This window comes from Streptomyces sp. NPDC048434, assembly GCF_043200375.1.
Taxonomy (GTDB): Bacteria; Actinomycetota; Actinomycetes; order Streptomycetales; family Streptomycetaceae; genus Streptomyces.
The window spans coordinates 345,460-403,130 of the sequence record NZ_JBICXQ010000002.1 but is presented as its reverse complement, the minus strand read 5'-3'; the positions used below and the strand labels follow the sequence as shown (position 1 = coordinate 403,130).

Here is a 57,671-nt window from a genome sequence, read left to right as displayed (position 1 = left end):
AGGAAGCGCGTACGCAGCGTCAGGCTGCGGCGCCACAGCAACAGCAGCGCCGCCAGGAAGGCGGCCGCGGCAACAACCGTCAGCGGCGCGGAGCGCCCACCAAGCTGGTGGTCTCCGAAGGATCGCTGACGGGCACCACCGTCGCCCTCCAAGGCCAGACCATCTCGCTGGGCCGTGCACACGACTCCACGATCGTGCTGGACGACGACTACGCGTCCAGCAGGCATGCCAGGATCTACCCGGACCGTGACGGCCAGTGGATCGTCGAGGATCTCGGTTCCACCAACGGCACGTACCTGGACCGGACCCGACTGACGACCCCGACACCGATTCCGCTGGGAGCCCCGATCCGCATCGGCAAGACCGTCATCGAGCTGCGGAAGTAGTACGACAATGAGCGAGCGGAGCGAGCGAGCCGCGGCGGTCCACTCGGCGGACCCGGGCGTGCTCCCGACCGGAGGGTGGGCAGTGTGGCTCGACGAGACCGGCTGTACCCCGAGCCGACGGGTGAGGTGCACATGAGCTTGTCACTGCGCTTCGCCGCCGGATCGCACAAGGGCATGATTCGCGAGGGCAACGAGGATTCCGGCTACGCCGGGCCACGGCTGCTCGCGATCGCCGACGGCATGGGCGGCCAGGCCGCCGGTGAGGTCGCCTCCTCCGAGGTGATCTCCACGCTCGTCCAGCTCGACGACGACGTCCCCGGCTCCGACCTCCTCACCTCCCTGGGCACGGCCGTACAGCGCGCCAATGACCAGCTGCGGGAGATGGTCGAGGAGGACCCCCAGCTGGAGGGCATGGGCACGACCCTGACCGCCCTGCTGTGGACCGGGCAGCGGCTCGGCCTCGTCCACGTCGGTGACTCGCGTGCGTATCTGCTGCGCGACGGCGGGCTGACCCAGATCACCCAGGACCACACCTGGGTGCAGCGGCTGGTCGACGAGGGCCGGATCACCGAAGAGGAAGCCACCACCCATCCGCAGCGCTCGCTGCTGATGCGTGCGCTGGGCAGCGGCGACCACGTCGAGCCCGATCTGTCCATCCGCGAGGTGCGGGCCGGCGACCGGTATCTGATCTGCTCGGACGGACTGTCCGGGGTGGTCAGTCACCAGACGCTGGAAGAGACCCTCGCCAGCTACCACGGGCCGCACGAGACCGTGCAGGAGCTGATCCAGCTCGCCCTGCGCGGTGGCGGACCCGACAACATCACGTGCATCGTCGCCGACGTCCTGGACGTGGACGGCAACGACACGATGGCCGGCCAGCTCAACGACACCCCGGTCATCGTCGGCGCCGTCGCGGAGAACCAGCACCAGCTCAGCGACCCGAGCACGCTGCAGACCCCTGCCGCGCGGGCCGCCGAGCTCGGCCGGCCGGGCGGGCAGCCGTCCGCGCCCGGTGGTGCCTTCGGGCCACCCGGCAGCGGTGAGCACGAGGTCGGCGGGCCGCCGCAGGGCTCGTTCGGCGCGTTCATCGACGAGGACTTCGTCAAGCCGCGCCGGCGCGGGCGGTGGCTCAAGCGGTCGCTGTTCATCGCGCTGGCGCTGGCCGTCGTCGGCGGCGGGTGCTACGCGGGCTACAACTGGACGCAGACCCAGTACTTCGTCGGCGCCAAGGACAACCACATCGCGCTCTACCGGGGCATCAGCCAGGACCTCGCGTGGATAAAGCTCAACGACGTGGACGAGGACCATCCCGAGATCGAACTCAAGTACCTGCCGCTGTACCAGCGCAACCAGGTCAAGGAGACGATCGCGGTCGACAGCCGTACGCAGGCCGGCGAAAAAGTCACCGAACTGAACAACCAGGCCAATGCCTGCCGTACTAAGGAGCAGCGGGAGGCAGCCGAACGCGAGGCGGCGCGTCACCCGGGCAAGGGCCAGGCCGGCACACCATCCAAGCCAGGCACCCCGTCCAAGCCCGGTACCCCGTCGAAGTCCGGCACGCCGAGCACCCGGCCCGGCTCCACCGGCAAGACGGGTAACGACAGCGGCACCGGTGCGGCCGGCACGCTGGCGGCGACCGTAACTCCGAAACCCACACCCAGCACCAGCCAGGCCGCCCCCTCCGAGGAGCAGAAGCAGCTGGAAAAAAATTGCAGCACCCAGCAGTGAGGGCGTAGGGGGCCGTAGATCTCATGAGCAGCACCACCAACACCACCACCATTGGCACCATCGGAGCCCCGAGCCGCCGCAACACCGAACTGGCGATGCTCGTCTTCGCGGTGCTGATTCCGGTGTTCGCGTACGTCAACGTCGGTCTGGCGAAGGACGGTTCGGTTCCGGCCGGTGTCCTGGGCTACAGCCTCGGCCTGGGTCTGCTGGCCGGCGTCGCCCATCTCGTCGTCCGCAAGTGGGCGCCGTACGCCGATCCGCTGATGCTGCCCATCGCCACCCTGCTCAACGGGCTGGGACTGATCTTCATCTGGCGGCTGGACCAGGAGCCCTCGCTCGGCAAGGCGATGGCGCCCAACCAGCTGATGTGGTCGACCCTCGGCGTCGCCTTCTTCCTCGCGATCCTGATCTTCCTCAAGGACCACCGCGTCCTGCAGCGCTACACCTACATCTCGATGGTGGTCGCGCTGGTGCTGCTGGTCGCGCCGGTGTTCTTCCCCGGTGTGAACGGCGCGAAGATCTGGATCACGATTCCGGGCCTCGGCTCGCTGCAGCCCGGTGAGTTCGCAAAGATCATCATCGCGATCTTCTTCGCCGGCTATCTGATGGTGAAGCGGGACGCGCTGGCGCTGGCCAGCCGCCGCTTCATGGGGCTCTACCTCCCGCGCGGCCGTGACCTCGGACCCATCCTCGTCATCTGGGCGCTGAGCCTGATGATCCTGGTCTTCGAGACCGACCTGGGTACCTCGCTGCTGTTCTTCGGCCTGTTCGTCGTGATGCTGTACGTGGCCACCGAGCGCACCAGCTGGATCGTGTTCGGTCTGCTGCTCAGCGCCGGCGGCGCGGTCGCGGTGGCGACGTTCGAGTCGCACGTCCAGACGCGTGTCCACAACTGGCTCAACCCGCTGGAGCTGGCCAACGGCGGTGTCACCGAAACCGCCCAGGCGATGTACTCCTTCGGCTCCGGCGGCATCCTCGGCTCCGGTATGGGCCAGGGCTACTCCCGCCTCATCCTGGGCATCGCGCCGAAGAGTGACTACATCCTCGCCACGGTCGGTGAGGAGGTCGGGCTCGCCGGGCTGATGGCCATCCTGCTGCTGTACGGCCTGCTGATCGAGCGCGGTATCCGTACGGCGCTGGCCGCCCGCGACCCGTTCGGCAAGCTGCTGGCGATCGGCCTCTCCGGCGCCTTCGCCCTGCAGGTCTTCGTCGTCGCCGGTGGTGTGACGGGCCTGATCCCGCTGACGGGTATGACGATGCCGTTCCTCGCCCAGGGTGGCTCGTCCGTGATCGCCAACTGGGCACTGGTCGCCATCCTGCTCCGGATCAGCGACACGGCGCGTCGTCCGGCGCCGGCACCCGCCCCGTCCACCGACGCCGAGATGACCCAGGTGGTCCGCCCGTGAACAAGCCCCTGCGCCGGGTCGCGATCTTCTGCGGCCTGCTCGTCCTCGCTCTGCTCGTCCGCGTCAACTGGGTGCAGTTCGTCCAGGGTGACTCGCTCAAGAACGACCCGCACAACCGCCGGGTCGCCATCGAGCGCTACAGCACACCGCGCGGCAACATCATCGTCGACGGCAAGGCCATCACCGGCTCCACGACCACCGACAGCGGCGACTTCAAGTACAAGCGCACGTACAAGAACGGCAAGATGTGGGCGCCGGTCACCGGCTACGCCTCGCAGGCCTTCGACGCCAACCAGCTCGAGAAGCTCAACGACGGCATCCTCACCGGCACCGACGACAGGCTCTTCTTCAGCCGCACGGTCGACATGTTCACCGGCGGCAAGCAGAAGGGCGGCAACGTGGTGACCACCCTCGACGCCAAGGCCCAGAAGGCCGCCTTCGACGGCCTCGGCAACCAGAAGGGCGCGGTCGCCGCGATCAACCCGGAGACCGGCGCGATCCTGGCCCTGGCCAGCACCCCGTCCTACGACCCGTCCACCTTCGCGGGGATGAGCGACAAGGACGCCAAGGAGTACAGCGCGCTGCAGAAGAAGAGCGACCCCGACGAGCCGATGCTCAACCGGGCGCTGCGCCAGACCTACCCGCCCGGCTCCACCTTCAAGGTCGTCACGGCCTCGGCGGCGCTGGAGAACGGGCTCTACAACGACGTCGACTCCAAGACCAACTCGCCGCTGCCGTACACGCTCCCGGACACCTCGGGCCTCAAGTTGCAGAACGAGGGCAACATCCCCTGCGAGAACGCCAGCCTGCGTCAGGCGCTGCGCTACTCCTGCAACACGGTGTTCGGCAAGGTCAGCGCGGACCTCGGCAACAAGAAGATGAAGGCCGAGGCGGAGAAGTTCGGCTTCAACGACCCGGGGATCAACACTCCGGTCCGCGCTTCGGAGAGCATCTTCCCCGAGGACAACCGGCCGCAGAACGCGATGGCGGGCATCGGCCAGGCCTCCAACCGCGCCACGCCGCTGCAGATGGCCATGGTCGCCTCGGCGGTCGCCAACGGCGGCAAGCTGATGAAGCCGTACATGGTCGACCAGCTGGTCGCGCCGAACCTCAATGTCGTCCAGCAGCACACGCCGCAGGAGATGAGCCGGCCGCTCAGCCCGGAGAACGCCGACAAGGTCCAGAGCATCATGGAGACCGTGGTCAAGCAGGGCACGGGAACCAACGCCCAGATCCCCGGCGTCACAGTCGGCGGTAAGACCGGTACCGCGCAGCACGGCGAGAACAACAAGGACAACCCGTACGCCTGGTTCATCTCCTACGCGAAGACCGACAAGGGCACCCCCGTCGCGGTCGCCGTCGTCATTGAGGGATCCGACACTCTTCGCGACGACATCGCCGGCGGAAAGCTTGCAGCTCCGGTCGCGAAGCGCGTCATGGAGGCAGTACTCGAAGGCGAGAAGTGACTCGGGTCATGCCAATACCGGTCACGTATCAGGTTGCGGCTCCGGCCCGGTCGGGTACGGCGTGCCGGGTACGGTATGCCCGGACAGCACACCGCCGGACCACACACCGGTGCGGTCGGGACTGACGGAGAGGGCTGGAGAAGCTTATGGAAGAGCCGCGTCGCCTCGGCGGCCGGTACGAGCTGGGCTCGGTGCTCGGCCGCGGTGGCATGGCCGAGGTGTACCTCGCGCATGACACCCGCCTGGGCCGCACCGTAGCTGTGAAGACGCTACGGGTGGACCTCGCCCGTGATCCGTCCTTCCAGGCCCGGTTCCGCCGTGAGGCCCAGTCGGCCGCCTCGCTGAACCATCCGTCGATCGTCGCGGTCTACGACACCGGCGAGGACTACGTCGACGGTGTCTCGATCCCGTACATCGTCATGGAGTACGTCGACGGCTCCACGCTGCGTGAGCTTTTGCACTCCGGAAGAAAGCTGCTGCCCGAGCGGTCGCTGGAGATGACCACCGGTGTCCTCCAGGCGCTGGAGTACTCCCACCGGGCCGGCATCGTCCACCGCGACATCAAGCCGGCCAACGTCATGCTGACGCGCACCGGCCAGGTCAAGGTCATGGACTTCGGTATCGCCCGCGCGATGGGCGATGCCGGTATGACGATGACGCAGACCGCTGCGGTCATCGGCACGGCGCAGTACCTCTCGCCCGAGCAGGCCAAGGGCGAGCAGGTCGACGCCCGCTCCGACCTGTACTCCACCGGCTGTCTGCTCTACGAGCTGCTCACCGTGCGGCCGCCGTTCGTCGGTGACTCGCCGGTCGCGGTGGCCTATCAGCATGTCCGCGAGGAGCCGCAGAAGCCGAGCAACTTCGACCCCGAGATCACGCCGGAGATGGACGCCATCGTCCTGAAGGCGCTGGTCAAGGACCCGGACTACCGCTATCAGTCGGCCGACGAGATGCGGGCCGACATCGAGGCGGCGCTGGACGGCCAGCCGGTCGCGGCGGCCTCCGCCATGGGCGCGGCCGGCTACGACCAGGACCAGCCGACCACCATGCTGCGGCCGCAGGACCCGGCCGGCCAGACCTCCATGCTCCCGCCGATGAACCCGGACGACGGGGGCTACGGCTACGACGACCGCGGCGACCGGCGCCGTGGTGGCGGCCAGAAGAAGAGCAACACCTCGACGATCCTGCTGGTGCTGGCGGCCATCCTCGTCCTGGTCGGTGCGATCTTCATCGGCAAGGCGATGTTCACCAACAGCAACAAGGGCGGCACGACGCCGGTCCCCAACCTCGTCGGCAAGACCCTCAAGGAAGCCGAGGCGTCCGGCAGGAACGGCAGCTTCAAGGTCGCCGAGGGAGGCCGCAAGTCCTGCGACAACGTCAAGAAGGGCCAGATCACCGAGCAGGATCGGACGGCCGGCAGTCAGATCGACAAGAACTCCACGATCACCGTCAAGCTGTGCACGGGCCAGCAGAAGATCTCGGTTCCCAGTGTGACGGGTCTGACCGAGGACCAGGCGCGCTCGGACCTCCGGGAAAAGGGCTTCACCAACATCGTGAGCAAGCCCGTGACCTCCGACCGTGACCCCGGTACCGTCGCGGATCAGGACCCCAACGCGAACTCCCAGCGGACCAAGGGCACCAAGATCACGCTGTCCATCGCCGCGGCGAGCCCGAAGCAGAACGTCCCGGACGTCAAGGGCCAGGACTTCCAGGCGGCCCAGCAGCAGCTGCAGGACCTGGGCTTCCAGGTCGCCAAGAGCGAGCAGGAAGTCACCGACCCCAACCAGGTCGGCAAGGTGATCGGCCAGAGCCCGGAGGGCAACACCAAGGCCGAGGAGAAGTCCACGGTGACCCTCACGGTCGGCAAGGCAGGGGCTCAGACACCGGTTCCGGGTGTGGTCGGCCAGACCCTGAAGGATGCGAAGCAGGCGCTCCAGCAGGCCGGCTTCACCAACATCCAGGTCGCCGGCGGCAGTCCGCAGGACGACAACTCCCGCGTGATCAAGCAGGACCCGCAGGCGCCGACACCGTCCGACCCGAAGACCACCACCGTGACGCTGACCACCATCGGTGGCGGTGGCGGCAACGGCAACGGGGGCAATGACGGCGGTGGCGGCATCTTCGGCGGACCGTTCGGAGGCAAAAACTAGCCCCGTACCGACGAGGCAGCACAAAGCCCCGGCGCCCTGGGAAGGGTGCCGGGGCTTTCCCGTTGCCGCATCGGGCGCAGGGACGGAGCGCCGCATCAGGGCCGGGCGGGCCTGGGACGCGCCCGGCCGTCCCGCCTGGTCCTAGCGGAGTTCCTTCGGGAGGGTGCGGTCCGCGTCGACCTTCTCGGTGCGCTCCAGCTCGCCCCAGACGATGAAGCGGTAGTTCGAGGTGTAGACCGGGGTGCAGGTCGTGAGGGTGATGAAGCGGCCCGCCTTGCGCTTGCCGGATTCCTTCGGGAGGTCGTCGAGGACATCCACGTTGTACTTCGAGGTCTCGGGCAGCGTCGCGAACACCTTGTAGACGTACCAGGTGTCCTTCGTCTCGAAGACGATCGGGTCGCCGTCCTTGATCTTGTCGATGTTGTGGAACTTCGCGCCGTGGCCATCGCGGTGCGCGGCGAGGGTGAAGTTGCCCTTCTTGTCCTCCGGCAGCCCCGACTTGACCGGCTTGGTGTAGTAACCGGCCACGCCCTCGTTGAGGACCTCGGCGTCGGTGCCCTTCTTGACCAGCACCTCGCCGTTGTCCATCGCCGGTACGTGCAGAAAGCCGATGCCGTCCTTGGTGTCCAGCTTCCCCGGCCCCTTGGGCCCGCTGCTCGCCCAGTGCTTGCGCACCTGATCGCCCTGCTGGTGCGCCGCGCGGTCGGCGAGGACGTTGGTCCACCACAGCGAGTAGGCAACGAACAGGCCCAGGATCAGCCCGGCCGTGATCAGCAGTTCACCGATGACGCTGATGACGGCGGCGATGGTCCTGCGCACCCGGCGCGGCTTGGGCGGCGGCGCGGACCGGTCGCATTCCTCGTCGGTTCCGGTTGCAGTCACCGCGTAGCACCCCTCTTATGTTCGCTCAGCCGGCGAGCGCATCCGGTTTGCCCTTGCTCCGCGGCCGCTCGTCGACCATCTTGCCCCAGACGATCATCCGAAAGGTACTGGTGAACTCCGGGGTACAGGTCGTCAGGGTGATGTAGCGGCCGGGCCCGGTGAATCCCGACCCGGGCGGCACGGGGCCGATCACGCTGGTGTTGCTCGGAGACGTCTGCGGGAGGATGCTCTCCATCTCGTACGTGTAGTACGAGCTCTGCGTCTCGACGATGATCTTGTCGCCCTTGGTGAGCCTGTTGATATAGCGGAACGGCTCGCCGTGCGTGTTGCGATGCGCCGCGACCGCGAAGTTGCCCTTCTTGTCCCAGGGCATCGCCGTCTTGATCCCGCTGTTCTTGTCGTAGTGACCGACCATGCCGTGGTCCAGCACCTGGTGCTTGTCGATGCCCTCGGCTATCGGAGCCTTCACATCCAGCTTGGGGATATACATGATCCCGAAGCGCTCACCGTCCGCGAGATTCTTCTTCTCGCCGCCGCCCTTGTCCCACTCGTGCTGCAGGTTGTTCGCGGCGCCACCGGCCTCCTGTTCGGCCATCACATTCGTCCACCACAGCTGATAGGTGACGAACAGCAGCATCAGCACGCCGAGGGTGATGAACACCTCGCCCAGCGCGCGGCTGGCGATCAGGCTGGGGCTGTCCTTGGCGGCTCGCGCGGCCTGCCGGGCCTCCAGCCGGGACATGGGGGCGGGCTCCGCTTCAGAAGCCGTCGCAGCGGCCGCTGTAGCGGCAGCCGCACCGCTGTGGCGCCCGCGCCTGCCGCCCCGCTTGGCAGCCTCCTGAGCGGCCTTGCGCCGGGCCGCTCGCCCTCCGGACGCCGCGGCCGATCCCGACGCCTCGGTTTCACGTGAAACCGAGGCGTCGGTTTCACGTGAAACGCTCTCTCCGTCGGGCTTCTCGGCCTGACGCAGTGCCATGGTCTCGTTGTCGTTCAGCCACGGTGTGGCGGCAGCTGCCGCGGCCGGAGCGGGGCTCACGGCCGGCGCGGGTGCGGGCGGTGCCGGTGCCTCCGGCGCGGCATAGGGCTGCGATATCGGCTCGGTCGACGCGGGACGGGAGTCATAGCCGGAGCCGTAGCCCTGGCCGTAGGCGGCCGTCTCGGCGCCGTGCGACTGCCGGTCCGGCTGGGACGGCCCTTCCGGCTCCAGATGCGGCCGGAACCACGGTGAGCCCTGTCTCCCGTCCTCCTGAGCCGCCTTGCCCCGCCGTCGTCCCCGGCCCGGTTGTCCGTACGGAGCGGGCGCGGGCGCCGGTGCCGCCTGGCCCGGCAGTGGATCGTTCAGCGGGTCGTCGAGCTGCTCCACCGCCGCCTCGAACGCATCGGGCTGCCCGTACGGATCCTGGGATCCGCGCGGCTCCTGCGGTCCGTACGACCGCTGCGGGTCGTTCGGATCGTAGGATCTCCCTTCACGCTCGGGGCGCAGGGCGGTCACGCGCCGGCCTTGCCGACCACCGGGGCGAGCCCCGTCGACCGCTCCACAGCTCCCGCGTCGCCGCATTCGACGAGCCAGTTGGCCAGCATCCGGTGCCCCCACTCGGTCAGTACCGACTCTGGGTGGAACTGCACGCCCTCGACCGGTAGTTCGCGGTGCCGCAGGCCCATCACGATCCGCCCGCCGGGGACGTCCTCGGCCTCCGTCCAGGAGGTGACGATCAGTTCGTCGGGGACGGTGTCCGGTTCCACGGCGAGGGAGTGGTAGCGCGTGGCGGTGAACGGGGAGGGCAGACCGGCGAAGACACCGATGCCCTCGTGGAGGACGGGCGAGGTCTTGCCGTGCAGCAGCTCGGGCGCCCGGTCCACCACGCCGCCGTAGGCGACCGCCATCGACTGCATGCCCAGGCACACACCGAAGACCGGGACGCCGGTTTCCGCGCAGTGCCGGACCATGTCGACGCAGACGCCGGCCTGCTCGGGTGTGCCGGGACCGGGCGACAGCAGCACTCCGTCGAAACCGTCCTGAGCATGCCGCGGCGCGACCTCGTCGTTGCGCAGCACCTCACATTCGGCACCCAGTTGGTAGAGGTACTGGACGAGGTTGAAGACGAAGCTGTCGTAGTTGTCGACGACGAGAATCCGTGCGGTCATCGGACGGCTGCCATCCCTTGGTCGACAGTGACGTCGTTGAAGGGGAGCAACGGCTCCGCCCACGGAAAGACGTACTGGAAGAGTACGAAGACGACCGCCAGCGCGAGCACCAGGGAAATCAGCGCCTTCACCCATGTGTTGCCCGGCAGATGCCGCCAGATCCAGCCGTACATGCTGTCGCTGTCCCCTTGCCGATGCCGATGACGATGACGATTGCGACACCAGAGTAAAGGGAGAGGGCGGGCGCAGGTGGGTCAGCCGGTCAAAGCCGATGGCCTTCCCTGTGCCACGGGTTGGGTGGAATCCAGATGTGCCCAGACGATCAGCCGGTGGCTATGGCCCCATTCCGGCTCGCAGGTCGTCAGCGTGAGATAGCGGCCGGGGCCGTTGAAACCGGACTTCCGCGGTACGGGGTCGATCACCCCGACGTCGCCGGGCAGCGTCGTATAGGGCCGGTTGTCGATGCGGTAGGTGAACCAGGTCGCGCCATCGGTCAGCACCACGGCGTCGCCGGGGCGCAGCCGTGGGAAGTCCTTGAAGGGGTCGCCGTAGGTGCGCCGGTGGCCGGCGACGGCGAAGTTGCCGGTCTCGCCGAGGTGCGCGGTGCGGTCGTAATGGCCGAGGCCGCGCTGGAGGACGTCGGTCGCGGTGCCTTCGAGCACGGGCTTGGTCCAGTCGGCGCCCAGACGCGGGATGTACATGACCGCGAAGGAAGCGCCTGAGGCATAGCGGCGGGGCGCGGAGGCCGGTGCGGGGGTGCTGCCGGGGGCCGGCTTCCCGTCGGGCGCCTGCTTGCCGCCGGGCCCGGTGACGGAACCCGTGGACCACTGGTGCTGGAGCTTGCCGATCTCGCCGTCCATGGCGCTGTCGGCCCGCACCCCGGTCCAGAAGAGGAGATAGGCCACGAACAGCACGATCAGCGCGCCGACGGTGACACAGACCTCGCTGAGCGTCCGCACGATCCACCGCACCGCCGTCCGGCCCCGCAGCGTCATTCGGCCCCGCCCCTCCCGCCGCCCCGCGGCGTGCGGGCTACGGCTTCACAGGCTGTGCGTAGTGGAGATCCACTGTGCCGGAGTAGCCGGGAAGAGTCACCGCCTCGTGCTGGTCGACTTTCCAGCCCAGGCCGTAGGCGTTCACGTACTGGAGGTAGTTCTGAATGGCGGGGGAGGCGGTCAGCGCGTTGGTGAGGGCTTCGCGGTCGCCGACGGCGGTGACCTTGTACGGCGGGGAGTAGACCCGGCCCTGGAGGATCAGGGTGTTGCCGACGCAGCGCACCGCACTGGTGGAGATCAGCCGCTGGTCCATGACCTTGATGCCCTTGGCACCGCCCTGCCACAGGGCGTTCACCACGGCCTGCAGGTCCTGCTGGTGGATGACCAGGTCGTTGGGCTGCGGCTGGGGCACGCCGGGGATCTTGGCGGTGGCGTTCGGCGGGGCGTCGGTGAGCGTGACCGTCACGCCCCCGCCCTTCACCGGCTTGGTGCCGGCGTTCTTCTCCAGCGCCTTGACCTTGGCTTCCTCGGCCTTGGAGTTGCCGTTGTCGCGCCGTGCGAGGGCATCGACATCCGCCCGCAGGGTGGCGTTGCGGTCGTCCTGGGAGCCGTTCTTGTGGCTGCGCTCCTGGATGAGGTCGGACAGCCGCAGCATCGAGTCGTCCGAGCGCAGATTCGTGCCCCGTGCGGTGTCGAAGCTCAGCCAGAACAGCAACCCGGCGAGTGCGAATACGATGAGGGTGAGAAACCGCACGGGCCGCAGGCGAGCACGAGTGGGGCGGTCGGGGGAGTCAGCGGAATTGCTCAACGTACCCTTACTCCTTACGGCGCCACGGAAGCACTACGCTAACGGACGCCCGGGAAAAGGAATCCGCTCCCCACCGCGTCCGTGCCCCGGCACACATCTCGTACCTGCCCGCGGATGGGGGCACCGCCCGCTCGAGCCAAGCCGAGAGCGGGGGAGCAGCGCATCGACAGGAGAGTTCCTCGTGCCGAAGTCACGGATCCGCAAGAAGGACGACTTCACGCCGCCGCCGGCGAAGACCACCAATCTGAAGATGAGCTCAGGCCGCGGTTGGGTGGCCCCACTGATGCTGGCGATGTTCCTCATCGGGCTGGTGTGGATCGTGATGTTCTACGTGTCCGAGGGCGATCTGCCGATCGCGGCCATGGGTAACTGGAACATCGTGTGTGGCTTCGGCTTCATCGCGGTGGGCTTCGGCGTATCCACCCAGTGGAAGTAGCGCAAGCCCTGCCCAAGGCCATCCACACGGTTATCCACAGCCGGGGAAAACTTCAGAAGATCTGTGGATAACCTTCCGGAGGTTGACGCCGGTGTGATCGGCGGCCCCCTCTCCCGGCCTGTGCCTCCCCGCATCCTTGCTGGGGAAATGCAGGTCAGGGCGGGCCGGAGCGGATGTCCCGCACAGCATGCACAAGATCGGCCACGCACTGTGGACAACTGGGCGGAACGGGCTCCTCAGCCCACCAGCTGAAGGGTCCGTACCCCCACCACCGCGACGATCGCGAGCAGCGCGACCACACAGGTCGCGATATGCACCAGGGTCCGGCGGTCACGCGGCGCATGCACCATCCCGAACGCCACCGCGGCACCCACCACCAGGCCGCCGACATGCGCCTGCCAGGCGATGTTCGGCCACAGGAACGTGAAGACCAGGTTGAGGCCGAGCAGGATCAGCACCGGCTTCATGTCGTAATTCAGCCGCCGCAGCAGCACCGCGGTCGCGCCGAGCAGCCCGAAGATCGCGCCGGACGCACCCAGCGAGGGCTGGTTCTGCGCGGCGAGGAGATACGACAGGGCGCTGCCGCCCAGGCCGGCCAGCAGATAGAGCGCGATGAACCGCAGCCGTCCGAGCGCCGCTTCCAGGGGCGGCCCCAGCCACCACAGCGACAGCATGTTGAAGGCGATGTGCGGGATCTGCTGGTGCAGGAACATCGCGGTCAGCAGGCGGTACCACTCGCCCTCGGCGACACCGACGAGCTGAAAGCGGCTCGGGTCGGCGGCGAGCCCCACCAGGTCGAGACGGCCGGGCAGCCAGCTCGTGTCGCCGCCGGTCACCAGGACGGCGATGAACACGGCGACGTTCAGGCCCAGCAGGATCTTGGTGACCAGCCGCGGATCGGCCGCGATCGTGCCGCCCGCGATCGTGCGCGGCGCCGTCGCCTGCGGCGCATGGCCGGTGCCGCTGCCGCCGCGTACACAATCCGGGCACTGGAAGCCGACCGAGGCGCTGACCATGCACTCCGGGCATATGGGCTTGTCGCAGCGGGTGCAGTGGATGCCGGTCGGGCGGTCCGGGTGGCGGTAGCAGCCCGGCAGGCCGTCATTACCCTGCGCGTCCTGCGGCTTCTGTGGGCTGCCTGGCACCTGGTCCATCCGTCCCTCGTCCTCTTCTCCGTCCGGGCGCATGAACAATCCATCCCGCGCGCACGACCCCGTCCCGGACGAGCCTCGCGCCCCGCCTGAAGTACGACCGGGCGGGGCGCAATGGTTCCCCGGACCCGGCCGGGGCGCAAGACGCTGCTCAGCGGGTCTCGATGACCACCGACTCGATGACGACGTCCTGGACGGGACGGTCGGTGCGCGGGTTGGTCTGGGTGCCGGCGATGGTGTCGACGACCTTCTTGCTCGCCTCGTTGCTGACCTCACCGAAGATGGTGTGCTTGCCGGTCAGCCACGCCGTCGCGCCCACGGTGACGAAGAACTGCGAGCCGTTGGTGCCCGGACCGGCGTTGGCCATGGCCAGCAGGTACGGCTTGTTGAAGGCCAGGTCGGGGTGGAACTCGTCCCCGAACTCGTAACCGGGGCCGCCGGTGCCGTTGCCCAGCGGGTCGCCACCCTGGATCATGAAACCGCTGATCACCCGGTGGAAGACGGTGCCGTCGTACAGCCGGTCCGTCGACTTCTTGCCGGTCGCCGGGTGGGTCCACTCCCGCTCACCATTGGCGAGCTCGACGAAGTTCTTGACCGTCTTGGGTGCATGGTTCGGCAGGAGCCGAATCTCGATGTCGCCCTGGTTCGTCTTCAGGGTGGCGTAGAGCTGCTCAGCCACGATCTACCTTCCATAAGTCTTCGCTGACGGTTCCCGATCCTCGCATGAACGGGCCCTCCCGCGGCCCGTCCACGGCCCCTCACCGAGCTCCGCGCCGCGTTTCGCCGTCGCCCGGTCATGGCCCCTTCACGGGCCCCGCGCCGCTCCGTGCGTGCCGTCCGGTCCTTGCCTCTTGACAGCTTTCGTACTGATTTCCTGCCCCCGAAGCGGAAAATCGTGGCATTGTCGACCACAAGGCTCCGGAAGGTCCGCAATGACCCGGATGCCCGCTCGCACATGCTGTACGGCGCATGAGCGGGCATGATCTTCAAACGGGTGGACAGGCGATACAGCAGACACGGGGGACAAGCCCCCAAGCCCCGGACACGCCACCGAGGAGGAGGATCCCGTGACCCGCAAGGACAGCGTGCGCGCCGCGACCGGTACGGCCAAGGACAGCGTGCGGCACGCCGCGGAGGTGGTGGCTCCTTATGCCGGTACGGCCAAGGACGCCGCCGTGCACTTCGCTCACGAAGCTCGGACGCGCGCGGCTCCCAAGGTGGCCGAGGCCGCCCACCAGGCACGTACGCAGTACGACGCGCATCTGCACCCGCGTATCGAGCACGCCCGTGGCACGCTCCCGCCCAAGGTGGACGCGGCGGCGACCCGTGCGGCCTGCCGGACCCGCAAGGCGGCCCGCCATGCAGCTGACTACACGGCACCGCGGCTGGAGAACGCCGTGACCCACGCGCGTGCCGCGGCCGAACCGGTCCGCGAGGAAGCCCTGGCCCGCGGCACCGCCGCGCTCGCCGCGCTCCGCGGACAGGTGACGGCCGCCGAGATCGCCAAGCTCCAGAAGAAGCACAACCGACGGGCCCGGCGCGGCAAGCTCGCCAAGCGCCTCGCCGTACTGGGCATCCTGGCCGGCGGTGCGGTCGCCGCCTGGAAGTGGTGGGACAAGCAGGCCAATCCGGACTGGCTGGTCGAGCCGCCGGCGCCCACCGAGGTCAGCGACCGCGGACGGCTGAGCGCGGTCGACGGCAGCGAGGGCGCCTCGCTCGACCCCGATGTCCAGGCCAAGCAGGCCGAGTCCGAGGCCGACGAACGCGGCGGCGGCACCACGGCCTGACCCCCGGACCGCAGGCACCTCACCGGGCCGTGTCCCCACCCCGTACGAGGGGCGGCGGGCACGGCCCGTTCGCGTACGGCCGGCAACGCTGCCTCCGCGGGCCGGCCAACACTCCGTCAGGACACCCGAGAGCCCGTTGGGTGCTCGATGGTCTCGACGGCTTCCCGCTCCGTCGGGGTCACTCCGGGCTCGCGCGGGCACGCCGCATCGGCCGGCACGGTCAGGAGCGTCAGGGCCGATGAATTTCCGCGTGCCACGGCGTCCCACGCGTGAGGACGGTCGCGCCCCCACGCCGAAGAGGCTGGAATGGCCGGAGAGGCCGAAGAGAGCGTGGTGCGTGATGAAGCTGGTTGTGCAGGAGTTCTTGACGCTCGACGGAGTCTCCCAGGGCCCGGGGTCCCCGGACGAGGACCCCAGCGGCGGGTTCACACGGGGCGGCTGGTTCGTGCCGTACCTGGACGAGGAGTTCGAACGGCTGGCGGGCACCTGGCTCGGCGAGGCGGACGCGTTCCTTTTCGGCCGCCGTACCTACGAGAATTTCGCTCGGGACTGGCCGAAGATGACCAGCCACCCCTTCGCCGGCATTCTCAACGGCCTGCCGAAGTACGTGGCCTCCCACAGCCTGACGGAGGCCGGGTGGAACCCGACCACGATCCTGTCCGGCGACATCCCCGCCCAGGTCGCCGAGCTGAAGCGGCAGCCCGGCCGGGAAGTTCAGATCCACGGCAGCGCCGCGCTGGCCCAGTCCCTGCTGGCCGCCGGGCTGGTCGACACGCTGCGGCTCGCGATCGCCCCGGTCGTGGTGGGCCAGGGCCGACGTCTGTTCCCGGACGGCGGCGCCCCGGCCGGTCTGCGGCTCGTCGGCCACGAGACGACACCGGGCGGCCTGTCGGTGCACCTCTTCGAATCGACGGGGGTTCCGGAGTACGGAACCTACGGGGGTGACACGTAGGCCGCGGGTCCGCGCGGGCGGTACCCGCTCCACGCACAAAAATGCCCCCGAAACCGCGTTTCCACAGTTCAGAGGGCACTTTCCGAGTGGAGCCTAGGGGAGTCGAACCCCTGACATCTGCCATGCAAAGACAGCGCTCTACCAACTGAGCTAAGGCCCCTTCGCGCACCAGGGTACCCGGTGTCCGACGGCTTTCCCGACCGGGTATCGCCGCACACCGTCGCTCTCCGTAGGATGCTTCGCGAGATTCGCGGCAGCGAACCGACCGGGGAGAACAGGGGAGACGGTATGGACGCAGCACAGCAGGAAGCCACCGCGCGGGCCCGGGAGCTGCAGCGCAGTTGGTACGGGGAGCCTCTGGGTGCGCTGTTCCGCCGCCTGATCGACGATCTCGGCCTCAACCAGGCCCGGCTCGCCGCTGTGCTCGGTCTGTCGGCACCGATGCTGTCGCAGCTGATGAGCGGGCAGCGCGCAAAGATAGGCAACCCGGCCGTGGTGCAGCGGGTGCAGGCACTGCAGGATCTGGCCGGCCAGGTCGCCGACGGCAGCGTCAGCGCCGCCGAGGCCACCGAACGCATGGAGGAGATCAAGAAGACGGCGGGGGGATCGGTGCTCAACAACACTGCGCAGCAGACGTCGTCGACGGGGGCGACCACGGTGCGGCGCGTGGTGCGGGAGATCCAGTCGCTGCTGCGGTCTGTCTCCGACGCCGGGGACATCATCGATGCGGCGAACACCCTCGCCCCCGCTCACCCCGAACTGGCAGAGTTCCTCCGGGTCTACGGTGCCGGTCGCACCGCGGACGCGGTCGCCCACTACGAGGCGCACCAGAGTTAGCCACAGGGGACGTTGCGAGTTCAGAAGACGGACGGGGCGCAATGGGTGAGATCTTCGCCGGTCGGTATGAGCTGATCGACCCGATCGGACGGGGCGGGGTGGGCGCGGTCTGGCGCGCCTGGGACGCCCGGCGCCGCCGCTACGTTGCCGCCAAGGTGCTGCAGCAGAGCGACGCACACACACTGCTGCGCTTCGTCCGCGAACAGGCACTGCGGATCGACCATCCGCATGTGCTGGCCCCGGCGAGCTGGGCCGCGGACGACGACAAGGTGCTGTTCACCATGGATCTGGTGAACGGCGGCTCGCTGGCACATCTGATCGGGGACTACGGCCCGCTGCCGCCGCGGTTCGTGTGTCTGCTCCTGGACCAGCTGCTGGCCGGGCTGACCGCGGTGCATGCGGAGGGTGTGGTGCACCGTGACATCAAGCCGGCGAACATCCTGCTGGAGGCCACCGGCACCGGCCGGCCGCATCTGCGGCTGTCGGACTTCGGCATCGCGATGCGCAAGGGTGAGCCGCGGCTGACCGAGACCAACCTCGTGGTCGGCACGCCCGGTTACTTCGCTCCGGAGCAGCTGCTGGGCGCGGAACCGGACTTCCCCGCCGACCTGTTCGCGGTCGGCCTGGTCGCGCTCTATCTGATCACCGGCACCAAGCCCGACGCCGACGCCTTGATCCAGCACTTCGCCCGGCACGGCATCCCGAACGCGCCCGAGGGCGTGCCGGAGCCGCTGTGGCAGGTGCTGGCGTCCCTGGTGCACCCCGACCCGGAAGCCCGGTTCAGGACGGCCACGGGGGCCCGTAAGGCGGTCATCTCGACGGTCGAGCTGCTGCCGGACGCGACGATCGAGGAAGAGATCGTCGAAGTCTTCGACCACATAGGGCCGCTGCCGGCCGGCTTCGGGGCGAACGGGCCACTGCGGACCAGGGAGAGCGACGGGCCCGCGACGGCCGGCGCCACCGCGGGCACCGCGACCACCGGGCAGGTGTCCATGTCGGACACCGGAAGCTTCCAGCTCGCCCCGCCGGAGCCGAGCACCCCGCCGACGCCCACCCCGCTGCCGATGCCGGGCGGTTCGCCGACCGGCCATGGCGGTTCGCCCACGGGTCAGGGCCATACGGCCACGGGCCACGGCGGTCCGGCTGCCGGCCACGGCAGTACACCCACCGGCCACGGCACCCCGGCCGGTCCCGACGCGGCGTCCGGGACGGCCTCGACGCCTCCCCCGCCTCCGGCGCCCACGTACGAGCCCACGGCCGCCGCCCCTCCGGAGCCGTCCGCGACCCGCCCCTATACGGCGGGCCCGCACCCGGTCCCCGGGCGGCCCCCGGTCGGCACCCCCGTCGCCGCCCGGGCCACGGCACCGCCCGTCCCGTACAGGAGACCGGGACCGCCCCCGAAGGTCGCGATCCCGGTGCTGATCGTGGCGTTGCTGTGCATCGCGGTCGGCGTCTGGGCGCTGGTCGCCGCCTGAGGCGATACCGCGGGCCGGTGCGACCCCAAGGCCCCCGGCCCCCGGAAAGGCCCGCTACCAGCCCTGTGGCGGCCCGAACTGCGGTTTCTGCTGAGCCTGTTGGGTCGACCGTGTCGACTGCCCCGGCAAGGAGGGCTGATCGCCCGGACCGCCCGCTGCGACCGGTGCGGCCGACGCAAGGGCCGAGGACCGTCGCGCCGCCAGCGTCCACGCTCCCAGCCCCGCCAGCAACACCACCCCCGTGCCGATCCCGGCGTAGGCCACCGTCATCAGGGTGCCGCTCTTCTCGGCCTCCTGTGCGGTCTGGCCCTTCTGCGCCGTCTCCCGGTCCTCGGGCGTGACGGAGAAGGCACCGGTCGGCCCGGCGTAGCCGGGCCCGGCCTTGGCGGCGCCGCGGACGTCCACCCGGAGGGTGAGCTCCGCGCCCTTGGGGAAGTACCGCGCGGCATCGGGGTGCAGGCTGACCTCGAGGTAGTACCAGCCCGCGAACCGCATCGCGCTGACCGAGTCGGTCGAGTTGAAGCGGTTGCCGTACTCGACGGGCGCCGTGAAATCCTTCGCAGCGGCCGGCTTCCCGGTGTACGAGACGAAATGGACGTCGTCGACCGCACCGCGCGCCGGATTGTAGACACCCAGCCCGAGCATCCGGGCGAGGAATCCGGAGGACCCGGAGGGTGCATTCGGCAGCTCCGCGGTCAGGTTGAGCCGCTGCCCCCAGTCCACCGGAACGCGGTAGAAGCGGGTCTCGCCCGGGGTGATCCGGTCTTTCCATACGCCGGAGTCGACCGCGCCCGCGTCGTTGAAACCGGTGCCGCCCTTGGCACTGCGCTTGGTGGTGTCCGTACGCGGTGCGGGCGTGGCGGAGCTCCAACTGCCCTGGCCCGGCTGGGCGGGGGTGCTGCCCTTGAGCGGAGGCTCGTCGAGGTAGTCCAGTTCGAGCGGCCAGGTGTCGGGGCCGGAGGTCTCCGAACCCTCGCGGGTGATCACCAGGTAGTACGGGCCGGCCTTCTGGCACTCGGTACGGTCGGCGCCGATGCGACGGGTGGCGTAGTCGGCGATCGGGTGCGCCATGCCGCCGCTGTTGAACGACGGACTGGCTCCCGTGTCACAGGTCGTGCCGTCGCTGTCCTGGACGTTGATGGTCAGCTTGTCGCCGTAGTCCTCGACCTTGGTGCCGGGCTTGGGCGCCGCGACGGCCGAGAAGTACGCGCTGGTCCTGTCGTCCAGGGTGACGGCGTAGTACTTCTGCTCGCCGCGCTTGATGGAGTCGGTGTGCAGTCCGGGCTTGAGCTGCGGTGCATCCGCGGCGCTGGAGGTGCCCTTGGTCGCCGTGGCGCCGTCCGCCGTCCGGTAGCCGGGGACGGTCTCGGCCGAGGCCACGCCCACCACCCCCGGCAGGATCGTCACCACGGCGAGCGCCGCCAGCACGGCCGTGCCCCTGTTCGTCGTGCGCCCCGTCACCACGAGCCACCCCTCATCGGATCGGAATTCCCGGCGCCGGCCCGCGGCTTCCTGCGGGCCCTCCCGTAGGCCACCGCGAGACCGGCCAGCAGCAGTACGCCCACTCCACCGATGGCGACGGCCACCACACGTCCCGCGGACCATCCTCCACCGCCGTCCTGCGTGCCGTCTGCCGAGGGCCGGGAATCGCCCGGGGAGACATCGGCCCGGACCGCGGACGCCCCGGCCTGCGGGCCGCTCTTCTCCTTGCCCAGCACCGCGATCCGCAGCACCACACCGATCTGCGGATGCTCCGCGATCTCGGAGGCCTTGGCGCCCAGCGTCACCGCGATGTAGAAGTCGCCGTTGCGGTGCACGGGCCGGACGTCGGGGTGCGTCTCATAGCGGTTGGTCCAGGCGACCGGGACCGTCCCCATGCTGAGCGACGCCAGCCGCCCGCTGTAGGGCACCTGGGGGCTGAACTGGCCGGTGCCGCTGCCGACCGGCGTACGGAACGGTGTGTAGACCTGGGTGCCGCCGTAGGACGTGGCGGCGCTGTACCCCTTGACCGTGGGTTCGTTGGCGAACTCCACGTCGTAGCGCAGTTGCTGGCCCCAGCCGACCGGCACCTTGTACCAAACGGTCTGCGCCGGCAGAACCTTGTCCCGCCAGACGCCCTGGCGCAGCGTACGGGCGTCGTTGAAGCCGGTACCGCCGGTGACGTCCTTGGGGGCGCTGGTGGGCAGTGTGGCGTCCTTGCCGCCCGCACCGTACTCCGGCTCCGACTGCGCAGGCGTGACGCCTTTCCTCAGCGGATGTTCCACGTGAAACATCAGCTCCATCGGCCACCGTGCGGCGTCCGATCCCTTGGCGGCCTTGCGCTCGACGACCAGCCAGTACCGCCCGGCCTTGTCGCAGCCGCCGGTGCCGCTCTGCGTGGGGATGCGGCTGACGCCCGAGGTCAGCGGTGTTGCGCCCTCGTGCTGTCCGAACAGCTCGGAGGTGGAGTCACAGGAGCTGTCGGTGCCGTACGCGATCCGGGTGTGCAGCGTATCGAGGGAGTCGATGGCCGCGCCGGGCTGGGGCACCACGGTCGCCGAGAAGTCGGCCGTCGAGGCGGCGTCCAGATCAGTCGCGTAGTACCGCTCTTCGTTGGGCCCGATGGAGTCCAGATACTGCCCGGGGACGATGCGTGGTGCACCGCTTCCGCTCGCCGTGCCGCGCACCTGCTTCCCCTTGAAGCGGTAGCCGTCCGCCGAGAGTTGGCCGGCCCGCTGGAGCTGGCGGGCGAGCGCCCTGGCGTCCGGTGCGTCGTAGTAGCGCCCGTTGCCGGCCTTGGCGATGCACTCCAGCTGAGCGCGTGCCGTGCCGGCCACCTGGAAGCCGATGGCATCGATGTGCAGATCGACGCCGGAGGCGGCGAGTTGGGCGGCGACCTTGCAGGGCGGCGGTGCGTGGCAGTTGTCCTCGCCGTCGGAGATCAGCAGGATCGTACGCTTGCCGATCGATCCGCCGGCGGGCCCGGGAAGGTCGTCGGCCGCCTTGCGCAGGGAGAGCCCGATGGGGGTGTCGCCCTTGGGTAGGACGCCCGCGACGGCCCGCTTGAGGCCCGCCCGGTCGAGGGCGGCGACCGGCTGGGCGAGCCGGGTGTCGTCACAGCCCTTGGGCTTGTCGGCGCCGTAGACCCGCAGGCCGGTGGGGTAGCCGTCGGGCAGGGCGTCGACGACCGTGCCGACAGCCTTGCGGGCGGAGTCGATCCGGGTGCTGCCGGATCCGTCGTTCCCGGCCATCGAGCCGGACGAGTCGAGCACCATCACCATTCCGGTGCCGTCGGCGGCCGGCGCCCTGGCCGGTGTGGCCGCGGTGGCCTGAAGTGGCCCGGCGGTCAGGGCCAGCAACAGCCCCGCGAGCAACGCCACCGCCCCTCTGCGTGGTCGTTGTGCCATGTCCTGCTCCCCCTTGTGCCCTGCGGCCACATCACAGACTTTGCTGTTGCAATCTAATGGTGTGCTATAGCAAACTCAAGAGGGGTGCCGTCACGGTCCCGCAACGACATCCAGCCACCCGGCACGGACGCCGGCACCCCCACCACAGGCCGCCCCGCCCGCCCCCGGACGCACGAAACCCCGATCACCCAGGGGCAATCGGGGTCCGTACGAACGAACTGTGCTGTGGGGGGTCTCAGACACCCGAACCTGCGGGCACGGAGTCGGTCGCCTCCGTCCACAGATCCTGCTCGGCGCGATCCGCCTGGATCTGGCGGTACACGAGGAGCCCGCCGATGGCGGCCAGTGCGACCAGGAGAAGCTTCTTCACCGCGCGACCTCGTCTTTCGTTGACGTAGGGGACCTATGTCGGCCGATGATACACACCGGCCGATACCGATCGGTTACCTAGCCCGCGGTCGGCAACACCTCGTCCGAGGGCTCTGCCGCGAGCCAACTTCCGCCTCCGTACAACGAATCGGCCCGGCCGGGGAGTTCCCCGGCCGGGCCGATTGTGCTGTGCGGCTACCAGGACTTGAACCTGGGGCCTCTTCCTTATCAGGGAAGCGCTCTAACCGTCTGAGCTATAGCCGCGCGTTCGCTGCACCGAAAGATTAGCGCACTTCAGAGGCGTTCCCAAAATCGGTTCGGGGAGCCTCCCGAACGCCCTCCCGGAGGGGATCACTCGTCCTCGGCGAGGGTGAGCTCCACACCGCCGACGAAGCCCGCCGACAGGTTGTAGATGAACGCGCCGAGCGTGGCCAGCGCGGTCGCCAGCACCACATCGATCACCGCGATGATCGACGTGAACAGCAGCACCCGCGGCAGCGACAGGAACGACTGCAGATCGAAGCCCGCGCCGTCACTGGAGCCGGTGGCCTCGCTGATCGTCCCGCCGACCGTGGAGAAGACGCCCATCGCGTTCATGACCATCCACAGCACCGCGGCGGCCACGACCGTGCAGATGCCCAGCGCGATGGAGAGCAGAAAGCTGACCTTCATGACCGACCACGGATCGGCGCGCGCCACCCGCAGCCGGGCCTTGCGGGTCCGCGGGGCCGTACGGGCGCCCGTACGCGGCCGGCGCACCGCCTGCCCGCCGCCCTGCCCACCGCCGGTGGGATACGCCTGAGGCGGCTGGTACGGCTGCTGGGAGCCGCCCTCTGCCTGCCCCTGGGGCTGCTGCCGGGGCTGTGGCTGCGGCTGACGGGTATCGGTCACGGGTCCCCCCTGGTGCGAGCCCTCGTCACGGGGGCCGGTGTCAGAAACGGCGGAGCCACGGGCGCTGTCATCCGTCACGGTTGCGGGTCCGGACGGGGAGTCCTTCTCGGCTCCCGATCCACCCGCCGCAGCGCCCGTGGCTCCACTCACGACCTACTCCTCGTGCTACTCCGCCGCGGGCTGCTCGCCCTCGGCCTCCGTCGGCACGGTCTCCTCGGCCGCGTCGGCCTCGTCGGGCATGTCGCCCCCGTCGACCTCTTCGGCTTCACGACCGGCCTCGGCGTTCCGTGCGATGCCGACGACGGCATCACGCTTGCCCAGGTTGATCAGTTGAACGCCCATGGTGTCACGGCCGGTCTCACGGACTCCGTTGACCCGCGTACGGATCACGCCACCGCTGAGCGTGATCGCGAGGATCTCGTCGGTCGCCTCGACGACCAGCGCTCCGACCAGCGAGCCCCGGTCCTCCACGATCTTGGCGGCCTTGATGCCCAGGCCGCCGCGGCCCTGGACGCGGTACTCGTCGACCGCGGTGCGCTTGGCGTACCCGCCATCCGTGGCGGTGAAGACGAACGTCCCGGCGCGGACCACATTCATCGAGAGCAGCTCGTCGTCCGCGCGGAAGCTCATGCCCTTCACGCCGGAGGTGGCCCGGCCCATCGGGCGCAGCGCGTCGTCCGTCGCCGTGAAGCGGATGGACTGGGCCTTCTTGCTGATCAGCAGCAGGTCGTCGCTCTCCGAGACCAGCTCGGCGCCGATCAGCTCGTCGTCCGTGCCGTCCTCCTGCTCCCGCAGGTTGATCGCGATGACACCGCCGGAGCGCGGCGAGTCGTAGTCCTTGAGCGGCGTCTTCTTCACCAGGCCGGCCTTGGTGGCGAGCACCAGATACGGCGTGGCCTCGTAGTCGCGGATCGCCAGGATCTGCGCGATCTGCTCGTCCGGCTGGAAGGCGAGGAGATTGGCCACATGCTGACCCCGCGCGTCCCGCCCCGCGTCGGGGAGTTCGTACGCCTTGGCGCGGTAGACCCGGCCCTTGTTCGTGAAGAACAGCAGCCAGTGGTGGGTCGTGGAGACGAAGAAGTGGTCGACGATGTCGTCTTCCTTGAGCTTCGTGCCCCGTACGCCCTTGCCGCCGCGCTTCTGCGAGCGGTAGTCGTCGGTCTTCGTCCGCTTCACATAGCCGCCACGGGAGATCGTGACGACGATGTCCTCCTCGGCGATCAGGTCCTCGATGGACATGTCGCCCTCGAAGGGCACCAGCTTGCTGCGCCGGTCGTCGCCGAACTTCTCGACGATCGCGGCGAGTTCCTCGCTGATGATCTGGCGCTGCCGCTCCGGGGAGGCCAGGATCGCGTTGTACTCGCCGATCTTGCGCTGCAGCTCGTCGTGCTCGGAGGTGATCTTCTGGCGCTCCAGGGCGGCCAGCCGGCGCAGCTGCATCTCCAGGATCGCGTTCGCCTGGATCTCGTCGATGGTCAGCAGGCCCATCAGGCCCTCGCGCGCCACCTCGACCGTCTCACTGCGCCGGATCAGCGCGATGACCTCGTCGATGGCGTCCAGCGCCTTGAGCAGACCGCGCAGGATGTGCGCCCGCTCCTCGGCCTTGCGCAGCCGGAACTTCGTCCGGCGGACGATGACCTCGACCTGGTGCGTCACCCAGTTGCGGATGAATGCGTCCAGCGACAGCGTGCGCGGCACCCCGTCGACCAGGGCGAGCATGTTCGCGCCGAAGTTCGACTGCAGATCGGTGTGCTTGTAGAGGTTGTTGAGGACGACCTTGGCGACCGCGTCCCGCTTGAGGACGATCACCAGGCGCTGGCCCGTACGCGAGGAGGTCTCGTCGCGGACGTCCGCGATGCCGCCGATCTTGCCGTCCTTGACCAGGTCGGCGATCTTCTGCGCGAGGTTGTCCGGGTTGGTCTGGTACGGCAGCTCCGTGACCACCAGGCACTGGCGGTTCTGGATCTCCTCGACGGCGACCACGGCACGCATCGTGATGGAACCGCGGCCGGTGCGGTACGCCTCCTCGATGCCCTTGCGGCCCACGACCAGCGCGCCGGTGGGGAAGTCGGGGCCCTTGATGCGCTCCATCAGCGCGTCCAGCAGCTCCTCGCTGGAGGCCTCGGGGTGCTCCAGCGCCCACTGGGCGCCGGCCGCGACCTCACGCAGGTTGTGCGGCGGGATGTTGGTGGCCATGCCGACCGCGATACCGGCCGAGCCGTTGATCAGCAGGTTGGGGAAGCGCGCCGGCAGGACCGTCGGCTCCTGGTTACGGCCGTCGTAGTTGTCCTGGAAGTCGACGGTCTCCTCGTCGATGTCCCGGAGCATCTCCATCGACAGCTGCTTCATCTTGCACTCGGTGTACCGCATGGCCGCGGCCGGGTCGTTGCCCGGAGAACCGAAGTTGCCGTTGGAGTCCACCAGCGGCATCCGCATCGACCACGGCTGCGCCAGGCGCACCAGGGCGTCGTAGATGGAGGAGTCGCCGTGCGGGTGGTACGTACCCATGACGTCGCCGACGACGCGGGCGCACTTGTAGAAGCCCTTTTCGGGGCGGTAGCCGCCGTCGTACATCGCGTACAGCACCCGGCGGTGCACCGGCTTGAGGCCGTCACGCACATCGGGCAGCGCACGCGAGACGATGACGGACATCGCGTAGTCGAGGTAGGAGCGCTGCATCTCCGTTTCGAGCCCGACGGGCTCGACACGCATCCCCACGCCTTCGATGGCGGCGGGCGCGCCCTCGGCGGTCACGCCGTCCGGGGTCACAGGGGGGTTCTCGTCGGCCATGGTGGTTCAAAGTCCTTTCGAGCTGCGGCTGTTGTTCGGGCCGACAGGGCTCAGATGTCGAGGAAGCGGACGTCCTTGGCGTTGCGCTGGATGAACGAGCGGCGCGCCTCGACGTCCTCGCCCATCAGCACGGAGAACAGGTCGTCCGCACGGGCCGCGTCGTCCAGCGAGACCTGACCGAGGACCCGGTGGTCGATGTCCATGGTCGTGATGCGCAGCTCCTCGGCGTTCATCTCACCGAGACCCTTGAACCGCTGGATCGAGTCCTCGCGGATCCGCTTGCCGTTCTGCTTGCCGAGTTCGATCAGCGCGTCCCGCTCCGTGTCGGAGTAGGCGTACTCGAAGTCGTCCCGGCCCCACTTGATCTTGTACAGCGGCGGGCGGGAGAGGTAGACGTGCCCCGCCTCGACCAGCGGCCGCATGAAGCGGAAGAGGAAGGTGAGCAGCAGGGTGTTGATGTGCTGACCGTCGACGTCGGCGTCCGCCATCAGGATGATCTTGTGATAGCGGAGCTTCGCGATGTCGAAGTCCTCGTGCACGCCCGTGCCGAACGCCGAGATCAGTGCCTGGACCTCGTTGTTCTGCAGGATCTTGTCGACCCTGGCCTTCTCGACGTTGAGGATCTTGCCTCGGATCGGCAGGATCGCCTGGTACTCCGGGTTACGGCCGGACTTGGCCGAGCCGCCGGCGGAGTCACCCTCGACGATGAAGATCTCGCACTTCTCGGGGTCGTTGGACTGGCAGTCGCTCAGCTTGCCCGGCAGCGACGCCGTCTCCAGCAGGCCCTTGCGGCGGGTCAGATCGCGCGCCTTACGGGCCGCCACGCGGGCGGTCGCCGCCTGGATGCCCTTGCGGATGATGTCCGCGGCCTCGTTGGGGTTGCGGTCCAGCCAGTCCGTGAGGTTCTCGTGGACGACCTTCTGCACAAAGGTCTTGGCCTCGGTGTTGCCCAGCTTCGTCTTGGTCTGGCCCTCGAACTGCGGCTCGCCGAGCTTGACCGAGATGATCGCCGTCAGACCCTCGCGGATGTCTTCACCCGTGAGGTTGTCGTCCTTCTCCCGCAGCAGCTTCTTGTCGCGCGCATAGCGGTTGATCAGGCCCGTCAGCGCGGCGCGGAAGCCCTCTTCGTGGGTGCCGCCCTCATGGGTGTGGATGGTGTTCGCGAAGCTGTAGACACCCTCGCTGTACTGGGTGTTCCACTGCATCGCGAGCTCGACCGAGAGCAGCCGCTCCCTGTCCTCGGCCTCCACGCTGATGACGGTGGGGTGCACCAGCTCGCCCTTGCGGGAGTTGAGGTACTTCACGAAGTCGACGATGCCGCCCTCGTAGTGGTACCGCACCGAGAGCGGCTTGCCCTCCTCGTCCACATGGTCCGCGCGCTCGTCCGTCAGCGAGATCGTCAGGCCCTTGTTGAGGAACGCCATCTCCTGGAGGCGCCGGGAGAGCGTCTCGAAGGAGTACTCGGTCGTCTCGAAGATGTCCGGGTCCGCCCAGAACGTGACGCAGGTGCCCGTGGTGTCGACGGCCTCGTTCTTCGCCAGCGGAGCCGTCGGCACCCCCAGCTTGTAGTCCTGCGTCCACCGGTAGCCGTCGCTCCGGACCTCGACCGAGACCCTGCTCGACAGCGCGTTGACGACCGAGACACCGACGCCGTGCAGACCACCGGAGACGGCATAGCCGCCACCGCCGAACTTGCCGCCCGCATGCAGGACGGTCATCACGACCTCGACGGCCGGCTTGCCCTCCGAAGGCACGATGCCGACGGGGATGCCGCGACCGTTGTCGATCACGCGCACGCCACCGTCGGGCAGGATCGTCACCTCGATGGTGTCGGCGTGACCCGCCATCGCCTCGTCGACGGAGTTGTCGACGACCTCTTGCACGAGGTGGTGCAGACCACGCTCGCCCGTCGAGCCGATGTACATGCCAGGGCGCTTACGGACCGCGTCCAAGCCCTCAAGGACGGTGATCGCGCTGGCGTCGTACGACTTCTCCACCGAGGAGTCGCCCATGGCGCCGGCAGGAACCCCCTCTTCAGTAGAAGCTGTGTTGTTCTCGTTGAGGTCGCCGGAGTCGGCCACGAAGCGCCCTTTCTGGCACAGCACGAGCCCTTCCGCGCCTGTGGGGATCACCCCTGGGAGGACAGGCGGGAGCGGCTACGTCGTTCGACATGTTCCGCGAGTGGGCGGGATTGCCACCAGTCTACCGGTAGCGCCGACACTCATGGGGGTTTGCAGGCACCTGAGTCGTCATGTGCCGCCCTGAACTGGCGTCCGCCGACTCCCCATATCCGAGAAGGGGCCTCAGGACGCTCACACGGGCACTCAGCGCTTCCGGCTGTCAACCGGCGGCTACCGTGAGCGGAGTCGCACCCGCCTCACCCGTATAAGGAGGCCCGAGGGCTCAGCCGTAGGTGTCGCCCGGGCCCTTGCTTCCCGGTGCCCGCAGCGATCCGTAACGGCGCGCGGGGCCACCGGGACCCAGCACCTTGAGCATCTTCACGGTGCCGTGGCCCAGGTCCTCGTTGAGGCGGGCCACCAGCGTCGGGGCCAGCAGCCGCAGCTGCGTCGCCCAGGCCGTCGAATCGCACTGGACGGTCAGGACGCGGGCGTCCTCGTCGTACTTCTGCGGCTCACAGTGCTGCGCCACCTCGGGCCCGACCAGCTGCGGCCAGCGCCCCATCACCCCGCCGACCGCCGCCGGGGTCTCCCAGCCGCGCTCCGTGATCAGCCGGTTGATCGCCGCACCGAGCGGCAGCGGATCGCGGCCGTCGGCCCGCGCACCCGAGCGCAGCCCGCCGCGTCTGGCCTGCTTCTTCTGCTGCGCGGCCGCGCCCCGCGCACGCGCCTGCTCCTTGGCGGCCACCAGCGCCTGCCGGGCCAGATCCACACCGGAGAGCTCAGGGGACGGCTTGGCGCCGTCGGGCTGCTCCTCGCTCACGGAGTCACCTTCTCCGCGGCGCCGTCGGACACCGCATAGCGCACCCCGGCCAGAACGCCCGGCACATCGTCGTCCACGGCGGCCGTCACCAGCACCTGCTCGCCCGGGGCCACCAGCTCCGCCAGCCGCTCGCGGCGCCGCGTGTCCAGCTCGGCGAAGACGTCGTCGAGCACGAGCACCGGCTCATTGCCCTCGGCGCGCAGCAGGTCGTACGAGGCCAGCCGCAGCGCCAGCGCATACGACCAGGACTCGCCATGGCTGGCGTACCCCTTCGCCGGGAGCTGCCCCAGCTTGAGCACCAGATCGTCGCGGTGCGGGCCGACCAGCGTCACCCCGCGCTCGATCTCTCCCTTACGGGCCTCGCCGAGCGCCGCCAGCAGCACCCCGTACAGCTCCTCACGGGTCGAGGCGGCGGCCATCGCCTCGCCCGCCGAACCGCGGTACTCCAGCGCCAGCGGCCCGCCGCCCGGCGCCAGCTGCTCATAGGCCTTGTCCGCGAGCGGCTGCAGCGCGGCGATCAGATCGAGCCGCTGCGCCAGCAGCTCGGCGCCCGCGCGTGCCAGATGCTGGTCCCACACGTCCAGCGTCGACAGATCCATCTGCCGCCCGCCGTGCCTGCGCGCCAACGCGGCGGTTTTCAACAGGGTGTTGCGCTGCTTGAGGACACGCTCGTAGTCCGAGCGCACCCCCGCCATCCGCGGCGAACGCAAGGTGATCAGCTCGTCCAGGAACCGCCGTCGCTCCCCCGGATCGCCCTTGACCAGCGCCAGGTCCTCCGGCGCGAACAGCACCGTCCGGACGATCCCCAGCACATCCCGTGGCCTGACCTGGGAGGACCGGTTGATCCTGGCGCGGTTGGCCTTGCCGGGGTTGATCTCCAGCTCGACCAGCTGCTGCCGCTCACTCTGGACGACCGCGGCCCGGATGATCGCCCGCTCGGCGCCCATCCGCACCAGCGGGGCATCCGAGGAGACCCGGTGGCTGCCGAGCGTGGCGAGATAGCCGACCGCCTCGACCAGATTGGTCTTGCCCTGCCCGTTGGGGCCCACGAAGGCCGTGACGCCCGGGTCGAGCGGAACCTCGACCCGGGCGTACGAGCGGAAGTCGGCAAGGGACAGATGCGATACGTGCATGGCTGGACGCCGACCTCCCCCGGCTCTTGCTGCCTGTTACTTCTGCGGTGCTTGCTGCTTTTGCTACTTCTTGTTCTCGACCGCGTGGCCACCGAACTGGTTGCGCAGCGCGGCGATCATCTTCATCTGCGGGGAGTCGTCCTGACGGGACCCGAACCGCGCGAAGAGCGAGGCCGTGATCGCGGGCAGCGGCACGGCGTTGTCGATGGCGGCCTCGACCGTCCAGCGGCCCTCACCGGAATCGGCGGAGAAGCCGCGCAGCTTCTCCAGGTGCTCGTCGTCGTCGAGTGCGTTGACGGCCAGGTCGAGCAGCCAGGAACGGATGACCGTGCCCGCCTGCCACGAGCGGAAGACCTCCCGCACGTCCGTGACGGAGTCGACCTTCTCCAGCAGCTCCCAGCCCTCGGCGTAGGCCTGCATCATGGCGTACTCGATGCCGTTGTGGACCATCTTCGCGAAGTGGCCGGCGCCGACCTTGCCGGCGTGCACCGAGCCGAACTCCCCCTCGGGCTTGAGGGCGTCGAAGATCGGCTGCACCTTGGCGACATCGTCCTTGTCGCCGCCGTACATCAGGGCATAGCCGTTCTCCAGGCCCCAGACGCCGCCGGAGACACCGCAGTCGACGAAGCCGATGCCCTTGGCCTTCAGCTCCTCGGCGTGCTTCTCGTCATCGGTCCAGCGGGAGTTGCCGCCGTCCACGACGATGTCGCCCGGCGAGAGCAGCTCGGCCAGCTCGTCGATCGTGGACTGGGTGGCGGCACCGGCCGGCACCATGACCCAGACCACCCGCGGACCCTTGAGCTTGTCCACCAGCCCCTGAAGGCTGTTGACATCCGCCACGTCAGGGTTGCGGTCGTATCCGATGACGGTGTGGCCGGCGCGGCGAATGCGCTCACGCATATTGCCGCCCATCTTGCCGAGACCGACGAGACCGAGCTCCATCAGAGACCCTCTTTGCACGTAGTCGTTGCTGTTCGTACCCGGGTCCGAGCCTACGCCCGCAGGTCCGCGCACACCTGTGGGCTCAGCCGCTCATCAGGGACCCTTCAGCCGGTCGCCACAAGGTGTGTGGCCAGGGCGCTGTCCGGGGTCCGCCGGACAGCCGCCACCCCCGCTGTCCGGGCGTCAGCCGGAGAGCCGCACCGGCATGATCAGGTACTTGTACGCGTCGTCCGCCTCGGCGTCCTTGGCCGGCCGGCCGCTCAGCAGCGCGGGCTTGGTCGAGGTCGTGAAGGACAGCTGCGCCACCGGGGAGTCGATGGCCGACAGGCCCTCCAGGAGGAAGCCGGGGTTGAAGGCAATCGAGATGTCGTCGCCGTCCAGGTCGGAGTCCACCCTCTCCACAGCCTGTGCATCGTCGCTGGAGCCGGCCTCCAGAATCAGCACACCCTGCTCGAAGCTCAGCCGGACCGGGGTGTTCCGCTCTGCCACCAGCGCCACACGCTTGACGGCCTCGACGAACGGGGCGGTCTCGATCACGGCGACCGAATTGAACTCGGTCGGGAAGAGCGTGCGGTACTTCGGCAGGTCGCCTTCCAGCAGACGCGTCGTCGTCCGCCGCCCGGCGCCCTCGAAACCGATCAGGCCCTCGCCCTGGCCGGAGCCGGACAGCGCGAGCGTGACGGTGTCGCCGCTGCTCAGGGACTTGGCGGTGTCCAGCAGCGTCTTCGCGGGGACCAGCGCGACCGCGGAGGCGTCCGGGCTCTCCGGCTTCCACAGGAACTCACGCACCGCGAAGCGGTAACGGTCGGTGGAGGCCAGGGTGACGGTGTCGCCCTCGATCTCGATCCGTACGCCGGTGAGCACCGGAAGGGTGTCGTCACGGCCGGCGGCGATGGCGACCTGGGCGGCGGCCGCGGCGAAGACCTCACCGGGGACGGTGCCGGTGGCGGTGGGCATCGTGGGCAGGGACGGGTACTCCTCCACAGGAAGCGTGTGGAGGGTGAACCGCGAGGAGCCGCAGACGACGGTCACTCGTACACCGTCGGTGGAAATCTCCACCGGGCGGTTGGGGAGCGCACGGCAGATGTCGGCGAGCAGCCGGCCGGAGACGAGGACCGTGCCCTCCTCTTCCACCTCTGCTTCCACCGAGACCCGCGCGGAGACCTCGTAGTCGAAGCCGGAGAGGCTCAGCGCGCCGTCCTCCGCCTTCAGCAGCAGGCCCGCGAGGACGGGCACCGGCGGACGGGCCGGGAGGCTCTTGGCCGCCCAGGCCACTGCCTCCGCGAGTACATCGCGCTCCACCCGGATCTTCACCGGAAACCGCCTCCTGCTGTTGCTGGCTCTCGCCCTGCTGGCCTTCGTCGTCGGCTGGGTTGCCGGAGACCAGTCTGACGCACGCCACCGACAGTCGGTGCGGCTCGGGGTCAAGTCGGCTCGGCCGATGTCGGACGCCCGGCGGCCAACTTGTGCACAGGCCCCGTTTCCGAACGAGTTCCCCGGTAGATATCCGTGGTCGTAGTAGTAGGGGTTGTGGAAACCGTGGACAACTGCTTTTGCGCAGGTCAACGCGGCTTTTTTGTCCACTGCCCCTGTGGGTGGCGGTCGTGGAAAAGCCGGCGGTTCTGTGGACCGCCGGAAGTTCTGCACACCCGATGCACAGGAGACAGGCACTTCTCCCCAGCGCCGTCCCCAGCTTTACCCACGTTCCCCACAGCCCAACCGACCACCTTGGTGTGACCGCTTTCACTCGGCCCGGTGAGAGCGGGTGTTGCGTTGCCGAACAGTGGACAGCGGTGTGGAGAAGCTGGGGATTGCTGGGGACAACAGCGGCTTGCCTGTGGGCGGGCGGTGGACAAGACGCGGCCCCTCCTGTGGACGAAATCTCTGTCCACACCCTGTGGAGGAGAGTTGGCCACAAATCCACACGCTGCTGACCTCCTCCGATGCCCCGTCAGAACATCGGCCTGTGGATCCCACAGGGATAACTTTCCCCTCCCCAGGATGTGGACGGAAGAATCTTGCCCAATCTGGGGAGGGAGACCGTGACCAGCCGCGGAATCGAACACCGCAGACGTACTCCACAGGTTTGGGATGGCGGCGGGGCGGATCGGAGTGGGGACGGGCAGGGCTCAGGAGAGTCTCCGGACCGGCTCGGGAGAGGTGCGCGACGCGTTCAGGAGCGCTCGGGACGGCTCGCTCGACGGCCTGCAGGGCGCGGGGAGGCACGGGCAGACGCCGGCGCTTCGCCGAACGGCCCGGTACGACGAAGGGCGCTCCCGGAGCGGGTCCGGAGCGCCCTCGGACGTCCTGCGGTGGCCGGCGAATCAGCGGTGGCCGGCCTCAGCCGTTCTTGATGCGGTTGGTCAGCTCGGTGACCTGGTTGTAGATCGAGCGACGCTCGGCCATCAACGCGCGGATCTTGCGGTCGGCGTGCATCACGGTCGTGTGGTCCCGGCCGCCGAACTGCGCGCCGATCTTCGGCAGCGAGAGATCGGTCAGCTCGCGGCACAGATACATCGCGATCTGGCGGGCGGTGACCAGCACCCGGCTGCGCGAGGAGCCGCACAGGTCGTCGATGGTCAGCCCGAAGTAGTCGGCGGTCGACGCCATGATCGCGGCCGCGGTGATCTCCGGCGCGGCATCCTCGCCCCCGGGGATCAGATCCTTCAGCACGATCTCGGTCAGCCCCAGGTCCACCGGCTGCCGGTTGAGCGAGGCGAACGCCGTGACCCGGATCAGCGCGCCCTCCAGCTCACGGATGTTGCGTGAGATCCGGGACGCGATGAACTCCAGCACCTCCGGCGGCGCATTCAGCTGCTCCTGGACCGCCTTCTTGCGCAGAATCGCGATCCGGGTCTCCAGCTCGGGCGGCTGGACGTCGGTGATCAGGCCCCACTCGAAGCGGTTGCGCAGCCGGTCCTCCAGGGTGACCAGCTGCTTGGGCGGCCGGTCACTGGAGAGCACGATCTGCTTGTTCGCGTTGTGCAGCGTGTTGAAGGTGTGGAAGAACTCCTCCTGCGTCGACTCCTTGCTCGCCAGGAACTGGATGTCGTCGACCAGCAGGATGTCCATGTCGCGGTAGCGCTTGCGGAACGCGTCCGCCTTGCCGTCCCGGATGGAGTTGATGAACTCGTTGGTGAACTCCTCCGAGCTCACGTACCGCACCCGGGTGCCGGGGTACAGGCTCCGCGCGTAGTGCCCGATCGCATGCAGCAGATGGGTCTTGCCGAGACCTGATTCCCCGTAGATGAACAGCGGGTTGTACGCCTTGGCCGGCGCCTCGGCGACGGCGACCGCGGCGGCGTGCGCAAAGCGGTTCGAGGCACCGATGACGAAGGTGTCGAAGAGGTACTTCGGGTTCAGCCGCGCGGTCGGCTCACCGGGGCCGGTGGCCGGCGCGGGCTGCGCGGCGAGCGGGCTGGGCGCACCGCTGGGCGCGGGAAGCACGGCGCCGGGGCCGGAGCCGGGAACGCCCGAGCGGCCGTTGTGCCCGCCGGGCTGATGCTCGGAGAGGCCGCGGCGCGGCTGGTCATAAGGAGAGCGACCGTCCGAGTGCTGCGGCGGCCCGCTGCGGTCGGGCGCCTGCCCGCGGTAGTCGTTCTGCCGCGGCTGATGCTGCGATACATGGGACGACGGGGAGGCGTAGGGGTCGCGCTCGGGGAAGCCGCCGAGGTGCTGCTGCTGCCAGCCGTAGTCCTCGCGCGGGCCGGGGCCGCCGGCCATACCGGAGGAGTGCTGCGGCCAGCTTCCGGGCTCGTGCCGGGGCTGCTGGTAGTCCGGATAGGCGGGGCGGACGCCGGGCAGATCGTCGCCCTGGTGTCCGTAGCCCTGCCGGTTGTCGTGACGGCTGTCATGGCGGTTGTCGTGCCGCGCTTCGTAGCCGTCGTAGGCATCGTGCTGCTGCTGTGACTGATGCGACTGCTGATGGTGCGGAGCGTGCTGCTGAGGCGCCTGGTGCTGGGGCGCGGGCGGTGCGGACTGCGCCGGGAGCTCCTCGGCGGAGTCGTCAACGGTGATCGCGATCCGGATCGGGCGGCCGCACTCATGGCTGAGGGCCTCCCCGATCAGCGGCGCCAGCCGACCTTCGAGCACACCCTTGGCGAACTCATTGGGGACGGCGAGCAGCGCGGTGTCGGCGACCAGCGCCAGCGGCTGGGTGCGCTTGAGCCAGTCCTGGTCCTTGGGCTTGAGCCCGTCGGCCTCCGCGCGAAGGAGATGGTCGAGCACGCGCGGCCACACTGCGGCAAGATCGGCAGGTACATCAGCCACGGGGCACGCTCTCTCAGCAGTCCCACGAATGTGTGATTCTCAGGACGGGCGGGAAGGAATCGGAGTTCAGCCACGGTAGTCAGGGCGGGCCTGGTGATTCAAGTTGTTGTCCACAGGCTGTGCATAGTGTGTCCTGACAAGGGGTCCGTGAGCGCTGCCGAGAAGCCGGTTTGACCGGATGGCGTAGCCGCGCGTACCGTGACCAGGTCGAGTTGTCGATGGCTGCTGCCGCCTGCCTCCGATGGGCAAAGATCACGTTTAAGTGGTCGTGTAGCGGTGCACTTAGGCGTTGCGAGCTACTCGTGGGCGCACGGTGACAGCCAGTCGACGCCCCACATCTGTCTCTCTTGAGACAACAAGCATTCCTGGAGCCCCCGAGTGAGCAAGCGCACCTTCCAGCCGAACAACCGCCGCCGCGCGAAGACCCACGGCTTCCGTCTGCGCATGCGGACCCGCGCCGGCCGCGCGATTCTCGCGTCCCGCCGTGGCAAGGGCCGCTCCAGCCTGTCGGCCTGAGCAGCCTGAACCTAGGTCCATGACGTGCTGCCTACCGAGAATCGGCTGAGGCGGCGCGAGGACTTTGCGACCGCGGTACGCCGGGGACGCAGGGCCGGGCGCCCGCTCCTTGTCGTTCATTTCCGCAGTGGTGCAACGGACCCGCACGGGTCGGGGGAAAGTGTTCCCCCGGCACGTGCGGGTTTCGTCGTGAGCAAGGCAGTGGGCAACGCTGTCGTGCGCAACAAGGTCCAGCGCAGGCTTCGACATCTCGTGCGCGACCGGCTGGACCGGCTGCCCGCCGGTAGCCTGGTTGTCGTACGGGCCCTGCCCTGCGCGGGTGATGCGGATCATGACCAGCTGGCCCGCGACCTGGATGCCGCCCTTGAGCGGCTGCTGGGAGGGGTGCCGAGAGGCTGCAATCCCCCGGGGGACGCCCCCCGGAACCCCGGACGGGACCCGGGAGGGAGCGCACAGTGAAGTACCCGCTGTTGCTTTTGATCAAGATCTACCAGTGGACCATCAGCCCCCTGCTGGGACCGGTCTGCAAGTACTACCCGTCGTGCTCGCACTATGGCTACACGGCCATCGACCGGCACGGCGCGGTGAAAGGGACTGCGCTGACAGCCTGGCGCATCCTGCGATGCAATCCGTGGTCGCTCGGTGGCGTCGACCACGTCCCTCCCCGGAAGCGTCCGGTTTGGCATCAGCGGCTGAGGAGCCGCCTGGGCGGGCCCACCGTCCCTGAGCCTGTCGCCCAGCCCGAGACTCAGCCCAACGCCCAAGGAGCCTGATTCGTGGACACGATCCTCGGTCCCCTCTATATCGCTGTTTCCTGGATCATCGTCCAGTTCCACTCGCTCTACAGCCTCATCTTTGACAAGGACAGTGGCGCGGCGTGGGGTCTGTCCATCGTCTCGCTGGTGGTGCTGATCCGTATCTGCCTGATCCCGCTCTTTGTGAAGCAGATCAAGTCGACGCGGAACATGCAGGCGCTTCAGCCGAAGATGAAGGCGATCCAGGAGCGCTACAAGAACGACAAGCAGCGCCAGTCCGAAGAGATGATGAAGCTCTACAAGGAGACGGGCACCAACCCGCTCTCGAGCTGTCTCCCGATTCTGGCCCAGTCGCCGTTCTTCATCTCGCTGTACCAGGTCCTGAGCCACATCGCGCAGAACAAGACGGTCGGCGTCATCGACCAGCCGTTGCTGGAGAGCGCGCAGAAGGCGCACATCTTCGGTGCGCCGCTGGCGGCGAAGTTCATGGACAGCGCGGAGAAGATCCAGAGCCTCGGTGCTTCTGTGGTCGACGTCCGTGTGGTCACGATCATCATGATCGTCCTGATGTCGGCGTCGCAGTTCTACACGCAGCGCCAGCTGATGACCAAGAACGTCGACCTCACGGTGAAGACGCCGTTCATGCAGCAGCAGAAGATGCTGATGTACGTCTTCCCCATCATGTTCGCCGTCTTCGGCATCAACTTCCCCGTCGGTGTTCTCGTCTACTGGCTGACCACCAACGTGTGGACCATGGGCCAGCAGATGTTCGTCATCCGTCGTAACCCGACCCCGGGCAGCAAGGCCTTCGCGGAGCGCCAGGAGCGGCTGCGGGTCGCGGGCAAGATCGTCGAGGACCCGGTCGTCGTCGAGGCGAAGCAGGCCGCCGAGGAGGCGCGCCAGAACCGCCAGCAGCCCAAGCGTCAGACGAAGTCCAAGCGGCACACCGGCGGCGCTCCGGCCGGTGGTGCGGCCGGCGGTGCGCAGAACCGTACGCGTGCCGGATCCGCGTCGGGTGGCACGGACGCCGGTCAGGGTGCCGGTAAGAAGCAGTCGCTGGAGAAGAAGGACGCGCAGGAGGACAAGGAGAAGGGCGGCGCTTCCGGCTCCCGCACCACCAAGTCCGGTCAGCGCAAGGGCCAGCAGCGCCCCAAGCACCCGTCCAAGAAGTAAGAAGGAGTCCTTTCGTGACGGACACGACCCCTGCCACCAAGGGCACCGACACCCTGACCCGCCTGGAGCAGGAAGGCGAGATCGCGGCCGACTACCTCGAGGGTCTGCTGGACATCGCTGACCTCGACGGCGACATCGACATGGATGTCGAGGCCGACCGTGCCGCTGTGTCGATCATCAGTGACTCGACCGGCCGTGACCTGCAGAAGCTGGTGGGCCGCGACGGTGAGGTGCTGGAGGCGCTGCAGGAGCTGACCCGGCTGGCCGTTCACCGTGAGACCGGTGACCGCAGCCGTCTGATGCTGGACATCGCCGGCTTCCGAGCGCGTAAGCGTGAGGAGCTTGCGGAGATCGGCGCGAAGGCGGCGGAGGAGGTCAAGGGCACCGGCGAGCCGGTGAAGCTCGACCCCATGACGCCGTTCGAGCGCAAGGTCGTCCACGACGCGGTGGCGGCGGCCGGGCTCCAGAGCGAGTCCGAGGGCGAGGAGCCGCAGCGCCGAGTGGTTGTTCTCCCGGCCTGACCGCTCAGCGCTCCCGTTTTTCTTTGGCCCCGTCTGCTCGCAGGCGGGGCCAAACGTTGTCAGCGTTCTGTGTTATCCCGGGGGCGTAACCCGGGTTCCCGGCAGGAAAAGCAGTCCAAAGGAAGGGCGGTTCCCGTGACGGAGGCAGCAGCGGAGCTCCCTCCTGCGCCGAAGGCGGCGGAGGAGGTTTTCGGCGAGCGCTTTCCGGAGGCCGTGCGGTACGGCGAACTGCTCGCCGACGCCGGGGTGCGGCGGGGGCTCATCGGCCCGCGCGAGGTGCCGCGGCTGTGGGAGCGGCATCTGTTGAACTGCGCTGTGCTCTCCGAGGTGGTGCCCGAGGGCGTCTCGGTCTGCGATGTGGGATCGGGGGCCGGGCTGCCCGGTATCCCGCTGGCTCTGGTACGCCCGGACCTGAAGATCATGCTGCTGGAGCCACTGCTGCGGCGTACGAACTTCCTCCAGGAGGTCGTCGAGCTGCTCGGGCTGGACCATGTCACCGTCGTGCGCGGGCGGGCCGAAGAGGTCATGGGCAAGCTTCCCCAGGTGCATGTGGTGACGGCGCGTGCCGTCGCCCCGCTCGACCGGTTGGCCGGCTGGGGCGTTCCGCTGCTGCGTCCATACGGCGAGATGCTGGCGCTCAAGGGCGATGCGGCGGAGGAGGAGCTCAAGGGAGCCCGGGCGGCGCTGAGCAAGCTGGGTGTGGTGGAGACATCGGTGGTGCACGTGGGTGAGGGCATCGTGGATCCGCCGTCGACCGTCGTGCGGGTCGAGGTGGGCGAGAGCCCCGGCGGTGTGCGCTTCGCTGCCAAGCGGGCGAAGGCGGCGCGGGTGGGCCGTGTATCGAGGGGCCGCCGACGCTGACGCCCTGGTGCCGGAGCACTACAGGCTGGCCTCGATGGCCCGGGTGTGCCGTTCCGCAAAGAAAGGAACGGGCGAATCTCGTAAATGCCATCAAAACGACGCAAGACGGAGTGTCGCGGCTAATTCAGGCGCGACGCTGGCATCGTGTTTCACGTGAAACGTCGTTCTCTGCTGCAAGGGATCATCGACCGAGGTCGTGCGGCCGCCGCGCCGCGCGACCGTAGGCCCGCAAGGGTCAGCGAAGTATCCACAGAAGTGGATTCGTCCACAGGAGAACGGACCTCACTGGTTCACGACACCGAAAGCATGGCAGGCTCTGAACATTGCGAGCCTGATGTCGAGGAGAGTGAATCCTTGCGGTCCGACGCCAACATCGCGGGACCGATGACCGATCCGGTCCCCGGTCCCCGTAACGAGTCGTTCGGGGACGACGTTTCACGTGAAACGCCGCCCCCGATGGACGACACCCCGATCGGTCGTGCAGCTCAGCTGGCGGTAGAGGCACTTGGCCGCGCGGGTGAGGGGCTGCCCCGGCCTGAACAGACGCGGGTCATGGTGGTTGCCAACCAGAAGGGCGGGGTCGGCAAGACCACGACCACGGTGAACCTGGCAGCCTCCTTGGCCCTGCACGGAGCACGGGTTCTGGTGGTCGATCTTGATCCCCAGGGCAATGCGTCGACGGCGCTGGGGATCGACCATCACTCCGAAGTGCCTTCCATCTATGACGTACTGGTGGAGAGCAGGCCACTCTCCGACGTCGTGCAGCCGGTCGTGGATGTGGAGGGCCTGTTCTGTGCGCCCGCCACCATCGATCTGGCCGGTGCGGAGATCGAGCTGGTCTCGCTGGTGGCCCGCGAGAGCCGCCTCGACCGGGCCATCCAGGCGTATGAACAGCCGCTGGACTACATCTTCATCGACTGCCCGCCCTCGCTCGGACTGCTGACAGTGAACGCTCTGGTAGCTGGCGCCGAGGTACTGATCCCGATTCAGTGCGAGTACTACGCGCTTGAGGGGCTCGGCCAGCTGCTCCGGAACGTCGACCTGGTGCGGGGGCATCTCAACCCCAAGCTCCATGTCTCGACGATCTTGCTCACTATGTACGACGGGCGCACCCGGTTGGCCTCCCAGGTCGCCGACGAGGTGCGCAGTCACTTCGGCCACGAGGTGCTCCGTACGAGCATCCCCCGATCGGTGCGCATCTCCGAGGCCCCCAGCTATGGGCAGACGGTGCTCACCTATGACCCGGGATCCAGTGGCTCGCTTTCCTACCTCGAAGCGGCCCGAGAGATCGCGTTGCGTGGGGCCCCGCAGACCGGGGGCCAGGGCCTCAGCGTCAACTATGAAGCACAGCAGAGCATCTCGGAGGGGACTCAGTGAGCGAACGACGTAGAGGCCTGGGCCGTGGGCTCGGTGCGCTGATCCCCGCGGCACCGCAGAGCACGGACCACGCCGGGCCTGCGGGGCAGGGAGCGGCGTCACCGTCGTCCGCACCGGTCTTGGCCCCGGAGCGAGGAGTAGCGGCCGCCAAGGTGGCATCGCTGCCGACGCACGGTGTTTCACGTGAAACGGAAGCACCGGCCGGGCCGGCGGCAACGTCGGCGGGTGTCTCAGAAGTGGCAGGAGCGCACTTCGCCGAGGTGCCGCTGGACGCGATCAAGCCGAACCCGCGCCAGCCGCGTGATGTCTTCGACGAGGACGCCCTTGCCGAGCTGGTCACCTCCATCAAGGAGGTGGGCCTCCTCCAGCCGGTCGTGGTCCGGCAGACGGGACCGGGGCGGTATGAGCTCATCATGGGTGAGCGCCGCTGGCGGGCGTGCCGTGAGGCCGGCCTGGAAAAGATTCCCGCGATCGTTCGGGCCACGGACGATGAGAAGCTGCTGCTCGATGCGCTTCTGGAGAATCTCCACCGGGCACAGCTCAACCCGCTGGAAGAGGCAGCCGCCTACGACCAGTTGCTGAAGGACTTCAAGTGCACGCATGACGAGCTGGCCGACCGGATCGGGCGTTCGCGCCCGCAGGTCTCCAACACGCTGCGGCTGCTGAAGCTCTCGCCGTCCGTACAGAAGCGGCTCGCCGCAGGTGTGCTCTCCGCAGGACACGCCCGCGCTCTGCTTTCCGTGGAGGACTCGGAAGAGCAGGACCACCTCGCGCGCCGCATCGTGGCAGAGGGGCTGTCGGTCCGTTCCGTCGAGGAGATCGTGACGCTGATGGGGTCGGCCCCCCAGAGCGCGAGCAAGGCCAAGGGGCCCCGTGCGGGTACCCGGGTGTCCCCCGCGCTCACGGGTCTGGCCTCCCGGCTGTCCGACCGCTTTGAGACCCGGGTGAAGGTCGACCTGGGGCAGAAGAAGGGAAAGATCGTCGTCGAGTTCGCCTCGATAGACGATCTGGAGCGCATCCTCGGCACGCTCGCTCCTGGCGAGGGGCGTGTCCTGGGTCAGTCGCTGGCCGAGGAGAACAACGAAGAAGAGTGAGCTGATGCTCTCGGCTCCTGGGCGGGCCGTGTTCCGGAGTGCATACCGGAACACGGCCCGCCCTTTGCTCTCTTGCGGTACCCGTGCCCGTAAAGGGTGGATACGATGCGTTCGGGTATGGCACGCATCCATGTGGAGACACCTCACACCGAGGAGAGGGCCATGCAATCGGTGAGCCGCACCGGACTGTTGGCAGCGGGGTTCGGCCTCGCAGCTGTCGGAGGATTCGTTGGTGGTCTGCTCAGAGAGCAGGCGGCGCTGACGGCGCTTCGTGGTGTGGCAGGCGAGGGAAGCGAGGACCTGGTTCCATGGGCCGTCGGCTCGTACCGCTCACGTTGGACAACCTTCCGGACCTCCCCAAGCGCTGCCGCTCCTGTGTCTTCTGGGAGCTCGACCCCGTCAGCGGCGAGGCCGCGGTAAAGGCGGGCCGCCCCGAGCTCGAGAAGGAAGCCTGGATCTCGGCAGTACTGCTGGAGTGGGGGTCCTGCGGACGGGTGGTCTATGTCGACGAGGTGCCCGTCGGGTTCGTGATGTACGCCCCGCCGGCGTATGTGCCGCGGTCCACGGCCTTCCCCACCAGCCCGGTCTCACCGGACGCAGTGCAGCTGCTGACAGCGTGGCTGATCCCCGGCTACCAAGACCAGGGGCTCGGGCGGGTGATGGTCCAGACGGTCGCCAAGGACCTCATCCAGCGTGGCTTCAAAGCCATCGAGGCCTTCGGTGATGCCCGCTGGAGCGAGCCGGCATGTGTGCTGCCCGCCGATCATCTCCTGGCGGTTGGCTTCAAGACCGTACGGCCCCATCCCCGCTTTCCCCGGCTACGCCTTGAGCTGCGGACCACGATCTCGTGGAAGGAAGATGTCGAGCTGGCCATCGACCGCCTGCTGGGAGCTGTGCAGAAGGAACCGGCCCTGCGACCGCTCTGAGGCATGTGGTTTCCCGTGAAACAGAGAACGGGCCTGCCCCTTCGGTGGGGGCAGGCCCGTTTCCCGTGAAACGTGGTGGCGCGACTCAGGCGAGGTAGTCCGACAGGTCGCGCTCGATCGCAGCCTTCGGCTTGGCACCGACGATGGTCTTCACGACCTCGCCGCCCTGGTAGACGTTCATGGTCGGGATCGACATGACGCCGTACTTGGCGGTGGTTGCCGGGTTCTCGTCGGTGTTCAGCTTGGCGATGACGATCTCGTCGTGCTCGGCGGCAATCGCCTCCAGGGACGGGGCGACCTGGCGGCACGGGCCGCACCAGGTGGCCCAGAAGTCCACGAGGACGGGCTTGTCGCTCTTGAGGACGACCTCTTCGAAGTTGTCGTCCGTGACGGTCACCGTGGCGCCGGCCATGGCAATCTCCTTACTGGGTGGGTGGTGGGAAAGCTGGGTGCGCGGATCAGACGGAAGCGGTCTTGTCCGGCTCGGACGCCTCGCTGTCCGACAGCGCAGCGAGGTACCGCTCGGCGTCGAGGGCGGCGGAGCAGCCCGTGCCGGCCGCGGTGATCGCCTGGCGGTAGGTGTGGTCGACAACATCGCCGGCGGCGAAGACGCCCGTCAGGTTGGTCCGGGTGCTGGGCGCATCGACCTTGAGGTAGCCCTCGTCGTCGAGATTCAGCTGACCCTTGAACAGCTCGGTCCGCGGGTCGTGGCCGATCGCGATGAAGAGGCCGGTGACGGGCAGCTCGGAAGTCTTGCCGGTCTTGAGGTTGCGCAGCGTCAGACCCGAGAGCTTGCCCTCTCCGTGGACCTCGGCGACCTCGCTGTCCCACACAAACTTGATCTTCGGGTCGGCGAAGGCACGATCCTGCATCGCCTTGCTCGCCCGCAGGGTGTCACGGCGGTGAACGACCGTGACCGACCTGGCGAAGCGGGAGAGGAAGGTGGCCTCCTCCATCGCGGTGTCGCCACCCCCGATGACGGCGATGTCCTGGTCCCTGAAGAAGAACCCGTCGCAGGTGGCGCACCAGGAGACGCCACGGCCGGACAGCTCGTCCTCACGGGGCAGGCCGAGCTTGCGGTGCTGGGATCCGGTGCTGACAATCACGGTCTTAGCCCGGTGCACATTTCCAGCGGTGTCCGTGACGGTCTTGATCTCCTCGGAGAGGTCGACCGAGACGATGTCGTCCGGCACAAGCTCGGCGCCGAAGCGTTCCGCCTGGGCACGCATGTTGTCCATCAGGTCCGGCCCCATGATGCCGTCGCGGAAACCGGGGAAGTTCTCCACGTCAGTGGTGTTCATCAGCGCGCCTCCGGCGGTGACGGCACCTTCGAAGACCAGCGGCTTCAGGGACGCGCGGGCGGTGTAGAGCGCTGCGGTATAGCCCGCGGGCCCGGAGCCAATGATGATCACGTTGCGGACGTCGCTCACGGGTGTCTTCCTTGTCTCTGCCGACTGCTTGCTGGGGCTCTCGGAACTCTCACCCCACCCAACGGATCCTACGGGGCGAGCATTCCCGGAGTGCCACAGCGGACTGCTCGTCGCTCAGTCTCGCTGGTACGAGTGAGACAGCAGGACCTTTCCGGGAACCGGTGGCGTGGCGGAGACGCAGGAGGAACTGACGACATAGGCAGAGACGCGCTTCGCATCGGACGGATCCGGCAGCACCACCAGGTAGGCGTCCTTGCCCTGGTACCGGGTGTGGCTGGATGCGAGCGGCGCTTCCGTGCGCCCGGTGCCCAGGCGGACGCACGACGGAATGGTGTCGGCGCCACCGCGCAGCGTCGACTCGGGAAAGGTTCGGGTGCCGATGTCCGGAGACTTGTGTGAGCCCTTTGACGCCAGCAGATCGTGTACATGCGATCCAAGGCTGGCGGCGGTCAGAGCGGCTGCACCCTCCGTGGTCTTCTCGGGGGTGGCGGTGGCCCGGCCATGGTGGCCTGCCTGGGTGCCATCGACGGCGGCGTTCTGGATGAGCAGGCCGCCGAAGCTGAAGACCGCCGCGGCTGCGGCGCTGCCGAGCAGAATCCGGGGCCAGCGCCGCGAACGAGACGAGCGGCCGCGTGGCGACGGGCGACCTGGCCCAGAGGATCGCCGGGGCCGTCCGGTGGGCCGGGTGGTCGGCATGGAACGGCTGGGGGGCGCGTCGTCGGTTTCACGTGAAACCGCGACGGTGGCGGTGGCTGTTTCACGTGAAACACGAGCCCCGGCAGCGGGAGTCCTGGCGTCCAGCAGCGCCTCGGCGGCGAGGGCGGCATCGATGCGGCCGGCAACGTCGGCCGGCATGCGGATCGGGCCGGGGAGGGTGCCGAGCAGCGCCCGGATTTCTTCCAGGGACGCATAGACGTCATCGCACAGCGGGCAGCCGGCGAGATGATGCCGCACATCCGCGCTGCGGGAGGGAGAGAGCAGCCCGTCCGTGAGGTCAGAGATCTCGGAGACTTCCGGGTGCTCACCTGTGGGGTGCTCACCCGTGCCGGTCGTCGACGTCACGCTCGCCCACCTCCGCCCTTCACGGCACCTGTGTCGTTCGGCCCTGCCGTCGGTGGGACGGATGTCCCCTGCGCCCGGTTCCTTCCCCCGCTCGCGGGTTTGCTATCCCCGTTGTCGGCGCGCAGATGGGTGACCAAGGGGAGGAGCCGAGCGCGGCCCCGTGCACAGCGGCTTTTCACCGTGCCGGTGGGGATGTCCAGGATCGCCGCCGCTTCCGCGACGGGGTAGCCCTGCATGTCGACGAGGACGAGAGCGGCACGCTGTTCCTCGGGAAGGGTGCGGAGGGCACTCAGCAGCTCCCGGTGCAGATCCTGGCGCTCGGCGGGTGCCGCGGCGGATTCCTCGGGTTCGAGAAGCTGCTCCAGCCGCTCGGTCTCGGCGATGGGCGAGGTGCGCCGTGAGGCAGCCTTACGGGCCCGGTCGAGACAGGCATTGACCGTGATGCGGTGCAGCCAGGTCGTCACGGCGGACTGCCCGCGGAAGGTGTGGGCTGCGCGATAGGCGGAGACCAGAGCATCCTGCACGGCGTCGGCGGCCTCTTCGCGATCACTGAGGGTGCGCAGTGCCACCGCCCAGAGCCGGTCGCGATGGCGCCGGACGATCTCCCCGAACGCGTCAGGGTCGCCCTTTACATGCAGGGCAAGGAGATCGGCGTCGGTTGGTGTCGAAGCCTTGTCGCTGTCGGTGGACACGGGCCCCCCGGCCGTAGCTGCCTGATCTCGGTCCAATTGAAGCCCGCCAGGTCACGAAAGTAAATGCTGTCGAAAGGCGACGGTGTGCAGGCGGGTGGCCGATATGCGCCGTTCTCACGTGGGCGGTCCACACACAGGCTGAACTCAAGAGTGTGGGGCTCCGCCCGGATTGCCGGACCTCGGAGCCCCACATACTGCCCTGGACAGCCGTGCCGCCTTTACCAGCTGCTCAGCTGGTAAAGGACACCTCTGTCACACCCTGCCGGTACCCGGCGCTGCTGTACCCATCACCCGGCGCATACGGCATCGCGGTGATCCACACGACGACGTAGCGCGCCTTTGCCGGCTGCTTCAGCTTGACCTTGGCAGTCGAGCCCGAGGTCCTGCCCGTTCCGAGCCGGCGCATGGAGCTGAGCGGCTGGGAAGCGGAGAGCGAATCGGCCGCATAGAGGTTCACGGTCGTGTGATCGCCGGTGTAATGAAGCCCGATCGACGCCTCGCTTATCTGCTGTTGTGAGCCGAGGTCGTAGACGAGGCCGACGCCCTTCTTGAAGGCCGGATTCAGATCAGGGCCCTCGCGGTAGCCCTTGCTGCCCCAGTAGGTGCTGGGATTCCCGTCGACTGTGTCCTGCGCCTGATTCGCGTGCTGCGGCTGGCCGTCGGGGTAGTACTCCCCGGCCTCCACGATCTTGATCGGCTTGCCCTTGGACTTCTTGGCCGCGCCGTTGCTCGGCTGTGCGTTACCCGGATCGTCCTGGTCGTTCTCCCGCTTCAGCAGGGTGTCCGCCAGCTGCCAGCTACCCAGTCCCAGCGCCGCGATGAGCAGCGCGGAGACGGACCACTTCAGCGCACGGCCGGTGCGGCTCTGCAGCGGGGGAGGCGGAGCGGCGACAGGCTGGGTCGCATGGCTCGCCTGGGCGGGGCGAGCCGACGGCTGCCGATAGTTGCCCTGCTGGTATCCCGTGCGCTGATACGGCGGAGGTGTGGTGAAGGAGGTCTCCGGAGGCCGGATACGCGGCATGGCCGCCACGGCCTTGGCCAGCTCCTCCGGGGTGGTGCACGGCTGCTCCTGGCGGGAGGCCGTGGCGCCATCGTTGATCAAAGCGCGCATGGCGAGCTCGGACAGCCCGCGGTGCACCCCGGCGCGCACCTGGTCGGGTGCGATCAGCCCGACGCCCTTGGGCAGGCCGGTGAGGCCATGCGCGTCGTTCTCGTAGGGCCAGCGCTGGGTCAGCGCGGCGTAGAGCAGCGCCCCGATCGCCTCTGTGTCCGTGCGCTGCGGGTGCTCGCAGGTGATGCCGCGCAGCGCGGCCATGACGGCCAGCCCACGGATGCGGTACTGCCCGGACTCCGTACGCAGCACCGAGCCGGGCGTGATCCGCAGATGGGACAGGCCCTCGCGGTGCGCGGCGGCCATGGCCTGGGAGACCTGGCTGACGAGCTGGTAGGCGTCGTGCGGCTCCAGCGGGCCGTTGGCGAGCACCGTGGTGAGCTCGGTGGCGTCCGGCAGCCACTCATGGACCACATAGACGAGGTCGTTCTCCTCGACGGCGTCGAGGACCTGGACGAACCGGGGGTCGCCCAACAGCGCCGAGGAACGGGCGGCGGACAGTACCGGCCGGGCCCGCGGGTGGTCGGCCGGCAGGATGTGCACGCCGACGGCGCGGCGCAGCTTCTCGTCGACCGCGCGCCAGCTGCTGAATCCGTCCAGACGGGTGACGCACTCCTCGAGGCGGTAGCGTCTGGCAAGCTTGTGGCCGCTGTGCAGCTCCGGTGGCTCGGCTTCGATCGCCGCGGCACGCTCCTCGTCGGTGCCCTCGGCGTCCTTTTCCCTGCCGGATACCTCTTCGGCCTTAGCACCGTCGTCCGTGGCCTTACCCGCCTTGGCGGTCAGCGGTTCTTCACCGCTCGTGTCAGCCACGTCGACGGCAGCCGTGCTCCGTTCCGCCACCGTCGTTCCTGCCTCCCCATCCGTTGCAGGCTCAATGAGCCAAGACAATTGTGCCCACAGTCCGCCACTATGCACGACACACGGTGGCAGTCGATGGTTGTGCTCAATCAACGCCCAAGCTTCGACCGGACCATGCCGACCAGGGCGTTCAGTTCCTCGATGCGCATTTTGCGTGCAGCTACGTAGAACACGGCCAGAAGTGCGGCAGCACCGGCGACCAGAGCGGCCAGCGACCCGAGGAACCCGCTGCCGAGCGCCTGCATGATGCCGTACACCACGGCTCCCGAGATGATCGTGGCCGGGATGCTGGCGCCCGCCAGCCGTGCATAGGTCCGGACGACATGTGCGGTGTCGAGGTCGCCGTCCATACGCTTGCTCAAACGGCGCCAGGCCACACCCACGCCGATGATGTAGGCCAGGCCGTAGGAAGCCGCCATGCCGACCACGGCCCAGCGGGCGGGCAGGACCAGGAAGCACAGACCGGAGGCCGCGGCGTTGACGGCGGCGACGATCACCGTGTTGTAGAAGGGCGTGCGGGTGTCCTCGTACGCATAGAAGGCGCGCAGGACGACGTACTGCACCGAGAACGGGATCAGCCCCACGCCGAAGCCCATCAGCATGTAGCCCATCGGGATGCCGGCGCCGGACGAGCCGTAGACCAGCGTGCACAGCGGGATGCCGAGGGAGAGAAAGCCGAACGAGATCGGAACGATCGCGACGGCGGAGGTGCGCAGGCCCTGCGACATGTCGTCGCGGACGGCTCCGGTGTCACCGTCGTGCGCGGATCGCGCCAGCCGCGGCAGCAGCGCCGCCATGACGGAGACGGTGATGATCGCCTGCGGCATGTTCCAGATCAGCTGTGCGCTGGCGTACGAGATGAAGCCGGTGCCCGGGTGTCCCTGCTGGTCGGCGGTGTTGCCGGCCCAGGTGGAGAGCTGGGTGACGACGAGGACGCCCGCCTGGTTGGCGAGCACGAACAGCACGGTCCACTTGGCGAGCTTGGCGGCCTTGCCCAGGCCGTGGCCGCGCCAGTCGAAGCGCAACCGAAGCTTGAAGTCGGCGTCGCGCAGGTACGGGATCATCGCCAGTGCCTGGACGACGAGCCCGAGGAGGGTGCCGATCCCCAGGAGCCGGATGCCTTCGTCGGGGATGGTGGTGACCCCGATGTGCGACGTCTTCGCCGTGCCGTAGACCCAGATGAACAGGCCGAAGGTGGCGATCATGACGATGTTGTTGAGGACGGGAGTCCACATCATCGCGCCGAAGCGGCCGCGGGCGTTGAGGATCTGTCCCATCACGACATGCAGACCCATGAAGAAGATCGTGGGTACGCAGTAGCGGGTGAACGCGACGGCTACTTCGTTGGCTGCCGGGTCACGGGAGATGTCGAAGGACACCATTTTCACCAGGAGCGGCGCCGCCACGACCGCCAGGACCGTCAGCACGCCGAGTACCACGATGACCAGCGTCATCAGCCGGTTCGCATAGGCCTCGCCGCCGTCCTCGTCCTCCTTCATCGCGCGCACCAGCTGCGGGACGAAGACGGAGTTCAGACCGCCGCCGATGGTCAGGATGAAGATCATCGTCGGAAGCTGGTACGCGACCTGCCAGGAGTCACCGAGCACCGCACCACCGAGGGCCGCGACAATCAGTGCCGACCGGACGAAGCCCGTGAGACGCGACACCATCGTGCCGGCGGCCATCACCGCGCTGGACTTGAGCAGACCTGAGGCGCGGCCACCGGAGGGCTTGCCGGCCGCCGCCACGGGTGCCGGCTCCGGCTCCGGTACGGCCTGCTGTGGCACGGCCTCCGGTCCGGGCGCCGCACCGGCGACCGAGGGGCTCGCCGACGCGGGCGCGTGGTGCTGGGGCTCGTAGGACTGCTGGTCCCGGAAGAGATGTGCGAAGGCGTCGGGCTCCGGACGCTCGTCGGCGGCCTGGGTGATCAGATCGTCGACACCCACGAACTGCGTCGTCGCGGCGGCATCGCCGTAGGGGAGATTGCGGGTCGGGCCCTGCGGCTCGGGCGGCGGGGGCGAGGCCCACAGCTGCGGATCGGGCGTGTGGCGGCCCGCGGCAGGCTGCTGGTAGAGCGGCTGCGTGGGCTGCCCCGGGGGCGGCGGGGGGTGCGCGGCGCGGTCATAGAGCGCCTCGGTCACCGGATCCTGAGCCGTCGGGTCCTGGGCACGGTGCGGGTCGTTGCGGTAGGCATCCTGGACATAGGGGTCCTGGACGTACGGATCCTGGTCCGCGGGCGGCGGGGGCGTCGGAGGGACCGGCCCCGTGGGGTCGCCATTGGCGCCCCGGCCCCGGTCACCGTCGTACGGCGCATTCATCGCTGCCCCACCTCATCCGTCGCCGGCCATCCGGCCCCGCCATCTATCAACGGTCCACTTTCTCACCTGAGCCGGACGGGTCGGAGCTTTCCGATCCGGTGTCCGGCGTGGGGTCACTCGGCTGCTCCGGCTCGTCGCCGTCGGTGCCGCCGTTGTCGCCGTCCGTGCCTGTCTCGCCGTCCGGCCCGTCATCGTCGTGCCCATCGCCGTCGGGCCCGTCCTCGGACCGACGGGCGGCGGCCCGCTTGCGCTGAAGATAGATCCGCACACCGGCGAGGACGAGCAGCAGCACGCCACCCGCGATGACGAGCATCACCGTTGCGGTGATCTCCGTGACGTTCACCTGGAACGTCATGCGGTCACCGTAGGGCTTTCCGTCCGCCGTGTAGAGCTGGGCGGTCACCCAGGCCCGGCCATTGGCGTTCGCCGTGGTGTCGAACTTGAACGACTGGCTGTGCCCGCCGTCCACCGTGATCTGCTGCGACTTCCCCGCGTCCAGACGGTTGGGCTGGGACGAGGTCAGCTTCAGCATCATGTCCTTGACGCCCTGGACCAGGTTGTTCTGCACCGTCACCGGAATCGTGGCGCTGCGCCCGGAGAGCGTCGCCCCCGACTTCTGGATCAGATGAACCTTCTTGGTCAGACCGTTGAGGTAGCTGCGTACGGAGTGCCGGAAGGTTCTGGCGCCGGTGGCATTGCCCCGCCACTCCGTCGACATCTCCCGCATTATGGCGTTGCCGAACGGGGTCACCACGCGCTCCGGATGGGCCAGGATCACCTGGAAGTCGTCCAGGGCGGACTGGGTGCCCTGGATCTGCCGGAAGGCGTTGACGGGGAGTTCCTGCCTGCGCAGCGAGGACGGGTAGGCGGCGCCGCTGGGCACATGACGGGTGGCCGCCCGGTCGGGCTTCGCCTTGGCCGCGGCGCCGAGGCGCAGCGACTGGGTCCAGCTCCCGGACTCGTCCAGATTCCGCAGCGCGGTGGCCATGGCGTGGGCCTGGCTGACCGACGGCATGCGCTGCGGCGCGACGACGATGCTGCGCTGTCGGCCCGGGTCCTCGAGGCTGATCATCTGCGTCTGGGCGAGGAACTCCTGAACCGCGTGAGTGGAGTTTCCGGCCTTCGACATATCGCCCTCGAAGGCCTGTGAGAGCTGCGCGTCCGCGACGACGGCGGTATTGCCGCCGCCGATGGGGCGGGCCGCCGTCGGGGTGTAGGACAGCCTGCCGGCGTCCCGCAGGCTGTCGCTGCGGGTGATCACGTTGTGCGCACCGGCCGAGGTCGCGACATCCACGATGGACGAGTCGATCGCGCCGTCGACGGGCCAGGCGAAGTCCGTGCGCGGCTTGACGCCGAGGATCGTGTCCACGGTCTTGTCGGCAAGGTCGGTGGCCGGGCCGAGGTGGCCGAGCGCACTGGGCACGCCCTTGCCGTGGTGGGCGAGCGAGGCCAGGTCGGGGTCGCCGAAGGGCAGCGCGACGACCTCGTGCGTCTTGACCGCTTCTTCGAGGTCGTGCAGCCACTGCTTGGCGACCGCCTGGTTCTTGCCCATGGGGCCGTCCGGGCCGTTCACCCGGTACGACTTGGTCATCGCGTCGACGGTCGCGAGCAGGTCGGGATCGATGACGAAGGTCACCGGCAGGTTTTTGCCGAGCGCGACCATCTGCTGCAGCCGGCCTCCCGGCGCGAGCTCGGCAGCGAGGTCGTCGTTGCGGAAGACCGGCGTCTGCTGGGCATCGGCGTCGGTCTCGGCGGTGAGATGCGTGGGGGAGATCAGCGGCCACATGTATGTGAGCTGCGTCTTCTTCCCGGCGCCGGCCGTCTGCCAGGGCAGGAACGTCCGGTCGAAGCCGAGGACCTGCCCGTACGGCGCGGCCTGAGAGCGCCCCGACAGAGAGACGCCGAGCTGGTACACACCGTTATCGCTGAGATCGAGGTCCTTGACCGGCACGCTGAGGCTGAAGGGACGGCTGATGCCGGGCTCCAGCTTGCCGATCTTCTCGGTGTGCCCCTTGATCTCCTCACCGTCCGTGCCCGGCAGATAGCCGGTACGGCGGGACGCATTCTCGATGGAGCTACGGCCGCCGAGCGTGGATCCACGGTGCATGCCGACATGCGCGTCCGTGATCGTGCTGCGGCCCTCATTGGTCAGCGTGCCGGAGACGGTGACCGTGTCGCTCTTGGTGGGAGCGGACGGGGACATCGAGTTGATGGTGACGTCGACCGTGCGGGAGCCCGTCGGGGCCGCCTGCGCGGAGGAAGCGTGCGGAACCTGGAGCAGCCCCACGAGAAGGAGCACTCCAGTGAGCAGTGTCACGGTCCTTCGCAGCCATCGGCCACGCGGCCGTTCAGTCCGCTGGAACCCTGCCGCCTCGGCCACGCGCTCGCCCGTCCCTCGTCGTCGTCAGTGGTCGTTCGGAATGTGCGTCCACGAATGGTAACGAGACCCGCAGCGACGGAGTGCCAGGGACTGCTCCACATGATCGCGGTCCGGAGGACCGCGTGCCCAGCCTGTCCCCTTTATTACGTGACGCTTTGCACTGCGCGGCCACGTACTCTGTTTTGTTGTGCCGAACGCCAACAATGACCTCCCCGCCCCGACCGCCGAGCGGACCCCGCAGTCGACGAACGCGCTGAACCATGTGCAGCGCCGCGCCGTGAGCGAACTGCTGAGGGTGTCCCCCGTCGCGGATGACCTGGCCCGTCGCTTCCAGGAGGCCGGGTTCACACTTGCCCTGGTCGGCGGCTCGGTCCGGGACGCGCTGCTGGGCCGGCTCGGCAATGACCTGGACTTCACCACCGATGCCCGCCCCGAGGACGTTCTGAAGATCGTCCGGCCGTGGGCGGACGCGGTCTGGGAGGTCGGCATCGCCTTCGGGACGGTCGGCTGCAAGAAGGAATCGTTCGATATCGAGGTCACGACCTACCGCTCCGAGGCGTACGACCGCACGTCCCGCAAGCCCGAGGTGTCGTACGGCGAGTCCATCGAGGAAGACCTGGTGCGCAGGGACTTCACGGTGAACGCCATGGCGGTGCTGCTGCCGCAGAAGGAGTTCGTCGACCCGCACGACGGCCTGGAGGACCTGGCCGCGCGGGTGCTGCGCACGCCTGGGACGCCGGAGGAGTCGTTCTCCGATGACCCGCTGCGGATGATGCGCGCCGCCCGCTTCGCCGCTCAGCTGGACTTCGAGGTGGCTCCGGAGGTCGTCGCCGCGATGAAGGCGATGTCGGACCGCATCGAGATCGTCTCCGCGGAGCGCGTACGGGACGAGCTGAACAAGCTGATCCTGTCGGCGCACCCGCGCGAGGGATTGCGGCTGCTCGTCGATTCGGGCCTGGCCGACCAGGTCCTGCCCGAGCTGCCCGCGCTACGGCTGGAAAGTGACGAGCATCACCGCCACAAGGACGTCTACGAGCACTCGCTGACGGTCCTGGAGCAGGCGATCGAACTCGAGGAGGACGGTCCCGATCTTGTGCTGCGGCTGGCCGCCCTCCTGCACGACATCGGCAAGCCCAGGACGCGGCGCTTCGAGAAGGACGGTCGGGTCTCCTTCCACCACCACGAGGTGGTGGGCGCGAAGATGACCAAGAAGCGGATGACCGCCCTGAAGTACTCCAATGACATGGTCAAGGACGTCTCGCGTCTGGTGGAGCTGCATCTGCGCTTCCACGGCTACGGGACGGGCGAGTGGACGGACTCCGCCGTCCGGCGGTACGTGCGGGACGCCGGCCCGCAGCTGAAGCGGCTGCACAAGCTGACGCGCTCGGACTGCACCACCCGCAACAAGCGCAGGGCCAGTGCCCTGTCGCGTGCCTACGGCGGGCTTGAGGAGCGCATCGCCCGTTTGCAGGAGCAGGAAGAGCTGGAGGCGATCCGCCCAGACCTGGATGGCAACGACATCATGCAGATCCTGGGCATCAGCCCGGGGCCCGAGGTCGGCAAGGCGTACAAGCAGATGCTGGAGCTCCGGCTGGAGCACGGGCCGATGCAGCGGGACGCGGCGATCGCCGCTCTGAAGGAGTGGTGGGCCGGCCAGAGCTGATGTTTCACGTGAAACCGGCGGTCAGTGAACCGCCACGTTTCACGTGAAACGTGGGGCGGTGTTTCACGTGAAACACCGCCCCACGGCGTATCCAAGGGGGCGCTGCGCGCTACTTAGCCGAGGTCAGACAGAGCACCATGCGGGTGTCGGACCCCCTGCGTCGGTGCACGCTCTTGCTGTACGCCGATTCGTTTGCGGGGCACACGGACGGGTCCGAGGTGTCATCGTGCACCGCGGTCACCTTGTACTGGGCCTCCGAGGTGCCGCAGTCCACCACCTCGAGGCCGTCGTCGAGCGAACTGCTGGACTTCTTCACGCAGTCGCCGACCTCTGCGCTGCTCGCGTCGTTCATGCTGCTGATCCAGGCGACCCCGAGGAAGGCCAGCCCGAGGACGGCTCCGACAGCCCTCAGGATCGTCTTGGGGGAACGGCGCTTGGCGGGCCGCGGCGGCGGTACAGGAGGTCCGCCCTGCATGAAGGGCTGCTGCGGCGCGGGGTAACCCGGCTGCGGCTGTCCGTACGGAGCCTGTGGCTGCTGGGGGTAGGCGTATCCACCCTGGGGCTGGCCGTAGGGGGCCTGGGGTGCCGGCGGTGCCTGCGGGTACGGGTTCTGTCCGTAGGGCTGTTGTCCGTAAGGCTGCTGCCCGTATGGCTGCTGTCCGTACGGTGCCTGGCCGTATGGTTGCTGACCCTGAGGCGGCGTGGTCATGGATCTCCCCCGATATTGATGTGTACAGGCTCGTGTAGGACGTCCGTAAGGTATCTGCTCCGGGCGCCTCACTGCAGAGAACTGATCAGCACGGGGCGAGGAATGTGGGTGCTCAGCCGCGCCCGAAGCGGACCATTGCCACGGTGACCACCGCGTAGAGGACGGTCACCACGCCGAGCAGAGCGGTTGATCTTCCGTCCGGAGGCAGCATGAGGGCGGCGACCGCGGCGGCGGCGACGAAGGCGGCATTGAAGAGAACGTCGTAGATGGCGAAGATCCGGCCGCGGAAGGCATCGTCGACCGACGACTGGACGATCGTGTCGGTGGAGATCTTGGTCCCTTGCGTGCCGAGGCCGAGCACGAACGCGGCGGCCAGCATCGGGACCGGCAGGAAGAACAGTCCGAGAGACGGTGCCAACACGGCTCCCATCGCGGCACAGCAGGCGATCCAGCCGAACGCGGTGAGCCGCCCGACGGCCCAGGGCGTGATGACGGCGGCCGCGAAGAAGCCCGCTCCTGACACGCCGACAGTGATCCCGAGCAGTGCCAGACCCTCCGACTCGGTGCTGGACCAGAAGTACCGGCACAGCATCAGCACTATGACCGTCAGGGCTCCGTAGCAGAAGCGGATCACGGTCATCGCCGCCAGTGCCCGGGCCGGAGCACGCCGCGCGGCGAGATGACGCAACCCGTCCGCAAGTCCCCGCACCGTGCTCAACAGGGCTTCGCGCAGATGGGGTTGGAGACGTGCCGGGTCAGGGCCGAGCAACTGCGGGGCCATGCGCAGGGCGGTGAGGGCTGAACAGAGATAGAGGGAGGCGGCGAACAGCACGACATACGCGTTCACCTCCGAGCCGGCCAGCCGGATGGCGAAGGCGAGCCCGCCGCCGGCGGTCGCGGCGAGCGTTCCGGCCGTGGGGGCAAGCGAGTTGGCCATGACCAGTTGCTGTTCACCGTCGACTACGCGCGGGAGCGCGGCCGAGAGCCCCGCCAGCACGAAGCGATTGACGGCGGTCACGGAGAGGGCCGAGGCGTAGAAGAGCCAGTCGGGGGCCTTTGACACGATCAGCGCCGCCGTCGCCATGGCCAGCAGGGTGCGCAGCAGATTGCCGTACAGCAGGACCTGGCGGCGCCGCCAGCGGTCGAGCAGCACGCCGGTGAACGGCCCGAGGAGGGAGTACGGGAGCAGCAGGATCGCCATGGCGGAGGCGATGGCCACGGGCGACGTCTGCTTCTCGGGCGAGAAGACGACGAAGGTGGCGAGCGCGACCTGGAACACTCCGTCAGCCGCCTGGGACAGGAGCCGTGCGGCGAGGAGCGAGCGGAAGTCGCGTAGCCGGAGTAATACGCGGAGGTCGCGCACAGCATGCATGAGGCACAGCCTCACACAGCCCGCAGGCCCCCGGGTGGAATACCCGGGGGCCTGCGCAGGGAGGGTTGGTCAGGCGTCTCAGCGCTCGACTTCGCCGTTGATGAACTTCTCGACGTTCTCCCGTGCCTCGTCGTCGAAGTACTGCACCGGCGGGGACTTCATGAAGTACGAGGACGCGGAGAGGATCGGGCCACCGATGCCCCGGTCCTTGGCGATCTTCGCGGCGCGCAGGGCGTCGATGATGACACCCGCGGAGTTCGGGGAGTCCCAGACCTCGAGCTTGTACTCCAGGTTCAGCGGGACATCGCCGAAAGCGCGACCCTCGAGGCGGACGTAGGCCCACTTGCGGTCGTCCAGCCAGGCCACGTAGTCCGAGGGGCCGATGTGGACGTTGTCCTCGCCCATGTCACGGTCCCGGATCTGGGAGGTGACGGCCTGCGTCTTGGAGATCTTCTTGGACTCCAGGCGCTCGCGCTCGAGCATGTTCTTGAAGTCCATGTTGCCGCCGACGTTCAGCTGCATCGTGCGGTCCAGGATGACGCCCCGGTCCTCGAAGAGCTTGGCCATCACGCGGTGCGTGATCGTGGCGCCGACCTGCGACTTGATGTCGTCACCGACGATCGGGACACCGGCCTCGGTGAACTTGTCGGCCCACTCCTTGGTGCCGGCGATGAAGACCGGGAGGGCGTTGACGAACGCGACCTTGGCGTCGATGGCGCACTGGGCGTAGTACTTCGCGGCGTCCTCGGAGCCGACAGGGAGGTAGCAGACCAGGACGTCGACCTGCTTGTCCTTGAGGATCTGGACGATGCCGACCGGGGCCTCGGTGGACTCCTCGATGGTCTGGCGGTAGTACTTGCCCAGGCCGTCGTAGGTGTGGCCACGCTGCACCGTCACGCCCGTATTGGGGACGTCGCAGATCTTGATGGTGTTGTTCTCGCTGGCGCCGATGGCATCCGCGAGGTCGAGCCCGACCTTCTTGGCGTCGACGTCGAAGGCTGCCACGAACTCGATGTCACGCACGTGGTAGTCACCGAACTGCACGTGCATGAGGCCGGGCACGCGGCTCTTCGGGTCGGCGTCCTTGTAGTACTCGACGCCCTGTACCAGCGAGGCGGCGCAGTTGCCCACGCCGACGATGGCTACGCGAACCGAACCCATTCCGGTTGCTCCCTGTGTTCTCGATGAGGACCTGCACAGCAGAGCCTCATGTGGTGGTGTCATCGGACGGATCCGGCCGGGTACCACCCCGGTGCCGGGGCAGGCCGCCCGTATCTCCTGACTGGTTCTTCTTGTCCTGTGCTGCGGGACCTGGTGCGCGCTGATCACGCCCGGCGCGCTCACTCTCGATGAGCTCGTTCAACCAACGGACTTCGCGCTCGACGGACTCCATGCCGTGCCGCTGCAGTTCGAGGGTGTAGTCGTCCAGCCGCTCGCGGGACCTGGCCAGGGAGGTACGCATCCTCTCAAGGCGCTCCTCCAGTCGGCTGCGGCGGCCTTCCAGCACACGCATCCTCACGTCCCGCGAT

At 68.5% G+C, this 57,671-nt stretch carries 49 protein-coding genes, 2 tRNA genes and 1 pseudogene (2 of these 52 only partly in view); 20 read left to right on the top strand and 32 right to left on the bottom strand.

Annotated elements, in window-relative coordinates; genetic code table 11:
* From ACGFWI_RS04120 to pknB, 5 genes are all read left to right on the top strand, one after another.
* Positions 1–386, top strand: the 3' portion of a protein-coding gene (locus tag ACGFWI_RS04120; RefSeq protein ID WP_393904325.1) for an FHA domain-containing protein. Its footprint begins 142 nt before the window's first position; only the last 386 of its 528 coding nucleotides appear in the window; its start codon lies off the left edge, out of view; the stop codon is at positions 384–386.
* A gap of 132 nt (positions 387–518) precedes the next feature.
* Positions 519–2,114 (top strand): Stp1/IreP family PP2C-type Ser/Thr phosphatase, encoded by a 1,596-nt coding sequence (locus ACGFWI_RS04115; protein ID WP_393904324.1) that lies wholly within the window; start codon positions 519–521, stop codon positions 2,112–2,114.
* A gap of 23 nt (positions 2,115–2,137) precedes the next feature.
* A complete protein-coding gene (locus tag ACGFWI_RS04110) occupies positions 2,138–3,520 on the top strand; it encodes an FtsW/RodA/SpoVE family cell cycle protein (RefSeq protein WP_393904323.1) in 1,383 nt (460 codons plus the stop codon).
* Complete coding sequence (locus ACGFWI_RS04105; RefSeq protein WP_393904322.1) at positions 3,517–4,986, top strand: peptidoglycan D,D-transpeptidase FtsI family protein; 1,470 nt, start codon at positions 3,517–3,519, stop codon at positions 4,984–4,986. The genes ACGFWI_RS04110 and ACGFWI_RS04105 overlap by 4 nt, the downstream gene beginning before the upstream one ends.
* Positions 4,987–5,132: 146 nt before the next feature.
* Positions 5,133–7,136: a Stk1 family PASTA domain-containing Ser/Thr kinase gene (gene pknB / locus ACGFWI_RS04100; RefSeq protein ID WP_393904321.1), complete on the top strand. Its 2,004-nt coding sequence runs from the start codon at positions 5,133–5,135 to the stop codon at positions 7,134–7,136.
* Positions 7,137–7,277: 141 nt separating this feature from the next.
* Here the strand turns inward: pknB and ACGFWI_RS04095 are convergent, their stop codons facing one another.
* The 6 genes from ACGFWI_RS04095 to ACGFWI_RS04070 all read right to left on the bottom strand — a co-directional run bounded on the left by ACGFWI_RS04095 (position 7,278) and on the right by ACGFWI_RS04070 (position 11,966).
* Positions 7,278–8,018: a class E sortase gene (locus ACGFWI_RS04095; RefSeq protein WP_393904320.1), complete on the bottom strand. Its 741-nt coding sequence runs from the start codon at positions 8,016–8,018 to the stop codon at positions 7,278–7,280.
* A 25-nt stretch (positions 8,019–8,043) separates the two neighbouring features.
* Positions 8,044–9,510: a class E sortase gene (locus ACGFWI_RS04090; protein WP_393904319.1), complete on the bottom strand. Its 1,467-nt coding sequence runs from the start codon at positions 9,508–9,510 to the stop codon at positions 8,044–8,046.
* Positions 9,507–10,163 carry an aminodeoxychorismate/anthranilate synthase component II gene (locus tag ACGFWI_RS04085; protein WP_393904318.1) on the bottom strand — a complete coding sequence of 219 codons (657 nt, stop codon included), beginning with the start codon at positions 10,161–10,163 and terminating at the stop codon, positions 9,507–9,509. Before ACGFWI_RS04085 ends, ACGFWI_RS04090 begins: the two co-directional genes overlap by 4 nt.
* On the bottom strand, positions 10,160–10,336 hold the full coding sequence (locus tag ACGFWI_RS04080) for a hypothetical protein (RefSeq protein ID WP_006604449.1): 177 nt from the start codon (positions 10,334–10,336) through the stop codon (positions 10,160–10,162). Before ACGFWI_RS04080 ends, ACGFWI_RS04085 begins: the two co-directional genes overlap by 4 nt.
* Positions 10,337–10,417: 81 nt before the next feature.
* Positions 10,418–11,158, bottom strand: coding sequence for a class E sortase (locus tag ACGFWI_RS04075; RefSeq protein WP_393904317.1), 741 nt, complete (start codon positions 11,156–11,158; stop codon positions 10,418–10,420).
* Positions 11,159–11,195: 37 nt separating this feature from the next.
* Entirely contained in the window at positions 11,196–11,966 is a 771-nt protein-coding gene (locus ACGFWI_RS04070; RefSeq protein ID WP_393904316.1) for a DUF881 domain-containing protein, read from the bottom strand.
* A 181-nt stretch (positions 11,967–12,147) separates the two neighbouring features.
* Here ACGFWI_RS04070 and crgA point away from each other — a divergent pair, with 181 nt between their 5' ends.
* Positions 12,148–12,402 carry a cell division protein CrgA gene (crgA, locus tag ACGFWI_RS04065; RefSeq protein ID WP_018092078.1) on the top strand — a complete coding sequence of 85 codons (255 nt, stop codon included), beginning with the start codon at positions 12,148–12,150 and terminating at the stop codon, positions 12,400–12,402.
* 236 nt (positions 12,403–12,638) lie between these two features.
* Here the strand turns inward: crgA and ACGFWI_RS04060 are convergent, their stop codons facing one another.
* Both ACGFWI_RS04060 and ACGFWI_RS04055 read right to left on the bottom strand, forming a co-directional pair.
* Positions 12,639–13,556 carry a rhomboid family intramembrane serine protease gene (locus tag ACGFWI_RS04060; RefSeq protein ID WP_393904369.1) on the bottom strand — a complete coding sequence of 306 codons (918 nt, stop codon included), beginning with the start codon at positions 13,554–13,556 and terminating at the stop codon, positions 12,639–12,641.
* A 148-nt stretch (positions 13,557–13,704) separates the two neighbouring features.
* Positions 13,705–14,232 (bottom strand): peptidylprolyl isomerase, encoded by a 528-nt coding sequence (locus ACGFWI_RS04055; protein ID WP_393904315.1) that lies wholly within the window; start codon positions 14,230–14,232, stop codon positions 13,705–13,707.
* 388 nt (positions 14,233–14,620) lie between these two features.
* Here ACGFWI_RS04055 and ACGFWI_RS04050 point away from each other — a divergent pair, with 388 nt between their 5' ends.
* Positions 14,621–15,340 (top strand): DUF5324 family protein, encoded by a 720-nt coding sequence (locus tag ACGFWI_RS04050; RefSeq protein ID WP_393904314.1) that lies wholly within the window; start codon positions 14,621–14,623, stop codon positions 15,338–15,340.
* 340 nt (positions 15,341–15,680) lie between these two features.
* Complete coding sequence (locus ACGFWI_RS04045) at positions 15,681–16,292, top strand: dihydrofolate reductase family protein (protein ID WP_393904313.1); 612 nt, start codon at positions 15,681–15,683, stop codon at positions 16,290–16,292.
* Positions 16,293–16,379: 87 nt separating this feature from the next.
* Here the strand turns inward: ACGFWI_RS04045 and ACGFWI_RS04040 are convergent.
* A tRNA-Ala gene (locus ACGFWI_RS04040) sits at positions 16,380–16,452 on the bottom strand.
* A gap of 128 nt (positions 16,453–16,580) precedes the next feature.
* On the opposite strand from ACGFWI_RS04040, the gene ACGFWI_RS04035 reads away from it, so the two are divergent.
* Positions 16,581–17,129 (top strand): helix-turn-helix domain-containing protein, encoded by a 549-nt coding sequence (locus tag ACGFWI_RS04035; RefSeq protein ID WP_393904312.1) that lies wholly within the window; start codon positions 16,581–16,583, stop codon positions 17,127–17,129.
* A 41-nt stretch (positions 17,130–17,170) separates the two neighbouring features.
* On the top strand, positions 17,171–18,604 hold the full coding sequence (locus ACGFWI_RS04030; RefSeq protein WP_393904311.1) for a protein kinase: 1,434 nt from the start codon (positions 17,171–17,173) through the stop codon (positions 18,602–18,604).
* A 54-nt stretch (positions 18,605–18,658) separates the two neighbouring features.
* On the opposite strand, the gene ACGFWI_RS04025 is transcribed toward ACGFWI_RS04030, so the two are convergent.
* The 12 genes from ACGFWI_RS04025 to dnaA all read right to left on the bottom strand — a co-directional run bounded on the left by ACGFWI_RS04025 (position 18,659) and on the right by dnaA (position 35,324).
* Positions 18,659–20,068, bottom strand: a complete 1,410-nt coding sequence (locus ACGFWI_RS04025) for a hypothetical protein (RefSeq protein WP_393904310.1) — start codon at positions 20,066–20,068, stop codon at positions 18,659–18,661.
* On the bottom strand, positions 20,062–21,990 hold the full coding sequence (locus ACGFWI_RS04020) for a VWA domain-containing protein (protein ID WP_393904309.1): 1,929 nt from the start codon (positions 21,988–21,990) through the stop codon (positions 20,062–20,064). The genes ACGFWI_RS04025 and ACGFWI_RS04020 overlap by 7 nt, the downstream gene beginning before the upstream one ends.
* Before the next feature lie 235 nt (positions 21,991–22,225).
* Positions 22,226–22,360 (bottom strand): DLW-39 family protein, encoded by a 135-nt coding sequence (locus tag ACGFWI_RS04015; protein WP_003958712.1) that lies wholly within the window; start codon positions 22,358–22,360, stop codon positions 22,226–22,228.
* A 189-nt stretch (positions 22,361–22,549) separates the two neighbouring features.
* A tRNA-Ile gene (locus ACGFWI_RS04010) sits at positions 22,550–22,623 on the bottom strand.
* A gap of 87 nt (positions 22,624–22,710) precedes the next feature.
* Complete coding sequence (locus tag ACGFWI_RS04005) at positions 22,711–23,400, bottom strand: DUF3566 domain-containing protein (RefSeq protein ID WP_393904308.1); 690 nt, start codon at positions 23,398–23,400, stop codon at positions 22,711–22,713.
* A gap of 15 nt (positions 23,401–23,415) precedes the next feature.
* Positions 23,416–26,040 (bottom strand): DNA gyrase subunit A, encoded by a 2,625-nt coding sequence (gene gyrA / locus ACGFWI_RS04000; protein WP_393904307.1) that lies wholly within the window; start codon positions 26,038–26,040, stop codon positions 23,416–23,418.
* 50 nt (positions 26,041–26,090) lie between these two features.
* Entirely contained in the window at positions 26,091–28,121 is a 2,031-nt protein-coding gene (gene gyrB, locus ACGFWI_RS03995) for a DNA topoisomerase (ATP-hydrolyzing) subunit B (protein ID WP_393904306.1), read from the bottom strand.
* A 322-nt stretch (positions 28,122–28,443) separates the two neighbouring features.
* Positions 28,444–28,980 carry a DUF721 domain-containing protein gene (locus ACGFWI_RS03990; RefSeq protein WP_393904305.1) on the bottom strand — a complete coding sequence of 179 codons (537 nt, stop codon included), beginning with the start codon at positions 28,978–28,980 and terminating at the stop codon, positions 28,444–28,446.
* Positions 28,977–30,113 carry a DNA replication/repair protein RecF gene (gene recF / locus ACGFWI_RS03985; protein ID WP_393904304.1) on the bottom strand — a complete coding sequence of 379 codons (1,137 nt, stop codon included), beginning with the start codon at positions 30,111–30,113 and terminating at the stop codon, positions 28,977–28,979. Before recF ends, ACGFWI_RS03990 begins: the two co-directional genes overlap by 4 nt.
* 63 nt (positions 30,114–30,176) lie before the next feature.
* Positions 30,177–31,055 carry a phosphogluconate dehydrogenase (NAD(+)-dependent, decarboxylating) gene (gene gnd / locus ACGFWI_RS03980; RefSeq protein ID WP_393904303.1) on the bottom strand — a complete coding sequence of 293 codons (879 nt, stop codon included), beginning with the start codon at positions 31,053–31,055 and terminating at the stop codon, positions 30,177–30,179.
* Positions 31,056–31,238: 183 nt separating this feature from the next.
* Entirely contained in the window at positions 31,239–32,369 is a 1,131-nt protein-coding gene (gene dnaN, locus ACGFWI_RS03975) for a DNA polymerase III subunit beta (RefSeq protein WP_393904302.1), read from the bottom strand.
* Between the two features lie 1,026 nt (positions 32,370–33,395).
* Positions 33,396–35,324: a chromosomal replication initiator protein DnaA gene (gene dnaA, locus ACGFWI_RS03970; protein ID WP_393904301.1), complete on the bottom strand. Its 1,929-nt coding sequence runs from the start codon at positions 35,322–35,324 to the stop codon at positions 33,396–33,398.
* A gap of 378 nt (positions 35,325–35,702) precedes the next feature.
* On the opposite strand from dnaA, the gene rpmH reads away from it, so the two are divergent.
* The 9 genes and pseudogenes from rpmH (at position 35,703) to ACGFWI_RS03925 (ending at position 42,547) form a co-directional block, all read left to right on the top strand.
* A complete protein-coding gene (gene rpmH / locus ACGFWI_RS03965; protein ID WP_143940007.1) occupies positions 35,703–35,840 on the top strand; it encodes a 50S ribosomal protein L34 in 138 nt (45 codons plus the stop codon).
* A 24-nt stretch (positions 35,841–35,864) separates the two neighbouring features.
* Positions 35,865–36,233: pseudogene (gene rnpA, locus ACGFWI_RS03960) on the top strand (ribonuclease P protein component); the annotation flags it as partial.
* 62 nt (positions 36,234–36,295) lie between these two features.
* Complete coding sequence (yidD, locus tag ACGFWI_RS03955) at positions 36,296–36,613, top strand: membrane protein insertion efficiency factor YidD (protein ID WP_006604423.1); 318 nt, start codon at positions 36,296–36,298, stop codon at positions 36,611–36,613.
* A gap of 3 nt (positions 36,614–36,616) precedes the next feature.
* Positions 36,617–37,768: a membrane protein insertase YidC gene (gene yidC / locus ACGFWI_RS03950; RefSeq protein WP_393904300.1), complete on the top strand. Its 1,152-nt coding sequence runs from the start codon at positions 36,617–36,619 to the stop codon at positions 37,766–37,768.
* A gap of 14 nt (positions 37,769–37,782) precedes the next feature.
* Positions 37,783–38,289 carry a R3H domain-containing nucleic acid-binding protein gene (locus ACGFWI_RS03945; RefSeq protein ID WP_328385702.1) on the top strand — a complete coding sequence of 169 codons (507 nt, stop codon included), beginning with the start codon at positions 37,783–37,785 and terminating at the stop codon, positions 38,287–38,289.
* Positions 38,290–38,424: 135 nt separating this feature from the next.
* Entirely contained in the window at positions 38,425–39,150 is a 726-nt protein-coding gene (gene rsmG / locus ACGFWI_RS03940; protein ID WP_393904299.1) for a 16S rRNA (guanine(527)-N(7))-methyltransferase RsmG, read from the top strand.
* 306 nt (positions 39,151–39,456) lie between these two features.
* Complete coding sequence (locus tag ACGFWI_RS03935; protein ID WP_393904368.1) at positions 39,457–40,527, top strand: AAA family ATPase; 1,071 nt, start codon at positions 39,457–39,459, stop codon at positions 40,525–40,527.
* Positions 40,524–41,621 carry a ParB/RepB/Spo0J family partition protein gene (locus tag ACGFWI_RS03930; protein WP_393904298.1) on the top strand — a complete coding sequence of 366 codons (1,098 nt, stop codon included), beginning with the start codon at positions 40,524–40,526 and terminating at the stop codon, positions 41,619–41,621. The genes ACGFWI_RS03935 and ACGFWI_RS03930 overlap by 4 nt, the downstream gene beginning before the upstream one ends.
* Positions 41,622–41,929: 308 nt before the next feature.
* Positions 41,930–42,547 carry a GNAT family N-acetyltransferase gene (locus ACGFWI_RS03925; RefSeq protein ID WP_393904297.1) on the top strand — a complete coding sequence of 206 codons (618 nt, stop codon included), beginning with the start codon at positions 41,930–41,932 and terminating at the stop codon, positions 42,545–42,547.
* An 85-nt stretch (positions 42,548–42,632) separates the two neighbouring features.
* Here the strand turns inward: ACGFWI_RS03925 and trxA are convergent, their stop codons facing one another.
* From trxA to ACGFWI_RS03890, 7 genes are all read right to left on the bottom strand, one after another.
* Complete coding sequence (gene trxA / locus ACGFWI_RS03920; protein WP_030075727.1) at positions 42,633–42,959, bottom strand: thioredoxin; 327 nt, start codon at positions 42,957–42,959, stop codon at positions 42,633–42,635.
* 46 nt (positions 42,960–43,005) lie between these two features.
* Positions 43,006–43,977, bottom strand: coding sequence for a thioredoxin-disulfide reductase (gene trxB / locus ACGFWI_RS03915; RefSeq protein ID WP_393904296.1), 972 nt, complete (start codon positions 43,975–43,977; stop codon positions 43,006–43,008).
* 114 nt (positions 43,978–44,091) lie between these two features.
* Positions 44,092–45,039, bottom strand: coding sequence for an anti-sigma factor family protein (locus tag ACGFWI_RS03910; protein ID WP_393904295.1), 948 nt, complete (start codon positions 45,037–45,039; stop codon positions 44,092–44,094).
* Entirely contained in the window at positions 45,036–45,731 is a 696-nt protein-coding gene (gene sigM / locus ACGFWI_RS03905; RefSeq protein ID WP_393904294.1) for an RNA polymerase sigma factor SigM, read from the bottom strand. Before sigM ends, ACGFWI_RS03910 begins: the two co-directional genes overlap by 4 nt.
* A 229-nt stretch (positions 45,732–45,960) precedes the next feature.
* Positions 45,961–47,682 carry a serine/threonine protein kinase gene (locus ACGFWI_RS03900; RefSeq protein ID WP_393904293.1) on the bottom strand — a complete coding sequence of 574 codons (1,722 nt, stop codon included), beginning with the start codon at positions 47,680–47,682 and terminating at the stop codon, positions 45,961–45,963.
* A gap of 107 nt (positions 47,683–47,789) precedes the next feature.
* Positions 47,790–50,018, bottom strand: coding sequence for a murein biosynthesis integral membrane protein MurJ (gene murJ, locus ACGFWI_RS03895; protein WP_393904292.1), 2,229 nt, complete (start codon positions 50,016–50,018; stop codon positions 47,790–47,792).
* A gap of 46 nt (positions 50,019–50,064) precedes the next feature.
* Complete coding sequence (locus ACGFWI_RS03890) at positions 50,065–52,335, bottom strand: DUF6049 family protein (protein ID WP_393904291.1); 2,271 nt, start codon at positions 52,333–52,335, stop codon at positions 50,065–50,067.
* A gap of 250 nt (positions 52,336–52,585) precedes the next feature.
* Between ACGFWI_RS03890 and ACGFWI_RS03885 the strand changes: the two genes are divergently transcribed.
* On the top strand, positions 52,586–54,061 hold the full coding sequence (locus ACGFWI_RS03885) for a CCA tRNA nucleotidyltransferase (protein WP_393904290.1): 1,476 nt from the start codon (positions 52,586–52,588) through the stop codon (positions 54,059–54,061).
* A 109-nt stretch (positions 54,062–54,170) separates the two neighbouring features.
* Here ACGFWI_RS03885 and ACGFWI_RS03880 read toward each other — a convergent pair whose 3' ends face one another.
* From ACGFWI_RS03880 to ACGFWI_RS03865, 4 genes are all read right to left on the bottom strand, one after another.
* Entirely contained in the window at positions 54,171–54,536 is a 366-nt protein-coding gene (locus ACGFWI_RS03880; RefSeq protein WP_393904289.1) for a hypothetical protein, read from the bottom strand.
* A 346-nt stretch (positions 54,537–54,882) separates the two neighbouring features.
* Complete coding sequence (locus ACGFWI_RS03875; RefSeq protein WP_393904288.1) at positions 54,883–56,142, bottom strand: MFS transporter; 1,260 nt, start codon at positions 56,140–56,142, stop codon at positions 54,883–54,885.
* Positions 56,143–56,220: 78 nt separating this feature from the next.
* Entirely contained in the window at positions 56,221–57,303 is a 1,083-nt protein-coding gene (locus ACGFWI_RS03870) for an inositol-3-phosphate synthase (protein WP_393904287.1), read from the bottom strand.
* A gap of 46 nt (positions 57,304–57,349) precedes the next feature.
* Positions 57,350–57,671: the 3' end of a PadR family transcriptional regulator gene (locus ACGFWI_RS03865; protein ID WP_393904286.1), read on the bottom strand. It continues 359 nt past the right edge of the window; only the last 322 of its 681 coding nucleotides appear in the window; its start codon lies beyond the right edge, outside the window; its stop codon occupies positions 57,350–57,352.

Bases quoted from the DNA above. Each gene is read 5' to 3' on its own strand.
- ACGFWI_RS04115 (WP_393904324.1), top strand. From the start codon at position 519: ATGAGCTTGTCACTGCGCTTCGCCGCCGGATCGCACAAGGGCATGATT.
- ACGFWI_RS04110 (WP_393904323.1), top strand. From the start codon at position 2,138: ATGAGCAGCACCACCAACACCACCACCATTGGCACCATCGGAGCCCCG.
- pknB (WP_393904321.1), top strand. From the start codon at position 5,133: ATGGAAGAGCCGCGTCGCCTCGGCGGCCGGTACGAGCTGGGCTCGGTG.
- ACGFWI_RS04085 (WP_393904318.1), bottom strand. From the start codon at position 10,163: ATGACCGCACGGATTCTCGTCGTCGACAACTACGACAGCTTCGTCTTC.
- ACGFWI_RS04080 (WP_006604449.1), bottom strand. From the start codon at position 10,336: ATGTACGGCTGGATCTGGCGGCATCTGCCGGGCAACACATGGGTGAAG.
- ACGFWI_RS04075 (WP_393904317.1), bottom strand. From the start codon at position 11,158: ATGACGCTGCGGGGCCGGACGGCGGTGCGGTGGATCGTGCGGACGCTC.
- ACGFWI_RS04060 (WP_393904369.1), bottom strand. From the start codon at position 13,556: ATGGACCAGGTGCCAGGCAGCCCACAGAAGCCGCAGGACGCGCAGGGT.
- ACGFWI_RS04045 (WP_393904313.1), top strand. From the start codon at position 15,681: ATGAAGCTGGTTGTGCAGGAGTTCTTGACGCTCGACGGAGTCTCCCAG.
- ACGFWI_RS04035 (WP_393904312.1), top strand. From the start codon at position 16,581: ATGGACGCAGCACAGCAGGAAGCCACCGCGCGGGCCCGGGAGCTGCAG.
- ACGFWI_RS04030 (WP_393904311.1), top strand. From the start codon at position 17,171: ATGGGTGAGATCTTCGCCGGTCGGTATGAGCTGATCGACCCGATCGGA.
- ACGFWI_RS04020 (WP_393904309.1), bottom strand. From the start codon at position 21,990: ATGGCACAACGACCACGCAGAGGGGCGGTGGCGTTGCTCGCGGGGCTG.
- gyrA (WP_393904307.1), bottom strand. From the start codon at position 26,040: ATGGCCGACGAGAACCCCCCTGTGACCCCGGACGGCGTGACCGCCGAG.
- recF (WP_393904304.1), bottom strand. From the start codon at position 30,113: ATGCACGTATCGCATCTGTCCCTTGCCGACTTCCGCTCGTACGCCCGG.
- gnd (WP_393904303.1), bottom strand. From the start codon at position 31,055: ATGGAGCTCGGTCTCGTCGGTCTCGGCAAGATGGGCGGCAATATGCGT.
- ACGFWI_RS03935 (WP_393904368.1), top strand. From the start codon at position 39,457: ATGGCAGGCTCTGAACATTGCGAGCCTGATGTCGAGGAGAGTGAATCC.
- ACGFWI_RS03925 (WP_393904297.1), top strand. From the start codon at position 41,930: ATGGGCCGTCGGCTCGTACCGCTCACGTTGGACAACCTTCCGGACCTC.
- trxA (WP_030075727.1), bottom strand. From the start codon at position 42,959: ATGGCCGGCGCCACGGTGACCGTCACGGACGACAACTTCGAAGAGGTC.
- murJ (WP_393904292.1), bottom strand. From the start codon at position 50,018: ATGAATGCGCCGTACGACGGTGACCGGGGCCGGGGCGCCAATGGCGAC.
- ACGFWI_RS03880 (WP_393904289.1), bottom strand. From the start codon at position 54,536: ATGCAGGGCGGACCTCCTGTACCGCCGCCGCGGCCCGCCAAGCGCCGT.
- ACGFWI_RS03875 (WP_393904288.1), bottom strand. From the start codon at position 56,142: ATGCATGCTGTGCGCGACCTCCGCGTATTACTCCGGCTACGCGACTTC.
- ACGFWI_RS03870 (WP_393904287.1), bottom strand. From the start codon at position 57,303: ATGGGTTCGGTTCGCGTAGCCATCGTCGGCGTGGGCAACTGCGCCGCC.